Raw genomic sequence first — 57,671 nt, forward strand, 5'->3', positions numbered from 1 at the left:
GAAGTTCTAATATTTGCTCTTTAGTTAAAGAATTTTCAGTGCTATAATGGCGTTGAATAGCATTAATTAAACCAAGATCAGCTATAGGAAAAATATCCTTTCTATGTAAGTGAAAAATTAAAAACATTTGAGCCGTCCACAGACCAATTCCTTTAATAGATGTTAATTGTTTAATCACTTCTTGATCACTCATCATTGACCAAGTTTTAGGAGTCAAAATGTCTTGTTCAAATCCCTGAGCAATATTAGTAATATAACTAATTTTCCGATAAGATAACCCACATTTTCGTAAAGATGCTTCATCAGCTTCTAAATAGTTTTTAATGGTAATATCGCCCAGTAAAGATTTTAGTCTTTGACTGACAGTTGTAGCAGCACTAACCGAAATTTGCTGACCAATAATAGCATTAGCTAAAGTCAAAAATGGGTTATGATAATTAATTATTGTTTCCGATGAATAAGAACTAATTAAATTAGCTAGAATATCATCTTTTTTTGCTAAATATTCTTTAGCTTCCTGCCAGTATCTAGGACAAGTCATGAGATTTATTATTATTAACTATTTAAGAAAATTTTTAGAAGTCCAAGTGCCATGAAATCCTTGAGGAAGATGATGAGTTAAATAACATTGTGCTAGGGGAGAACTCAGATTTTTTGCATCTAAAATCACTAAATAAGAGCGATGAATACAAGCATCATAAACCACCGATAATAAATAACCATTATCTTCTTCAATTGTACCTTGTCGGGGAACAAAAACGGGTTCCCCTGCAAAACTTCTTTCCCCTGGGTTCCACATCTGATATTGACCGTTAGACTGATCATATTTCATAATAGATTGAATAGGGGCTTGATTAGTAACTTTTGAAGCAACGTTTAAATATAAATAACGGTTTTTTTGGCCAACAAAGGCAGGATGAACTGAAGGAAAATCACAACTTCTTTTTACTAATGGTTGACGGGTTACTTTTTTTGAAGTCAAATCAAGGGTTAATTGCCATAATTGACCAAAAATAGGTTTATCAAACGACATTTTATCTAATTCCATTTTATCTTTTTCTCTTTGGGGAAAGCTATCAGAACAAATAGTTGTCAGATAAATTTTATCCTCTGATTCCCAAGCATTGCCATGATGAAAGCCAAAAAATGCCTCTGTTTCTAAAACTTCGATTGTGTCACTTTTACGAGAAATAATTAGTATTTTAGTTTGATTTTTATTATCAAAGGTAAGACACTGTTCTAAACTTTTAAATCCTAATAACCAAGGTAAAGGATTTAATTTGAAGGGATGTTTAATAAAAATATAGTAATTAGGAGTCACTAAAAAATCATGAAGAATAGAAAATCCATCTACAGGATACGAAGAAGATGTTATCTTTTTTCCTTTTTGATTTAATTCCCAGATAGTTAAGGTTTGGGGAGTGATTCCAGATACGCCAAAATTGATAAAAATGTCATCTATAATTCTAGGATGTGCTGAGAAAGTTTCTTTGTTTAATAATCCGTTTAAATTATCAAGTCCAATAGTTTCTAAGGTTTCAGGATTTAATTGATGAGGATAACCACCCTCCCACATTGTCCATAATTTTTCACCCCAATAAATAACATTTGTATTAGCAGCATTTTTAAAGTTTGTATTGAAAAAATTAGCGAACCATCCCCCTGATTTTTGGGTTCCAAATCCTCTATAAAGTATAGTTTTAGCTTCTTGTTCTTTTAGATAACCTTCGGTACGAACATAACGATTTTGAAAATATATTTTTCCTTCTTGAAACCTAAACACACGAAGCATTCCATCAGCATCAAAAATATGACCGATGGTTTTTCCTCCTATTTCAAATAATCCTGGACCATTACGAAACAATGTCCCTTGTAAATCAGAGGGTATTTCACCGTCAATATCTTGTATTTCATATTCATATTCGTTAGGTTGAGAAGTATAACCTTTTGCCCAATCTTTTGCTAATTGTGAAGGGGATGAAGTAACAACCATTATTCCTAAAAATTATTGTTTTATTAATTGTAACTTATTTTTATAACTATTTTTTGATGATGTAATTTTCTTCAACTTCTAAAATAATATTACCCGGAAAAGAAGACGTACGGCTGCGTCTAGGTGCATTGATTAAATTAACCGTCTCTTCTATTTGCTCAAAATTAGGTTTTCTAATGATTATTTTCTCTAAAAATTGACGAATAACTCGTCTTTGCAAAGCCAGAGGTATTGGTTTTAAGATATCTCGGTTTAACTGTTGTTTGCTGTTATTAAAAGATGCTATTAAAATTTTATTAGCTTCTGATTCTAAATAGTCTGATTCTGTTTTTAAAACTTCTGAGGTTTGAGATAACGTGCTTTCTACATTGGGATTAAAATGATCTTTTAAATAAGGTAATAATTGCTGACGAATACGGTTACGAGCATAATCTAAATTAGCATTAACTGCATCTTCCCAAATAGGTAAATCAAACTGTTGACAAAAGGCTAAAGTTTCAGGACGAGAAACTTTTAATAAAGGACGAACTAAACTAATTTTATTACTTAAGGGACGTTTCCAAGTTAAAGAACCCAGTCCCTTACTACCTGATCCTCGAATTAAATTATATAATAAAGTTTCAGCGCGATCGCTTAATGTATGACCAGTTACCACTTCAGTAAATTCATTTTTATTAGCGATTTCAACTAAACTTTGATATCGCCATTCTCTCGCTGCCGCTTCCGTTTCTTTCATGGCTTCAGCTACTTTTAAATAAAAAGGAATATTCCAATGATAGGCTAATTCTCGAACATGATCAGCAATTCCTATATCAGAAGCCCAACCATGATCACAATGACCAATAGCAATTTTCCAGCCCCATTTTGACTGTAAATCTACTATGAGTTTCAGTAAACATAGAGAATCTTGTCCTCCTGAAACGGCAATTAAAATATTACTTTGATGAGGCAAAATTAAACTATCTTTTAACGTTTGATGTACCTTAGCATGAAGAGATGTCCACATTTTTTTAATCAAGCCTCATACTTAAATCTAACCAAATAGAACGAGTAATCGGCGCACTACTAGAAATATAATCAACTCCTGTTAACGCAACTTGTCGAATATTATCCAGGGTAATATTGCCCGATGCTTCAATTTTTATCTGTTTGTTTTTTTCTCTAATATATTTAACACATTCTTTCATTAACTCCAAATTCATATTATCTAACATGATAATATCTGCTCCATAGTTTAACGCTTCTTCTACTTCTTTAAACGTCGTTGTTTCTACTTCAACAGTTAGAGGATAAGGAATAGTTTGACGAGTCTTTTCAATTGCCCCTTGAATACTCCCCACAGCTTTGATATGATTATCTTTAATCATGACCCCATCATCTAAACCCATACGGTGGTTTTTTGCCCCTCCGACTTGAATTGCATACTTCTCTAATATCCTTAATCCTGGTGTGGTCTTGCGAGTATCAACTAATTGGGTGGGTAAGTCAGCAATGACCTCTGTGTATTGTCGGGTCATTGTAGCAATACCACTTAGTCTCATCGAAAGGTTTAAAGCAACTCTCTCTCCAGTTAATAAGAGATTCAAAGGACCGTTTAATTTTGCTATCACTTGTCCTGTTTTTACTCTTTCTCCCTCTTTGACGACTGGAATAAATTGGATTTGAGAATTTAATAATTCAAAGACTCGTTGAGCAATCGGTAAACCAGCTATAATACCTTCAGCTTTGGCTATCCATTGACCTGAACCCATTTCCTGACAGTTCAATCCGTCCGTTGTGCGATCGCCTCTTCCGATGTCTTCTTGTAGCCAGGCAATCAATAATGGATCTATAATTAATTTAGAAGGTATCACAATCGTCGCATTTTTTCAAGATTTTCCATCCTTTATCATAACCTTTCTTTCTAAAAAATCTCTTTAATAGTTAATAGAGGTGAGAAATAATTAATTTATAGAATCGTGATAAAAATATAAATAAAATAACAAAACGCAATAAACTGAGTTCAAAAAGCTTCTAAGTTGTATGATAGTTTACAGATTTTTACCCTAATGATATAAAAAACTGACTTTTTTATTGAGGATTATTCAGAAACGTCATTTATGGTTGCATTATTAGTATAAATTCTTTCAAGAAGTTGATAACATCCACAGCAAAAGAAAGACATAAGTATAGTAGAATGTTCACAATAAACATAAGCAGAAACATTTATTAAATACCATAACAACAGTGAGAAGTGTTACATCATAAACTGGCACAATACCAGTGAAGTCCTAGTAAATTCATACGATTTTTACTATTTTAAAAACTGATAGTTATTATCAGAGTAGAATCTTTTTTGTGTGAGAGATAAATAGATGGGGTATTGTGCTAAAAATACTGCATCATGGGAGATTTATTAGATTGATTTTTAATCTAGTAATTAACCCCTGTGACTATATTTTGCTTCATTTGTTACTCTTCATAAACGGCCATGTCTTATACTATTTCTGAGAGTTGCCCTAGTTGTCATAATTGCCAAATTGACTGTCCAACTGATGCCATTCAAACCGAGAATGGTGAATATTGGATTGATCAAAAAAAATGTAATAATTGCGAAGGTTATTACCAAGAACCTCAGTGTATTGTGCAATGTCCTATTAGTAGTCCAACTCCCACCCAAGCGAAAAAAGGAAGATATAAAAATGTAGCAAGGGTAAGCACCTCTCCTGAATTATTTATTAATGGAAAAAATACCCCTTTTGCTTCGTCAATGATCATTTGGGAAGCTTGTACGGTGCTAACTCGTGCCTCTGTGCTTCTTTGGGAAAAAGATGCCCAAGGAAATCTTTATTATGAGAAACCTGTTAAACAAGGACAAGGAACAATTCTTTTTCGATTAAACAATATTTTAGATGCACAATTATCTGAATCAGTTGATTATTTATCCGACTCCACTAAGCTAGAAAATATTGATATTAGAGCAGCTTGCTTACATCTGTTATTTGCAGCTTATGCAACTAGCTTAGAAAAACCTTGGCAAGAACAATTTGTTATTAGTGATCAACAAATTGAACAATATTTAGGATTAGATAAACGAAAAGATATTAGTAAGGCATCCAAATTAAGTCTAATTAAACTATTAGTTCAACAAACTTGTCAATTATTAGCAACTATCCAGTGGCCACAACAAGGAAAAGTTAAAGAATTTACCGTACCAGAAAATTCGATTTGGAACTTATTAGATATACAACACCACTTTCAAGAAGACGATAATGGTTGTCAACATTTAATTGGTTTAACCTTTACCGTACAACCCGGAATATGGGCAAAATATTTCCTCAATAAACAAGGTTATAGTAAAAGAGTTGCCTTCTATCAATACGGTTCCTTACCTCAATTTGTCTTAAGTAGTGTCATGAGTATTTGGCAACAACATCCAGGGGCTGTAAGAATCATGGTATGGTTGCTATTTAAGAGTAAAATGGGACGCAAACAATGTATTACTGTTCCCACCTTAATGCGAGTCGCTTATGGTCAACAAAAGATCGCCCAAGCAGATATTCAACGAGAGCAACGAAAACGACTCTTACGCACCTTTGAAAGTGATTTAGAAGTCTTAAATCATTATGGACTAAAACCTGTATTTGACCCCGTTTCCTACCCAGAAAATATACAACCCCTATGGGTAAAGTTAGAGCAACTACCCGACGATGCAGAAGAAGCCTTAAACTTTTGGATTAATGATGGTTCCCAAGACAATCGTTTAACCGACTCAGGACCAAGAGGAAAATGGAATTGGTTGATGAAAGCAAGAATTCTTAACTTTGAACTACCCCAAGAATGGGAAGAACAACTAGCTAAATTTGAACAAAAAAAACAACGGAAAAATAATCGCAAAAGTCGCAGCAAGAAAACCCCCGACTTATCCGCTAAACAAATTTTAGACGCAAGAAAACGAAAAGGATTAAGTCAAAGAGCTCTCGCCAAAGAAATTGGAAAAAGTCAAAGTTGGATTCGGGATCTTGAAAATGGCCGTTTCTGTGCTAAACCAGGAGATCGCGAAATGCTCCAAACTGTTCTAGAATTATGATCAGGTATTAATGGCCTTCTTATTAAAAATTATTATCCCAACAGGACACAAACGGTTTATGATAGTACCGATGTTCTGACAAATAGGGAAAACTCATGGAACCGTTAACCCCCGCACAAAAAGAATTATACGAATGGTTGATTAAGTACATTAACGAAAATCAACACGCTCCGTCCATTCGTCAAATGATGAAAGCCATGAATCTGCGATCGCCAGCACCGGTGCAAAGTCGTTTAGAAAGACTCAGGAATAAAGAGTATATCGACTGGACAGAAGGAAAAGCCAGAACTTTAAGAATTTTGCACCATCAGCCCAAAGGAGTCCCTATTTTAGGAGCGATCGCAGCAGGGGGATTAGTTGAACCCTTCACGGACGATCAAGAACGCTTAGATCTTTCCCATCTCATCCATGCTAACAATTATTGGGGCTTGAGGGTAACAGGAGATAGCATGATCGAAGATTTAATCACCGACGGGGATTTAGCGATTATGCGATCGCTAGATCCCGATGAAACCTTAAAAAATGGTGAAATTGTAGCAGCTAGAGTTGAAGGAGTTGGTACCACGTTAAAACGATATTATCAAGAAGGAGAAATCGTGATGTTAAAGCCTTCAAATCTCAACTATCAACCCATAGAAGTCAAAGCCAACCAAATAGAAGTCCAAGGAATCTTAGTGGGAGTTTGGCGAGGTTATTAACTTAAATTATTCTTAAAAAAGGGTAACTTTTATGAGTTAAAGTTTAAGTTAAATCCTCAATGACAAACATCATTCAAACTAAGCACTATGGTATAATTAGCCAGAGTGCCTAAGCCGGTATTAGCCTCAACTATTCAGGTTGCAATATATGGAAAATATACCCAATCACCTCAGCAAAATTGATGGGCAGTTAGGAAAATTAATCATATTAGGATTTCCCTTTGAAGAGCTTGCCACTAATGCTTCCTTTGAAGAGATGATTTTTTTATTTTTGCACAATCATCTCCCTAATAAAAATGAACTGGATAATGTCACCAAAAAGCTATTATCCCATCGATATCTTGATGAAAAAATATTAGATGTTCTCAAAAACGCAGCAGCCAATGACATCGAACTGATTGAAGGCGTGAGAATCGGAGTTAGCTGTCTTACAATGGATATGCAATCTCATCGCATCGATAAAGAAGGAATTAATGGTGCGCTAAAAATTATTGCTTCAGTCCCCATTATTACGGCTTCCTATTGGCGACTACTTAACGGTCAACCCCTTGTAGAACCCCACCTCGAACTTGGCCATGCTGCCAACTACTTATATATGTTGACAGGGGAAAAACCTATCCCAGAAGATGTCAAAACCCTAGAAATTTATCTTAATACGGTCATTGAACATGGCATGAACGCTTCTACCTTTGCAGCACGGGTTGTCATGTCCACTCGCTCCGATTTTGTTTCTGCGGTAACGGCGGCCATCGGTGCAATGAAAGGGGTCTTACACGGAGGTGCGCCAGGCCCTGTACTAGATATGCTATTAGAGATGCAAGAATCAGGAGATATAGAAGGATATTTACGCCACAAGTTTGAAAACCGAGAACGGTTGATGGGATTTGGTCATCGGGTTTATCGTGTCAAAGATCCTAGAGCCATTTTACTATCACAAGTGTCAGCCGATATCTGGAAACGGAAAGAAAATAAGGAGTTTTGGGGGTTAGCCGTTGATGTAGAAACCACTGCTCTAAGGTTACTCAAAGAATATAAACCCAATCGTAGCATCGAAACCAATGTTGAATATTATACCGCTTTAGTATTGCATGGGTTAGGGCTACCGTCTGCTTTATTTACTTCAACCTTTACCGTCAGTCGAGTGGTTGGTTGGTTAGCTCATTGCTTAGAACAATTAGAACTCGATCGCATTATTCGTCCTAGTTCTGATTATACTGGACCGAGTGAACAAAGATGGTGTCCTATCGAAGAAAGATAAGTGAAATGTGGGGGAGAAAAACCTTTCTCCTCTACAGCATTGAAAAATTTTTATTCAGCAAAAGAAACTCCATCAATTCTAAGATATCTAGATAAAAATAAAGGAAAACTTTAGGTTTATAAATTTAAGTTTGCAGAGTAATTTTTTATAATAAAAAGATAGAGTCAATCATCTAACCTCGCCACAGGAACTTATCTAATGAGTAAGGATCACAATGCAGACTTACCCCTATGGGTACAAGATCGTAATACCGTCCTAGATCATGATGAAGGAGTGAAATGGCGTAACGGAGAAAAGCCAGACTACTCCCATACCGACCAATATTTACACCAAGAAAGTAAATATAATCATGCTCCTGGATCATTAGAAGCGATCGCTCAAAATCTAGTGAGAACCTTTGAAATGGAAGCCTCTCATAAAGCCGATCCACAACAATGGTTATCTATTGTCACTGATAAATTTCAAATGAGTAGCAACGGTGGCCCCATTTACAGTGCGCAAGATGTCAGTGATCAAGGTACTTATAACCTTTTTATTGATAAAACCCCTGGTTACGATCCTAACGCGGAAAACTTTGAATCCTCCTTTGATCTGTTTCATAAAGCCTTTCCCAATGGATTTTTATGGGAACTAATAGAAGTATTATCTGGTCCACCTAATGTGACGTTTAAATGGCGACATTGGGGAACCTTTAGCGGTCCTTATAAAGATCATCAACCTACAGGAGAAACCATTGAAATAAGAGGAATGAGTGTGGCTAAAGTGACCGACGATCTCAAAATCCTATCTGTTGAACATTATTTTGATAATAGCACCTTTCTCAAAAAATTAACCTCTGGTTGTCCAGTTGCTCATTAACTAACATATTGCAGCAGTTTCCATAGCCAAAGTTAATGTTTCAGCTAATATTTTTGCTGAAGCATTTTTTAATACCATCGAGGGACGGTGCGTCCCTCTCCTCTCCCCTAAGAACCGTATTTGACTTGAGACTCGTCGCCCCATATGTGTTCAAACTTTGCCATTACGGGAGATTAACTCCCTTGCGGTCAAACACAAGGGAGGGTTATAGGGGGTTCACCCTCTTTCCCTTCTGATGACCTTTGAGAAGGTTCAGACTTGACGAATATTTAGATAGCTTTTAGATACGATTGTTGCTTTTGCTGCCTAAATACTTCGGACATTGACGGCACAAGGGCCCTTTCTACCCTGGCCAACTTCATATTCAACTGTTTGTCCTTCTTCGAGAGATTTGCTTTGGACTTCTGAATAATGAACAAAGAGATCATCTCCTCCATCTTGCGGTGCTATGAACCCATAGCCTTTCTGGACATCGAACCACTTAACTTGACCTTGTGCCATAAACTTGCTCAAATAAAGAAAATTTGCCCTAGCTTGAAATTCCCAAGTTAGTTTGAACCTTGATTATACTGTTGATTGTGAGATTTTGCATACTGATATCTTGAACCAGTACAGAAAAAGCAAACAAAAAAACGAGAAAATCAATTCTCAAGCAGTTAAAATCAAATTTGATTCATGAATTCATGACATTTTTCTCCCCCTCGATTATAATCTTTACTTTATCTATTTTAGATAACTCTTAACTCCGAACTCTAAACTCGTAACGACCCATTCCTCTTCTGTGGCAATCTTTACCTGTACTGCACAAGCTTTTAACTCAGGTTGCAAAGAGGTAGGGCAGGCCGTCGGATGGGTTAAAGCGTTAGCCTCGGCATGATCAGCCCAAAGTGCGCCCCAGTGCATGGGGATAAACAGAGTACCAGGAGCGATCGCTTTGGTGATTTTTGCCAAAAAACGAGCCTTTCCTCGACGCGATCGCAGTTCAACTAAAGTATTCTCTTCAATGTTCAATTTTTCAGCATCTTTAGGATGAATTTCTATAAACGGCTCAGGGTGCATCTTTTTAATTTTGGGAATGCGTCCGGTACGGGTTTGGGTATGCCAATGACCGTACAATCGTCCAGTGGTTAAGACGAAAGGATAGGCTTCATCAGGAGGTTCAGCCAGCCCTTTAGAATGGTAGGCTGCAAACCTTGCCCGTCCATCTGGGGTGTTGAAACAAAAATCGGTATAAAGTCGCTTATTAGTCCGATTTTGTTGCTCTAAGTCCTCTCCTTCTAGCCAAGGCCAAGCATCAGGATAAGGCCATTGTAATGGGCCATAAGCGCGTAACTTGTCGTGACTCAACCCCGAACTATCGCAGGGACGGCCTTCGGTTATTTGCACAAACTCTGCATACACTTCGGCAGAATTTTTGAAACTAAACGCTTCTTCAAACCCTAAGCGTCGTCCCACTTCTGCCCATATTTTCCAGTCTGGCCTCGCTTCTCCTGGGGGATCACGAAACTGGGGACATAACGTCACCATCCTTTCCGAGTTGGTCATTACTCCTGTTTTTTCACTCCATTGGGCTGCCGGAAGTAGAATATGAGCATAAGCTGCGGTTTCGGTGGGATAATAAGCGTCTTGATAAACGGTAAAAGGCGATCGCTTCAAAGCTGTTTGAGTTCGTTTGAGATCGGGCATACTCACCGCCGGGTTGGTGGCTGTGATCCAGAAAAAGCCCACTTCTCCTGTTTCTAACCCTTGAATCATTTCCCATGCGGTACGACCCCGTTGCGGTTGAATTGTCCCTTGAGGAAGCTTCCAAAACTGTTCAACTTCAGCCCGGTGTTGAGGGTTATTAACCACTCGATACCCCGGTAAAATATTACAAAGTCCCCCGGCTTCTCGACCACCCATTGCGTTGGGTTGTCCAGTGAGGGAGAAAGGCCCAGTTCCAGGTTTACCAATATCTCCAGTCATTAAATGTAAGTTGATCAGGGTGCGAACTTTAGCCGTTCCTTCAGAAGATTGATTCATCCCCATCGACCATAAAGATAACACCCGTTCTGACTCACCCCAATATTGGGCTGCTTTTTCTAACTCATCGATACGAATACCACAGTTACGGGCTACTAACTCAGGGGGATAATGACGGATAACATCAGCATAGGCCGAAAAGTTCTGGGTACATTCATCAATGAAAAAGGTATCAATACGACCCCACCGCATGAGTAAATAAGCAATACCATTAAAGAGATCGATATCGGTTCCAGGTTTAATGGCTAAGTGTAAGTCGGCTGCTTCTGCGGTTTGGGTTCGTCTGGGATCAACCACCACCATTTTAACTTTACGGTTCTTTTTGTGATGAACACGGAGACGGTTAAAGACGATAGGGTGACATTCTGCGGTATTAGTTCCGATTAAAAATGCACAGTCCGTTAACTCTAAATCTTCGTAACAACAAGGAGGCCCATCACTGCCGAAACTTTGGGTATAACCTGCCACTGCAGAAGACATACACAGACGAGAGTTAGCGTCAAAGTTATTGGTTCCCAAGAACCCTTTAAAGAGTTTTTGAGCGATATAATAATCTTCCGTTTGGAACTGTCCGGAACCGTACATACATAAAGCGTCTGAGCCTTGGGTTAAGCGAACGGTTTGAATCCGGTTTACAATGGCTTCTAACGCTTCATCCCAACTTACCCGACGAAACTCATCGCTTAAACTGTCTCGCATCATAGGATATTTCAGGCGACACTTGTCTAAGGACTCACTAACCGTTGCCCCTTTAACACAAACTTTACCTAAACTAGAAGGATGGTTGCGATCGCCTCTGACTTGCCAGATCGGGGTTCCTTCACTATCTCGGTTAACAGGTTTTCCAGGTTGGGCCGGGGGCAGGACTTCTAAACCACAACCGACACCACAATAAGGACAGAGAGTTTTAGTAGAGTTCGTCATAGGTCATCTTACTTTAATGTTTAGGATAGAAGATTTTTGATAAACAGAAGAGGTGGACTATTTTAAAATAAGAAAGCACCAAAGATTACATTTCTTTTCTAATTTTGAGGAAAATTTTATAGTTGGTTTTTGTTGATTGATCATTTTAATGTGTATCATAATCCTTTATTTACGACGATGAACGATCATAGGTATTGGCTGGGAATTGAGGCACTAAAAAAGGAGCATCTGTGTTAGTATTTACTTGATAAAAAATGCGACTTTCGCGAGAAGCACAACATTGTGCATCTGTTGGTAGATAACGATTAAATGAAGCATCAATCATGCTCTCACGATAAAGATCAACTTTAAACAGACTTCCATCGGTGCGAGAAGTCATAGGAATGGGGGACAAAGTGCCAGAAAACTTACCATCAGTGAAGACAAAAACTTGAAAATTCATGGGACGACACATCCCATCTGCATCGGTCATTCCTGTGATTATGGTGGTTGATCCATAAATTTGAGCAGCATTTGCTAAAGTCCAACCAGCAGCTTTTACTAATTTATCTTCGGGTAATACTGCTGGCCGTATGGTATGCTGACAAGACTCAAAATTAGTTGCTGTTTCTACCGGTGCTTTAGGGATAGAATTATTAGGTTTATTCCAGTTTTCTTCTTGATCTAACCAACTACCATTAGGATTAGTTTGGGCGAAAGTTGTTGAGGTTAGTAACAGTGAAGTTGTTACTAGAAAACCTGGGATTATAAAGATAAGAGATTGCTTCTGCTTTGACATTGATTTAAAGTTCATCTGAATCAATTCCTAATTCTTTTAATTTAGCAGCTAATTTGTTGGTTCGTTATTTTTCTTGTTGTACTTTTTCTCTTTCTTCTGTGTAGCTAGTAAAGCTATCTCCATCAGGATAATATAGTTTTAATTTCGGTTCTGTTATTTTAAAACGAATCCCTAACCGGGGACTAATCCAATTATTCATATTCTCAATAATTTCTAATCCTTCTTCTCCTCTTAAGAGTCCACTAAGTTCATTTTTATGAGGATCATAAATGTAGTATTTTTCCACTCCATAACGCTCATAAAATAGCAATTTTCGGCTCATTTCTGTCTGGCTGTTTCCTGGGAAAAGTATTTCAAAAACCACTTGTGGAGCAATATTATCTTCTTTCCATTGTTGATAGAATTCCCTTTCTTTTTTAGGACGACCAAATACGACCATAATATTCGGTGCAAGTCTTTTTTTATTGTTACCTTCCATAGGATACCACAGTAAATCACCAGCAACAAAGACATTATTATTATCAGCAAATAACCAGTCTAAATTTGCCTTTATCATAGTAATACAACGAAACTGAAGGGTATTATCGTCCATGGGTTTGCCATCGCTGTCTGGATAAATAATATTTGAAGTGGTTTCGTTTTTGAGTTGAGTCACCATAATTGTATTAGATGGTTTTTGAGGATTCTATTATTAGTTTAATGGTTGCGTTTTAGGGCAATTATAGCCCTACAAGAATTAGTTCTGATTGACTTCTTTAATATCTTGTTTCAGTTCTTTAAGAACTTCTGATAGATCATAAGTAACGGTATTGGGTTCGTTCATGAGTTATACTTCTTAATAAGATTATTTTTGATGATGTCCTCTTGGTGACTTACGAGAGGACTCTTTTTATTTTATACAAATTATGAAAGATAATTATGTCTGTTATGATCAAGACAATCAATTCCTTTCAAATAAAAAACAAAGACTAATGAAAGTAAAAGTAATCATTTGGCAAGAGGATGATATTTGGTGTGGTTCGGTTCCTGCTTTACCAGGATGTCATACCTGGGGAGAAACCTACGATCATTTAATCGAAATGCTTAAAGAGGCGATCGAAGCATGGTTAGATGTAGCAAATGAGAAAGCAAATCTAGAGAAAGATAGTAAACTTGTCAAAGAAGTAGAAATATCTATATGAAGTCTATTTCAGGTAAAAAACTTTCTAAAATTGTTGAAAAGTTAGGTTGGCAGTTAAAACGAGTCACAGGAAGTCATCATATTTACACAAAGGAAAATAAAGAGGCGATTTTGGTCATTCCGATTCATGGTAATCGAGATTTACCCATTGGCACACTCAAACAGATTATGAAGGATGCAGATTTAACTGAGAATGATCTTTAATGTCACTTTTTAGCTAGAAAACATAATTATTTCTGCAAAAAACATTAAATTTTAGAAAAACCTTGACTTCCCTCCTCGTGCTATTTTCTTGGAGCAACAATTATTTCCTTAATAGGATAAGGAGTTTTCATTAATGATGACACTGTCTCGTTTTCTAACAATTACCGCCCCAACAGTAGCTACTCTTTCATTCACCCACTAATGCTGCCACAGTTACTGCCACACTTGATCTAACTAACCTTGGTCGTAAGGATCAATTAGCTTAGTTTTTCGGGGCTTAGTAACATTCAGCCCCTACTACAGCACTTTGCAAGTTATTAAACTACATCTAACATCTGTCTTCTGCCTCCTGCCTCCTGCCTTCTGCCTCAAAGCGATAACTGTTGTACCTCACTAAGTCGAAAACTGCTGTAATTTACCTAACCTCTTGCAATAGAATCAACAGAAGTATCGCTTTCCATCACAGGAACATGAGGTAACTGATGATCCTCTTCTTCCCCTTCATGGTGTTCAGCAAATGAACCTTCGGGTTCTTTTAAGACAAACCAACATAAAAAGGCGACAATCACAGCCATAATTCCCATTATCTGGAAAAAGGCCGTATTTGCTTGAGCAATAATGGCCGGACTAGGATCTTTTCCTCCTCCTAACCATTCCGGTAACAGGCTAAAAATAGTTAAATAAGCCACTGCACCGACGTTTCCGTAAGCTCCCACATTACCCGCAACTTGTCCCGTAATACGACGTTTTACTAGGGGAACGATCGCAAAGGTTGACCCTTCTCCCGCTTGTACAAAGAAAGAACAAGCCATGGTTAAAATAATTGCACCCGGTAGCCACCAACTGCTAGTAACCGTACCCAAAATCAGATAACCAATACCCATACACAGGGTTAACACCGCCATCGTATTCTTACGACTACCCAACTTATCGGAGATTAAACCCCCACCTGGACGAGACATTAAGTTCATAAAAGCATAACTAGAGGCAATCATCCCTGCTTGTGCTGGGTTTAAGGGAAACGTTCCTTCAAAGAAAGCCGGAAGCATCGAAACTACCGCTAACTCTGACCCAAAGTTTACCACATAAGTTAATTCTAAAATAGCTACTTGAGAGAAACGATAACGATCTTTAGGGGGATAATGTTTCTTCCCTGTCATCAAGTCTTTATTCACTACCCAACAGTTATAAGCTTGGAACAAGTATAAACCCAATAAACAAGCCCAAACAATATACATGGTATTGACACCATAGAAGCCTACTTTTTTTAACCGCCACGCTAACACCATGAGAATGCCGGATAAAGGTGCATTCATCACCATTAAGAACCAAAAATCTTTTTTCGTGGTTACTTCAATACCTCTAGCACTTTTAGGCTTACGGTAGGTTTTTCCGGGGGGATGATCTTGGACGTTATTGTAGTATAAAATCCCATACAGCGCAGCAATGATGCCTGTTCCAGCGATACAAAGTCGCCAGTTGAGGAGGGGATCACCTCCGGGGGAAAGTGCGCCAAAGGCAAACCAACCGCCTATAGTAGGCAGGGTAAAAGCAGCAGCAGCAGAACCAAAGTTACCCCAACCGCCGTAAATACCTTCAGCGAGTCCTATTTCTTTCGGGGGGAACCATTCTGCAACCATGCGAATACCAATGACAAACCCTGCACCGACAATACCTAACATTAACCGTCCGACGACTAACTGGGTAAACCCTTGGGCCGTTGCAAAGATTAAACAGGGAATAGCTGCATACATCAACAATAGTGTATAGGTAATTCTAGGCCCATAGCGATCTAGTAACATTCCGATAATAATCCTCGCAGGAACCGTTAAAGCAACGTTACAGATAGCTAAAGTTCTAATTTGACTCTCTTCTAGACCAAAATCAGCTTTTATCTGAGTTGCTAAAGGTGCAAGGTTAAACCAAACAACAAAGGTTAAAAAGAAGGCAAACCAAGTCATGTGAAGGATTTTATACCTTCCACGTAGTGACCACATTTCTCCAAGCATTTTTGTTTTTTTCCTCTCGATATAGATTGTAGATAAAAATTTAAGGTGATAGTGAAGGTAGGCAATAGGCAAACGTAAGTGAGTATGAGAAGAAAATTAACTATTGTTCTCCCTCTGCTCCCTACTCCCCTGCTCCCTGCTTCATTTCCGTTTTGCCCCAAAATTCTTAATTAAGAGATCAGACAAAACAGGAAGTAAATCGTCGCAAGCAATACCTTTTTGAACACAAGTGCCTAAATGAGCATCTTTACCCACTTTTCCTCCCATATATAGGTCAACCCCTTCGACGGTTGTGCCATCTTTGCGAACTTTTGTCCCCATTAAGCCAATATCGGCCACTTGGGGTTGTCCGCAGGAGTTGGGGCAACCTGTCCAATGAATACGCACGGTTTGGGGTAATTCTAAGATTTCATCGAGTTCTTTAGCCAAAGCAAGCGCACGGTTTTTCGTCTCTACCAGAGCAAAGTTACAAAATTGCGCCCCTGTACAGGAAACTAAAGCTCTTTGTAAGGGTTTTGGACTAATACTAAACTTTTCTAGAATGGGTTCTTCTAAAAATGGCTCTAAGTTATCATCGGAAATATTGGGAATAATGACATTTTGCTCAACTGTGAGGCGAATTTCCCCATTTCCATAAACTTCAGCCATCCTGGCTAAGTCTAGCATATCCTCAGCGTATAAACGACCGATGGGAATGTGCAGTCCTACATAGTTTAAACCTGCTTGTTTTTGGGGAAAGACACCAATATGATCCCGTTTTTCCCAATCAATTGCGTCTTTTTCGGCTTCTGGGGTTAATTTATAGCCTAATTCAGCTTCTACTGCTTCACGGAACTTATTTAAGCCCCATTCGTCGATTAACCACATCAGACGGGACTTTTGACGGTTGGATCTCAGTCCATGATCCCGAAATACGGTTAAAATAGCACGGCATAATTCCACAACAGCGTCTTCTGTGGGAGGAACCCAAGCATTAAGAGGAATAGCAGCCTCACAACGTTTAGCAGAGAAAAAGCCACCCACAACTACATTAAACCCTAAATTGCCGTCTTTATAAGCAGGAACGAAAGCAATATCGTTGATTTCAGCGTGAACCGAGTTATCTCGTCCCCCTTCAATGGCAATATTGAATTTACGGGGTAAGTTAGTAAAGTCATAATTACCTTCCCCGTGGTTAGTAATCATGTCCTGCACTTTTTGGACTAATTCACGGGTGTCGATGAGTTCATCTGCATCTAAACCGGCCATGGGTGAACCTGTAATATTACGAACATTATCCATTCCTGACTGCACAGATGTCATATTAGCTGCGTCGAGACGGTTAAAGATGTCAGGAATATCTTCGAGACGAATACCCCTCAGTTGTAGGTTTTGTCGGGTGGTGATGTCGGCATTTCCATCGTCTCCATATCGTTGTACAATATGACCGAGAACCCGCATTTGGTCACTGTTTAGGATACCATTGGGCATCCGCATCCGTAACATGAACTTGCCAGGGGTGACAGGACGGTAGAAAATACCCACCCATTTGAGGCGATGTTCGAGATCGGTTTTGTCCATTGCTTCCCAACCGATGCGGGCAAAGTGTTCTAATTCATCTTTTATATCTAGTCCATCTTTTTCAGCCTTTATCTTTTCAAATTTGTTTAACTTTTCTTTGTTTTTAGATTGGGTACTTTGCACCACAGGGTAAACCCTCCATCTGGTCAAGTTGTACCTATTTAAACTCTACAATCCGAGAAATTTTGTAGCTAATGTAACAAAAAGTTGGGCAAAATTCGTCTTTTGCATTTTTTTCATGTATTTTTTGCATTTTTATTACGTTTGATTACCTACGGGACTCAGTTGGAAGATAAATTAATCAAAACAGTGGCAATGATATCATTTTTTGATACCATTAAGGAGGTACATCAATCTGGGGGTTTATGCAGACACTTGTTGTACAAACAACTGCTAGGGGAGTCATGGCGGAAGGGTTAAATAGCAAACAGCGTCGTACTTTAGAAGCGATCTATACCAACCCTGTTCGAGCAGATATTACTTGGACAGATATAGAAAATCTTTTAATAGCGTTGGGAGCAACCGTCAGTCAAGGAAGAGGCTCAAGAGTGCGGGTTTTTCTTAATGGAGAAAAAGCAGTATTTCATGAACCTCATCCACAAAAAGAAGTCTGTAAAGCTGCTGTTAAAAGCGTTAGAGACTTTTTAGAAAATGCTGGTGTAACGCCTGGATCTCTATAACAAAACCATATTACGATGTCCATTTCCTGGGGGGACTAGCAATAGTGTCCTCCTCCTACCCAAAAAATCCCCAGATGTCTCTAATTTAATTAACTAATTTTCATGTTATTTAATGACTTATCTAGTTCAATTGTTCCGTTTCAACGAAGAGGTAAAATGCAGACAATGTTAACTTATAAAGGATACACTGGTAATATTGAGATTGATCTTGAGAGTGGTATTTTATTTGGTCGTGTTCTTGATATTAAAGATGTGGTTACATTTCAAGGACAAACTGTTGAAGAAGCTTGTCAAGAGTTTTATAATTCTATTGATGATTACTTAGAATTTTGTGAAGAAATTGGTCAATCTCCTGAAAAGCCATTTTCTGGTAAATTTCATTTTAGGACAACTCCAGAAACTCATCGAAAAATTACTATTGCTGCCACTAAAGAAGGTAAAAGTATTAACCGTTGGATGGAAGATATTTTGACAAAAGCTGCTAATCAAACTATGAATTAATTGCCTTAATTAATAATTCATTAATAACTGTATTATTAAAATACAGCCAAAGAATAGAAAGCGATCGCTAGATCCAAAAGTTATTTAATTGTACTTTTTTTAATTAATACACGAAAATAGTACAATAAACACTGTTCAATCAATTATGTTGAGATACTTATCTTTAAGAAGATGGATTTTGTCTTTCTATTGTGTCTGCTAATCTTTCCATAGCTGTTGTTAATCTTTCTTGAGTCGCTACCGCTTGGTCTATTTGTTCTTCTGCGATCGCTTCTTCTTGACGAATCAATCTTTTTTTCGCCATTTCAAAGGAACGAATGATTAAAAATAAGCAAAAAGCAATTACTAAAAAATTAAGAACGGCAGCGAGAAATAAACCGTATTGAATACCATTGATTGATAATTCACTTAATTTTTCAACCCCACTAGCTTCCATAGCTGGATTAAGAATAGCAGGTGTAATGATATCCTCTACAAGGGAATTAATGATTTTGCCAAATGCCCCTCCAATGATAACCGCAACTGCTAGGTCAATCACATTCCCCCGCATAATAAAGTCTCGGAAGTCAGCTAATAAACCTCTCGTTCTTCTGGCCATAAGTTTTCTGCCTATAATTACCTTTTGTCAGTATTATATCAGTAAATCAGCACTCTCCTCGCAAGACCACCTATTTTTGCTATAAAACTACAATTAGGGACAAGCTTACTAATTTTTGCTTTTTAATCAAACATTACCCACCCTACAGTTATAATTATGACTTTTATAAAAGTTAACGGGATAAAATTTGAAACTCTTATTCCTCAACCTGTCATCAAAATCCCTGTAATAACAGTAGTATTTTTATCTTTTGTTACTGTATCAAAAACAGTTTTAAAGTTGTTTTCGTCTTCACTCGAGTTTATGATGTTTATCGTCTCAAAATTGTAGATAATTGAGTACACATATCATTATAAATATTTTTTATTAAAACACAGCCAAAAAATAAACAGCGATCGCTACATCAAAAAATTCAGTAATTCTACTTTTTTCACCCAATATACAAAAATAGTACAATGAATATAGCTTATGTGGGTTGGGCAAATGTTTGATAAATTATGATAACTTTCTAATTTGCCCACATTGCTGTCTTTTTATATATTAAATTTTTTCTAAAATATGCCAGAAAGATTGGAAAGAATAGTAACAGAATATAATTACGATTCTTATAAAAGATTTACACAGCCACGTGTCGGCATTCTATCTGATTTAACGACTCGCTCAACTTTATGGTCTAACTATGAAACTTTTTTATATAAAGTTCAAATTCCTTTTGAATATTTATGTATTAGGATAATTAAAGATATTAAAAAAAAATATATTCATATTTCTCTTATTCAGAAAATAGTTGAAAATCAATTTAGTCTTTGGTTACGTAAACAAGCTTTTAAATCTATTACATATAGAATGGCTTTTGGATTTTTAGAATCTAATTTTGTTACGCATTTTAATAAATCTAATATTCATTACTATTTGATTTTTAGTATTCAGTTAAAAAGCGAACATATTTCGTATAAATTTAATATTCAAACTGTTGAAAAAAATAATAACTTATTTTTATTTAATAAAAATTGTAAAATAATGAATCAACAATTAGCTACTAAATTTGAAGAAAAAATACAAAAATCTGATGTTTTTGCAATTTTTTCCTCTACGGAAGAACAAATTACTATAGAAAATTTTTCTGAGCTTTTAAAAATTTCCGAAAGTTACTCAATATGTGAAGTAAGGGAACTCAAAAAATATTATCCCTTTTATCAATATTATGAGTCTCTATACGAAGGTTTTGAAAACTTCATAGTTTTATCTCTTTTAGCAACATCTGAAAATCCAATGCAAGAAATTGATCTGATTTGGAATTATGACGATTACGATGAAGAAGAAATTAGCAAAATAATTAGAGACATGAAACCTCAAGAAACTTACATAGAAGAAACTCAATTAGAACAATATATCGACACCCTAAAACGTAAAAAACATATTATTTTTCAAGGTTCACCAGGAACAGGAAAAACCTACTTAGCAAAACACATTGCTAAACATTTAACCAGTAGTGGGGATGGATTTCATGAACTCATACAATTTCATCCTAGTTATAGTTATGAAGACTTTATACAAGGTATTCGTCCCCAAACTTCACCCGATAAAAACCTAAACTATTCTATGGTACCTGGACGCTTTTTAACCTTCTGTGAAGAAGCAGAAGAAAAGGAAGGTATGTGTATTTTAATCATTGATGAAATTAACCGCGCTAACCTCTCTCAAGTGTTCGGAGAATTGATGTATTTACTAGAATATAGAGAAGAAGAAATAAAACTTGCAGGAAGCGATCAAAAGTTCAAAATCCCGAAAAATGTTTATATAATTGGAACTATGAATACTGCCGATCGCTCAATAGCTTTAGTGGATCATGCGTTGCGTCGTCGCTTTGCATTTATTCCCATCAAACCTAACTATGATATCCTCAGAAGATACCATCAAAAACACAAGACTAACTATAATATTGAATTTATTGAATCATTAATAAATATTTTAGAAGAACTGAATAAAACGATTAATGATTCTGATTATGAAATTGGTGTTTCTTTCTTCCTTACCGAAACATTAAAAGATGATCTCGAAGACATTTGGACAATGGAAATAGAACCCTATTTAGAAGAATACTTCTTTGATGAAACTGGCAAAATTGAGAAATTTCGCTGGACAAAAATAAAAGATAAATTGAATAAACTATCTTCTTAAGTTAAAAAAAGACTATACAGGTCTTTATGGCTTAGTGACTCAATTATCAAAAAAATGCCAGCAAAAGATACTTATCATGATGCGGTTAAAAATGCTTTAATAAAAGAAGGTTGGAAAATTATGGCTGATTCTTATCCTATTAAATATGAAGAAGTGAAACTGTTTGCAGACTTAGCAGGAGAAAAAACCCTTTCTGCAACAAAAGGAGAAAAACAAATTGTGATTGAAGTAAAAAGCTTTAATAGTCCTTCTCCCATGCGTGACTTTGAAACTGCACTTGGTCAATATTTAATCTATCAAACTTTCCTTTCTATTACTCACACGGATTATAAAATATATTTAGCTATTAGTCACAGGATTTATGAAAAATTTTTCACACAAATTGCCATTCAACTAATTTTAAAAAAATATAAAGTTTTACTACTAACTGTTGATATTACTAAAGAGGAGATTATCCGATGGATCAATTAAAACATTACCAAAATCTTATCAAAAGTATTCTACTAGAATATGAAAAAATTTCTTCACAAGTTCCTGATCCAGATATAGATGAAGTTCTTATGTTTGATGATGAGAGAAGTCAATATCTATGGTTTAATATCGGTTGGAAAAATGAAAAACGAGTTAAAGCGATTTCTGTTTACATTCGGATTAAAAATAATAAAATTTGGATTGAAGAAGATTGGACAGAAGAAGGAATTGCAGTTGAGTTATTAAGAAATGGTGTCCCAAAAGATGATATTGTTTTAGGATTTCATGATCCCGAAACTCGTAAAGTAACTGAGTTTGCGATCGCCTAATTTTAAAATCTTGTTAATCAACTAAATTAATAATATTAAATTCATGTCCATCTATTATTCATGAATACAATAACTCTAACAGAATATAAACCCTGCTACATTCCCCGTGATCAAATTCCACAAGAGATTATTGATTATCTAAAAAACAACTATAAAAATAAATTTAGAATCAATCTGAAATATAGCAAAAAAGGCGATCAATGGGAAATAGTTTCTCAAGGATGGATAGGTTATATCCCTATTAATAATGATTGGAATTTTCACATTAAACCGAAAGTTCATATTACTAATATTTTTAAGATGTTAGAGTATGCTTATAACCTTAAAAGCTTTCAATTTTTAGATGGTTTAATGACTTGTGATAGTTTACCCGACTTTTATAACCGTTTAGCAACTATTTTTGCTCGTCTTATCTTAAAAAGAACTCAAAAAGGACTCTATTCAACTTATATTAAACATTCACAAACATTAAGCTATGTCAAGGGAAAAATAGATGTTAAAACCATGCTGAAACATCCCTGGAAACCTAAATTAACTTGTCACTATGATAACTTTACCCAAGACATAGAAGATAATCAGATTTTACTGTGGACAATTTATGTTATAAGTCGTCAAGAAATCTGTCAAGTAAATACTCGCATTTTAATTAGAAAAGTTTACGGCGCATTACAAGGTTATGTAACCCTATCACCCTCTACAGCAAATGATTGTATTAACCGAAAATATAATCGTCTTAATGAAGATTATCGCTGTTTACATTCTCTCTGTCGTTTTTTCTTAGAAAATACAACACCCAGTCATAAAAAAGGCAACCATCATAGCTTACCTTTTTTGGTCAATATGAATCAACTTTATGAAAAATTTGTCGCAGCATGGCTAAAAAAACATCTTCCCCCACACTTAGGAATAAAAACACAACATCGTGTAGAATATAATAACTTTAGTTTCAAAATTGATTTAATTATCTATAATAAAAATACAAATCAAAATTTATATGTACTGGATACCAAATATAAAACAGAAATTACACAATCTGATATTTATCAAATTATTACCTATACTTTTGAACAAAATTGTAATTATGCTATTATTATTACACCAACAATAAGAAATCCTATTAATGATAAAATAAATAATATTAATATTCGTAGTCTAAACTTTTTTTTAGATGAAGATATAGAAGCAGCAGGAAATAACTTTTTAGAGCAATTAATGAGCCAGAATTATATATAAATCATACAGTTTATGGTGGGCATTGCCCACCCTACAATTATGATGTATTTAGATTAGATTACAAAGAAACAATCAAATAATGATTCTGAAACTTTGCCCCTTTTACAGATTGTCCTGCTAAAGGACCGGGTAATTCAATATTACGACGTTGATCACCAGCTTCAATGGTTAATTCTGGTCCATACTGAGTTAACTTAACTTGTTTTTTCTCAAATCCAGGTAAAAATACCTTAACTTGACGATTAGCAACATCAATAGTCACTGGCTTAGGTGCTTGAGATTCCCCTAAAAATTGCGGTAGCGCAGACATTAATGTTTCCCAGTTACCCTGCTCCATTTTAGGGAGAGAAGACAGGTTTAAAGGGTCAAATTGCTCTGCTAAAGCGGTGGTTTCCCCTTGATTAACAATCACACCTCGAACCGTTAAACCTACTTGTTGCGCGCTACCCCAATAATACTTAGCTGCTGCGATCGCCATTTCGTCTTCTGTGGTTACTAAATAAGCTGCCACACGATTACCATCTGCTAAAGCGGACTTGCCAGACTGTAAAATATCATTAGCCTGAGTATTTTTGAGATCCTCAGCACTCCAGGAAACATTTAAAATAGCACTGGTGATAGGTTGGACAAACGGAGCCAACGTTTTACCCACATCAGACTCTGTTAACACCTCTCGAAACCGACGCACATACCAACTCATGATCTCTGGAATGCTAAACATTCGTAGGGTGTTTAAAGCACTATCCCCATCATACACAATGACATCGTACTCGTTGCTTTGTTCATATTCTCGTAACGCATTAAGTGCTAGGGCCCCATCCATTCCGGGTAAGACTCCTAACTCTTGACCATAGACATTTTTTAATGTCGGCGATCGCAAATATTGTGCTTCTAATTCCTTAATATCTTCCCATCCTTTTGAAAGCAATTGGGCTGATTTTAAAGCCATCACCTTTAAATTAGGCTCTATTGCCGTCGGGGATGCTTCTAACGTCGTTCCCCATAAATGACTCAATACTGGACTAGCATCTTGGGATAAGAATAAGACACGAGAGCCTGCCGTCGCTAGTTTTTTAGCTGTAGCGATGGCAACTGTTGAACAACCACTACCGCCTTTGCCTAAAAAGGTTAAAATCAAAGCCATGAGTTATGAAAATTATTTTTTGATTGATTAGTTTCCCAGTTTGTCTCATGTTACCAGGAGATAGACCATGAGAGCCTCTGTCTTAGGGTAAGGGAGAAGCTCTGAGATTCTCAAGATCAACGTCGATCAAGAATAGCCACGTTTAGCTGTTGCCTCTCCCAAAAGAAGGTAATTATTCAACCGGTTTAAGTTCATCGCCAAAAAACCAAGTTGCGGTTTTATCAGCAAACTCTACTACTGCACCGATTCCACTGCCATCAGTCATTTTAAATTCTTTGATGGTACCTTCTTTCCCAAGTTTATCAACAAGTTGTCCAGAGACGCGATCGCGAAGACGGATCACTTTAACTTTCTGCCCGATTTCCATGCCCAAATTTACTAATATGTTAATGAACCATTCCCCAGTTTAGCCGAATCTGGCCCAATGTCGATGGTTAAAATTTTCTGAAATTATCGGGAACAACTCGACAAAAGTATCTGACATTTAATACAATACCCCATTAATTCCTAACTTGTTGGTATTGACAATTTATTATGACCATTACCCTAAAAGCTAGCCTTCAAGGGTCGTCAACCAGACGATACCTAGAATTGCTACACATCTTAGTAGAGAGAAATTTAAAAGGACGCTATCGAGGCTCATTTTTAGGGGTGTATTGGTCACTATTAAATCCCCTGATTATGACGGGGTTGTATGCAGCTATTTTTGGGACAGCCTTTGCACAATATTACGATAATTCGACCTTTAACTATATTTTAGCTGCCTTTACTGGCTTAATTGTTATCAATTTTTTCTCCTCTTCTACCAGCCAAGCTTTAACCAGTGTCGTGGGCAATGGGTCATTGTTAAATAAGGTTCGTTTACCCATCACTATTTTTCCCGTTTCGATGATTGTGGCCAATATTTTTCAATTTCTCATGGGTCCATTGCCTTTATTGGCCATTGTTACCTTAATCATTTCTAAGAATCCCCTCAATGTTATTGCTCTAATATTTCCTTTAATGGCTCTCAGTTTTGTCTGTACAGGGGTAGGATTTTTTGTTAGTGCATTGTATGTTTTTTTCAGAGATTTACCCTATTTTTATGAGCTAGTTTGCTTTGTTCTTTGGATTAGCTCTCCGATCTTTTATCCGGCTGAAATTGTTCCGAGTTCAGTCAAATCCTTCTTACTCCTTAACCCGCTAATTCCCATTATCGAAAGTATTCGCCAGATATCCTTATCTGGCACTTTACCGGATGTGACCTTAATTTTACATTCATTTTTTAATGGTTTCATTCTTTTAGTGTTAGGGTGGATGTGTTTTCGCTCCTGGCAAAAAAACTTTATGGACTTGCTCTAAAGGTTAAATGGTAGAAGCAATTAGACTCGATCAAGTATCCCTGTGGCGTAGAACCCAAGAAGAGTTTTCTTATGATTTAAAGAAAACCATCTTGTCTATGTTAGAAGGGAAATACCGTCAACCATCAAGGAAATTAATTCTTGACCGTATTAATTTGACGGTTCATGCTGGGGAAAAAATCGGTATCATTGGAGCCAATGGGTCAGGAAAATCCACCCTACTCAAAGTGATCACAGGGATTTTAGAACCCACGTCAGGCCAAATTCGTGTCAAGGGAGAAATCGCTCCTTTGATTGAGTTAGGGGCAGGATTTGACGGAGAATTGTCCGTAACTGATAATATAATTCTTTACGGAGTGATGTTAGGCTTTCCGCGTCAAGAGATGAAAGAGCGTGTAGCCTCTATTTTAGAGTTTGCCGATTTAACAGAGTATAGCTTAGCTCCGGTTAAAGCCCTTTCATCAGGGATGGCCGCCCGTTTAGGGTTTTCTATCGCTACGGATGTAGAACCAGATATATTAATCCTAGACGAAGTGCTATCTGTTGGTGATGAAAGCTTTAAGCATAAATGTCAAAAACGGATGGATAGATTATGGGGACACCACACAACAATTTTAGTGGTTTCTCATGGATTAGATTTCATTCAACAATCTTGCGATCGCGCTATTTGGCTCGATCAAGGCAAAGTTCGCTTTATCGGCGATACCGATGAAGCCATTCATCACTATCTCGTCTCTGTTCAAGAAAATTCAAAACTAGAATTACATAATCATCTATGAAAATTTTAATCACAGGGGGTGCCGGTTACATTGGCTCAATTTTAACCCCAACTTTATTGGCAAAAGGCTATGAAGTCACAGTATTAGACAGTTTTATGTTTGGCCAAAATAGTTTGGCTGATTGCTGTCAATACGATACCTTTAATGTGGTGCGTGGGGACTGTCGCAATGAATCGTTAATCAAAGAATTACTTAAAGACGCTGATGTAATTATCCCCTTAGCTGCTTTAGTGGGTGCGCCCTTATGTAGTCGGGATGAAGTAGGAACCCGTACCATTAACTACGAAGCGGTTAAGATGATTTGCGATTTAGCTAGTCCCCAACAACGGATCTTAATGCCAGTAACGAATAGTGGTTATGGAATCGGAGAATCTGGTAAATTCTGTACCGAAGAGTCTCCCTTACGGCCAATTTCTCTTTATGGGACTACCAAAGTTGATGCCGAAAAAGCAGTTTTAGAACGAGAAAATAGTATGACGTTCCGACTCGCCACTGTGTTCGGAATGTCCCCTAGAATGCGCGTTGATTTGTTGGTTAATGATTTTGTTTATCGTGCCTTTTATGATCGCGCAGTAGTCATTTTTGAAGGGCACTTTAAGCGCAATTATATTCATATTCGAGATGTGGCTAAGGTATTTGTTCATGGTATTGAAAATTTTGAAACCATGAAAGGCAAACCCTACAATGTGGGATTAGACGATGCTAATTTATCTAAGTTAGAATTATGCGCTGAAATCAAAAAATATTTACCTAAATTTGTCTATCTAGAAGCTCCCATCGGCGAAGATCCTGATAAACGAGACTATATTGTTTCAAATGCCCGTATTCTAAAAACAGGGTTTGAACCCGAATGGCCCTTAAGTCGAGGAATTCGAGAATTAATTAAAGGTTATACCATTCTACGCAATAGTATCTATTCCAATGTCTAAAACAACTAGGTAAACTTAGTCAAAAAGTGCAAGATTTTCAGCAAAAGGGCTAGAAGATTCTTGCATTTTTCTCTTAAAACCTGTGTCCCGTACCCAATACCCCACACCCGAAAATTCCCATTAAATTAAGCATTACTTAGCCAAACCTCGTGGTAAGTTACCTAAAAGGGGTAAACAAACTTACCAAAAATCTCTATTATCGTAATTAGAGACTATTTCCTATAATAGATATTCCTTATAACGTTTTCTCGTAATTGATAAGCTAGGAATAAGCCCATTACCCAGGCTTATATCAAATCCGCTAAACTTGCTTGATTATTAACAACGATTATGTCAACCCTTGTTATTGTTGAATCACCCACCAAAGCCCGTACCATTAGAAATTACTTACCCCAAGGATACCAAGTCGAAGCATCCATGGGCCATGTTCGGGATCTCCCCGCTTCAGCCGATGAAATACCAGCTTCCTACAAAGACAAAGACTGGGCAAACCTAGGAGTCAATGTAGAAAATGGCTTTGAACCCATTTATGTTATCCCCAAGGGCAAAAAAAAGGTGGTTCAGGGGTTAAAATCAGCGTTAAAAAGCGCAGATGAGTTAATCTTGGCCACTGACGAAGATAGAGAAGGAGAAAGCATTAGTTGGCATTTATTACAACTTCTCAAGCCCAAAGTCCCCATTAAACGCATGGTGTTCCACGAAATCACCCGTGAAGCGATTCAAAAATCCCTAAAAAATTGTCGAGATATTGACGAAAACTTAGTTCACGCTCAAGAAACTCGGCGTATTTTAGATCGTTTATACGGTTATACCCTTTCTCCCTTACTTTGGAAAAAAATCGCTTGGGGACTGTCTGCCGGTCGGGTTCAATCGGTGGCCGTGCGGTTACTGGTACAACGGGAACGCGATCGCCTTGCTTTCCAATCGGGGGGCTATTGGGATCTTAAAGCCTTATTGGAAAAGGAAAAAAGTCCCTTTGAAGCCAAGTTAATTACCTTAGGAGGCAAGAAAATCGCTACTGGGTCAGATTTTGACCCCAATACAGGGAAAATCGCTCAGGGGCGCGATGTGGTGCTGCTCAACGAACAAGAGGCCAACACCCTCAAAGAAAGATTAGAGGGGAAAACCTGGACGGTTACGAAAAAAGAAGAAAAAGCAACCACCCGTAAACCCTACGCCCCGTTTACCACCTCCACCCTCCAACAAGAATCGAACCGTAAATTGAGTATATCGGCACGGGATACTATGCGGATTGCTCAGAAACTTTATGAAGAAGGTTATATCACCTATATGCGAACCGACTCGGTTCACTTATCCGATGAAGCCATTAAAGCAGCCAGAAACTGCGTTGAAGAAAAATATGGTAAAGAATATTTAAGCCCGAAACCCCGTCAATATACCACCAAAAGCAAAGGAGCCCAAGAGGCACACGAAGCCATTCGTCCGGCAGGAAATCGCTTCCGTACTCCCCAAGAAACTGGGTTATCGGGTCAAGAATTTGCCCTGTATGACCTCATTTGGAAGCGTACCGTCGCTTCTCAAATGGCTAACGCCAAATTGACTCAAATTAGCGTTCTTTTAGATGTAGAAGACGCAGGTTTTCGGTCTTCTGGGAAACGAATCGATTTTCCTGGATTTTTCAGGGCTTATGTAGAAGGGTCTGATGATCCCGATGCGGCCATTGAAGATCAAGAAGTCATTTTACCGCCCCTAACAGAAGGCGATCATCCCGACTGTAAAGAATTAGATGTCTTGGGCCACGAAACTCAACCTCCGGCACGATATACAGAAGCTTCCTTAGTAAAAATGTTGGAAGGGGAAGGAGTTGGCCGGCCCAGTACCTACGCCAGCATTATCGGAACGATTCGCGATCGCGGTTATGCCCAAATGCGGAGTAAAGCGTTAGTTCCTACTTTTACTGCTTTTGCAGTGGTTAATTTACTCGAAAACCATTTTCCTGACTTGGTAGATACAAAATTTACCTCAAAAATGGAGCAAACCCTCGATGAAATTGCTACTGGGGAAGCACAATGGGTTCCCTATCTACAAAAATTTTACTCAGGGGAAGAAGGGTTAGACACTCAAGTTAAAGTACGAGTGGATCAAATTGACCCTGGAGTCGCTAAAGCCATTAATTTGGACAATTTAGACGCAACGGTGAAAATTGGCAAGTTTGGTCCTTATGTTGAAATTGAACAAGGGGAAGAGAAAATTACGGCTTCTATTCCTGCTGACTTAACCCCTTCCGATCTTAATCCTGAACAAGTTAATAAGTTACTGAAACAGAAAACCGAGGGACCAGAGAAGTTAGGGTTACACCCAGAAACCGGCGAACCGATTTATATTTTGATTGGTAGTTACGGGCCCTATGTTCAATTAGGAGAAGTCAGCGAAGAGAATAAAAAGCCAAAACGGGCTTCTTTACCCAAGGGAACTAAGATTGAAGATGTTACCTTAGACATGGCGGTGGGGTTATTGGCCTTACCCCGTTTACTAGGAACTCATCCAGATACCGAAGCAAAAATTAAAGCCAGTTTAGGACGGTTTGGCCCTTATGTGGTGCATGATCAAGGAAAAAACGGCAAAGATTATCGATCGCTGAAAAAAGAAGATGATGTTTTAACGGTGACGTTAGAAAGGGCCTTAGAATTACTGGCCCAACCCAAAAAAGGACGGGGTGGAGGTCGCACCAAGAAACCGTTAAAAGAGTTAGGAGTTCATCCTGAAGACCAAGAACCAGTTAATGTTTATGAAGGTCCTTATGGGGTTTATGTTAAACACGGTAAAGTCAATGCTGGTTTACCAGAGGGAGAAACCGTTGAAACTATTACCTTAGAAAAAGCGTTAGAATTATTAGCAGCCAAAGCTTCAACTAAGAAGAAAACAACCCGAAAAACCACAAGTAAGACCAAGAAAACCACGACAAAACGGACGACTAAAAGTAAAACCAACACCACTAAAGAGACAAAATCTTAAGGTGAAATGTCTGACTCATATCTTGCACCTTACGATAAAATTAGCTAGTTTAGACATCTCTCTTCTAACTCCCTCCTATCCCCTCCTTTAAACGAGGGGTAGGGGGAATGGCAATAGTATTTGTTTTTGACTATAATTATTTGAGAACTAATTTTCTTTAGTTTTTCTGTAAAGCGTGCAAGATGTCAGTCTGATGGATATTTGTATCGGTGACAGTACAAAGACAGATTATGACATTATCTAGGATAGGAAATACGCGCCCTACAAGGTTTTTTTACTACAGAAAAACCAGAAGTTAATTAAATTACAAAACACGATACCTAAGATTGCTGAGCAAATATACAGCGTATAAAATAACACTTATTAATTATCAACAGAGTTCCACAATACCCCCTCATGAGGAACTGTTGTGACTGGGGTTGAAGATGAAGTCATAGTAAACCCATAAATAATAGGTAACGAACCTAGAACGAACGAACCTAACACCACTAGGAAGATCATCATTAAAGGGTTTTCTTGAGGTTTGCGTAGGGTTCCGTTGGTAGATACCACCTCATTTTTAGCGTTTTTAAGTTCATGAATATTAACGTGCATTGATTTTTCTTGTTATGTTAATGTTCTCTGACTCCATTTTATAAAAAGTAACTTTAGTTACACTTTATTTTTACAAAATGTAACTATTTATACAGAAAACATATTAAATACACAAATATATTCAACATATAAAAAATTTAATTGAAATTTTAGATTTGGATCTCAAACACCATGAGTTTCTAGAGTGTTTACAATTTTTGTCCTGTACTTACAGCACTTTGCAAGTTATTAAACTACATCTAACATCTGTCTTCTGCCTCCTGCCTCCTGCCTTCTGCCTCAAAGCGATAACTGTTGTACCTCACTAAGTCGAAAACTGCTGTAGAGCGATCGCGTATCATCAAAGGGTTTTAGAATTTAGAAATAACAAGGATTTTCCGAGATTGATGGAAGAGGGATATATTCATCTAACAGAAGAAAGATGAAATGATTTGTACTGGTTTAAGATATTTTTGTAAAAATAGGTTAGTGAGGAGTTGTTCTCATCTGAAGCCACAGCCTTTATGTCAAACCCTCCATGTCAATTCAATTAGACGATATTTTAATGACTGAGGAGCTATCTTTGCGATCGCCTCGTCAGCCCAATTTACAGGCCGAAAATGAGGCGTTGCGATCGCTGGCTCGGCAGTTAGTCCACAAACCAGAAAAAATGCTGCAAAGCTTGGTAGAGATGTCGGTAGAGTTATGCGATGCGGGAACGGCTGGAGTCAGCCTACTAGGAACACAGCCCGATAATCAGGAAAACTTTTGTTGGGTCGCCATAGCCGGAACCCTAGCATCCCAAAGAGGAGGCTGTACGCTACGCAACAATAGCCCTTGTGGGATCTGTCTGGAGCAGGGTTCTCCCATGTTGTTTTCCCATCCTGAGCGGTATTTTACCTATTTTCAAGCAGCTAATATCCCTTTTGTAGAAGCGTTAGTGTTACCCTTAATTTGCGAAAAACAAGCACTCGGCACGATTTGGATTATCACCCACGACGAAGGTAAGCAGTTTGATGGCGAAGATGTAAGGCTGATGAGTGGGTTGGCAGATTTTACAGCGGCCGCATTGCTACGAAACCAACAATACACTCAGCAATTACTAGCAAGCAACACTCGACTTGTAGCAGAAGAGTCTGATCGCAAGCAGGCTGAAGCAAGAGCCGAGGCTTTAATTGCTAATCTACCCGGTGGAGCAGCATTTGTGGTAGATCAAGAACTGCGCTATTTGTTAGCGGCAGGAGAAGCTTTAGCGATCGCCAATTTTAAACCAGAAGATTTCATCGGCCATACCATTTTTGAGGTGCTACCCCCTCAACTTGCGGCTAGTTATGAACCGATGTACCGTCAAGCTCTCGCAGGGGAACCCTTTGAGCATGAACACCAAGCCCACGATCGCTGGTATATTTCCCGTGGTACACCACTGTATGACAGCAAGGCTGAAGTCTATACTGTCTTGGTGATTTCCTATGACATCACTGACCGCAAACAGGCTGAAGTTGCCCTGCGTGAGTCAGAAGAAAAATATCGATCGCTGTTCAACTCAATGGACGAAGGATATTTCCTGGTTGATGTGATTTTTGACGAAAATGATCAGCCCATTGACCTGTTCTATATCGATGAGAATCCAGCCGCAATTCGCATGACGGGGCAAAGTTTTCGTGGGCGGCGACTTAGAAAAATTAGTCCTAACTATGAAGAATATTGGTACGAGATTTTTGGTCGCGTTGCCCAAATGGGTCAAAGTAAACGGCTAGAGCGATATGCTGAACCTGACAAAATTTGGTACGATTTTTATGTATTTAAAGTTGGTGGTGATGACACTCAACGAGTTGCGGTTGTGTTTAATGATATTACTGACCGCAAACGGGCTGAAGCAACCTTGGAGGCTAACGCCAAACGACAAGAGTTTTTGCTGGAATTAAGCGATACCCTCCGACCTTTAGTAGATGCAGAAGCGATTAGCTATCAGGCCGCCTGCATCCTCGGCCAACATTTAAAGGCCAATCGGGTTGGCTACGCAGAAGCCGACGACAACGATGAAACTATCGTCGTCACACACAATTACACCGATGGCGTGTTAGGCATTGAGGGGCGATATCATTACGACGATTATGGATCGGAATTATTGCGAGAATTTAAGGCTGGACGGACGGTTGTACGTGGTGATATCGCCAATGATCCATCCCTGACGGATAAAGAAAAAGCAGCCCATGCGGTACTGCAACTGGGGGCTACGGTCAATGTGCCTTTGGTCAAGGCAGGGCGACTGGTGGCGGTGCTGTTTGTTCACTTCCAATCTGCCCATGAGTGGTTAGACAGTGAACTGGTACTCATCACCGAAGTCGCCGAGCGGATTTGGGATGCGGTCAAGCGCGCCCGTGCCGAAGCAGCCTTACGGGAATCGGAACTTCAGCGAGTGAGAGAACAATCTGCTCGTGAGCAGGAACAGCAACGTGCTGAATCCTTAGCTGAAGTAAACCACGCTAAAACTCAGTTTTTTAGCAATGTGTCTCATGAATTTCGTACACCATTAACCCTGTTGTTGAGTCCACTAGAAGATGCCATCGCTCAGTTAGGGAAGAACAAAGGAAAGCAGGATAATGTCAAAAAACAACTACAATTAGCCTACCGCAATGCCTTACGTTTACTCAAACTGGTCAATACCCTGCTGGACTTTTCTCGTATAGAAGCAGAGCGAATTGAAGAAAACTATCAACCGACGGATTTAGCAGCCTATACAACTGATTTAGCCAGTCTATTTCGTTCAACCATTGAAAATGCAGGTTTACAATTTATGGTTAATTGTCAGCCTCTGTCAAAATTAATCTGGGTAGACCGAGAAATGTGGGAAAAAATTGTTCTCAATCTACTCTCGAATGCTTTTAAATTTACTTTTGAGGGAGAAATTCGGGTGAGTTTGCGAGAAGAAGAAGATAATAGCAAGACTAATAATAAATTTGCCGTTCTCGAAGTTCAAGACACCGGCATTGGCATCTCAAGTGAAGAACTTCCCCATATTTTCGAGCGATTTTATCAGAGCAAAAGCCACCAAGGACGGAGTTATGAAGGGTCGGGTATTGGTTTATCGTTGGTAGCGGAATTAGTGAAACTCCATGGCGGTACGGTTGAAGTAAGCAGTCAAGTGGGGAAGGGAACAACATTTACCATAACCTTACCCACAGGAACCGAACATTTACCAATCAATGAGCAAGCGCACCTTGTCGACCAATCTCAAGATAAATCCTTTGTTGACACTGGCGAGGCTAATGCGTTTGTCAAAGAAGCTCAAAGTTGGCTACCAGAGATAAATTTAACCTTAGAAGAAACTGAACCCGTTCAGGTTTTGTCTGAATCTGAGGCAAAAGCTAAAATTCTTCTCGTTGAAGATAATGCGGATATGCGTAACTATCTCAAAAGACTATTAGACCCCTATTACGAGGTAGAAACTGCCAATGATGGTTTAGAGGCTTTGACCTTAATTCGTAATGTTTCAGATCATAACAATCATGGTGCTATGTATGATCTCATACTGACAGATATCATGATGCCCAGGTTAGATGGCTTTGAGTTATTGCAATCGCTAAGAGATAATTCTGAGATGCAAAAAATACCGATTATTATGCTCTCAGCACGAGCAGGGGAAGAATTCCAAATAGAAGGATTAGAAGCAGGGGCCGATGACTATTTATGGAAACCTTTCTCCGCAAGGCAACTCTTAGCGCGAGTTAAGACTCATTTGAAACTGACTCAGATGCGACAAGTTCAGGCATTGAACGAAACCCTGGAGGCGCAGGTGAAGATACGGACTGCTCAGCTTGAAGCGATTAATGAAGAATTAGAGGCTTTTTCCTATTCGGTATCCCACGACTTACAAACCCCTCTGCGCTATATCAGCAGTTTTGTGGAACGGTTGCAGGGAAAACTGGATGCCCATGCTGATGCCAGTAGTCTGCGCTATCTTAGCATCATCAACGAAGCAACCAGTCAAGCCCATCGGATGATCGAGGACCTGTTGGAATTTTCCCGTGGGAGTAATACTCAACTACGCCTAACGCAAGTCTCGATGGAGCAACTGGTGCAAGAAGTGCGATCGCAACTAAAACCAGAAATCAGCGATCGCCTCATTGAGTGGCACATTGAACCCTTACCAGAGGTTCAGGGCGATCCCCAAATGTTACGACTTGTTTGGCAAAATTTAATGTCAAATGCTGTTAAGTATACTTGTAATTGTTCGACTGCAATAATTACTATCAGTAGTAGGATTGATGATAACGAGATTGTTTTCTTTGTTGAAGACAACGGAGCCGGATTTGATATGAAATACCAAAATCGCCTGTTTAGCCTGTTTCAACGGTTACATTCCCAGGAACAGTTTGCTGGCACTGGTGTAGGATTAGCAAATGTGAGACGGATTATTCATCGTCATGGTGGACGGGTTTGGGCTGAAAGCACAGTTAATCAAGGAGCAAGATTCTACTTCTCCCTACCCAAACAGGAGAAACAAAAATGAACAGACTTCAGATTCTTCTCTTAGAAGATAATCCCCTGGATGCAGAAGTGGTGAGCGTTACCCTGGCTGACGGTGGTATTGATTGTGATTTAGAAGTTGTCAATACTCGCACTAAATTTGTGGCAGCCTTGGAAACAAAGAGGTTTACTCTCATTTTAGCTGACTATGCCCTACCGGGATTTGATGGTTTGACAGCATTGAGCATTACCCGTGAACGTTATCCTTATCTGCCCTTTATATTCGTTTCAGCCAGTTTAGGGGAAGAGTTAGCCATTGAATCTTTGAAAATGGGAGCCACCGATTATGTTCTTAAGCAACGACTAGAACGGTTAGTTCCCTGTGTCAAAAGAGCGTTACAAGAAGTTAAAGAATATCGTAAGCGCAAGGCTGTCGAAACTGCCTTACAAGAAAGTGAAGCTCGATTACGTTTAGCCATTGAGTCTGCTCAACTGGGTACCTGGGACTTGAATCTGATCACCAACGAGCTAAAATGGGACGCGGGTTGTAAAGCCATGTTTGGCTTACCTCCTGAAGCAGAAATTAGCATGGATGTTTTTTTTGAAAGATTACATCCAGAAGACCGCGAACGAGTACATCGGGAGGGACACAACTCCTTAAATCCTGTCAACGGAGGCAATTACAACACAGAATATCGAACTATTGGCTTTCAAGATCAAGTTGAACGCTGGGTCAAAGCAAAAGGACAAGTTTATTTTGATGCTAATGGAACACCAATTCGCTTTATTGGCACCGTTTTAGAAATTACGGAGCAAAAACAGGCACAAAGGAGAATGAATGCTGATCTCCAAGATACTCAAGTCTTGCAAGAACTCAGCACCCGTCTGATCTCTGAAGAAAATATCGAGGTCATCTACCAAGAAATTATCGAGACTGCTATCACCCTTTCACGGGCTGATGCCGGTTCGTTTCAATGGTTTGATGTTAAAACCAACCAGTTGAAATTATTGGCAACTCAAGGCTTTAGTCAGCGCATCATCGAGCATTTTGACCGTGTTACGGGGAATTCACAAACATCTTGCGGACAGGCTTTACGTAACGGTAAACGGGCTTTTATTGATTTCGATGCTCCAGATGATCCTGATGGCTGTTTGAAAATGCACCTGGATGAAGGATTTTTTTCGGCCCAGTCAACTCCCTTAATCTCCCGATCCGGTCAATTCATCGGTTTGTTGTCCACTCACTGGCGCAAATATCATCGTCCGAGTGAGCGAGAACTTCGGTTTCTCGATTTGCTGGCTCGCCAAGCTACCGATCTCATTGAGCAACGACAGGCTTTCGCTGAACATCAACACCTCTTAGAACGGGAACAGGCAGCACGGAAAGAGGCTGAACAGGCTAACCGCATTAAAGACGAATTTCTGGCAATGCTATCTCACGAGTTGCGATCGCCCCTGAATCCCATTTTAGGCTGGTCAACCTTACTGCAAACGAAAAAATTCGACTCCGCTACAACGCAAAAAGGTCTTTCGACTATTGAACGCAACGCTAAACTACAAACTCAACTAATTGATGATCTCCTTGATATTGCTCGCATTTTGCGCGGTAAGCTCAAGTTAAAAGAAACCACGGTTAATCTGGTAACGGTGATTGAAGAGGGGATAGAAGTGGTTAGAAGGGCTGCTGAAGCCAAATCTATCGCTTTACGGTTTAACCTGATTGATTCTTGTCAGGTCAGAGGCGATGAGGGACGACTAGAGCAAGTGCTTTGGAATTTGTTGTCAAACGCTGTTAAATTTACTCCAGAGGGGGGTCAAGTGATAGTACAGCTTGAAGTCCTCCATGATCAAGCTTGTATAACTGTTGTCGACACGGGCAAAGGCATCAAACCAGAGTTTCTCCCCGATTTATTTCAAACTTTTTGTCAAGAAGATATTTCCATCACTCGCAATTATGGGGGTTTGGGGTTAGGACTGGCTATTGTTAAGTATTTGGTGGATGCCCACGGGGGCAGTATTACAGCCGAGAGCGCAGGAGAAGGACAAGGAGCTACGTTTACGGTACAGTTTCCTTTGCTAAAAGAAGAGTCGAAACCCTCTCCAACCTTACTAGCTTCAGTGAACACTGATCTAAAAGGTATCAAAGTTCTGGCGGTTGATGATAACGAAGATACGCGCCACTTACTCAAGATGTTGCTTATCTCTTATGGAGCCGAAACCAACGTCGTTGCTTCTGGTATTGAGGTACTAGCTAATTTAAAGACGTTTGACCCTGATGTGCTGATCTGCGATATTAGTATGCCGGAGATGGATGGCTACACCCTCCTTCAGCAGATTCGCGTCTTACCTGATGCTCAGGGAGGAAAAATCCCTGCGATCGCTGTTACGGCCTTTACTCACTACGAAGATCGCCAGAAGGCTTTAGCGCAAGGTTTTCAAGAACATATTCCTAAACCCCTGAACCCAGAAATGTTGGCAACTGCGATCGCTCGGTTAGTTTAAAATTAACCGCGCTAAACCCACTCCAGGATAATAATGATCCAATATTTGTTGATAATCGTAACCTTTTTTAGCTAATCCATAAGCCCCTATTTGACTCATTCCTCTTCCTTTATGAGCGCGAGCAACAATTTCATCCGTCGCAGCATAGAGGGACTCCACCACACCCCCTTGATGGCTTAATATCTGTCCCATCGTACTTTGTACCGCATGATGACCCGTATTATATTCACTGTTTAACCCCTTATACACCTGCCACCGTTGAGTATTTCCCAGATCGTACCAAGCACTGGCTGGACGGATCATGTGAACTAAAGCATAGGAACGGGCTGCGATCGCTTGAGCTTTTAATGCTTCGGTTGGTGCATTAGCGTGCATTTCACTTCCCACCACACTGTATAAATAATGCTCTAAATCAACATGATTGACGGCCAATAAGCTATTACCCTGAGACACCAGTAAAATTTTGCCCCGATACCAGCGATCGCCCACATAAATCAGACTTCCTTCTGTCGGTTGCACCCAAACCACCCCAGGTAAAGACTGTCCCCCCAAGGATAACGATCCCCCATTAGGTTCCACATTCCACCCTTGAGAACCAGAGAGGGTTTTTAATTGTTTATTGTGGCGATCGCTCACTACTGCTTGTCCTGACACCCCGATAGTGGTTCCTGGTGCATCTCGTAAAATAGCCACACGAATTTCTAAAGGAGGGGGTTGGTAGTCCACTGGTGCAGCAGCTAAAGACTTAGGAGAGGGAGGAGGAGACGGAGGGGAAGTTTGGGATAGTGGAGGATCAAGAGGCTTTTTAACCTCTGGTTGTTTCGTATTATCAACTGGCTTTTCAGTTTCGGCCTTTGGTTTCTTCTGGGATGGTTGTTTTACATAAGGTTTTTGAACGTCTGAGCCTTGTTGGGGAGAAGGACTATTTTCTTCTACTTCAGAGGACTTCTGAGAAGGCTGTAATTGACTCAGAGGCGGTAAAGGGGTTTTCTTGGTTTCCGTTTCTAAAGAAGGCTTAGAGGGTTGCCACTGAGTAACAATGATGGGAACCGTCAAAGCGCACACCACAGGAACTCCCCACACTTGGGGACGGTTGACAAACAAGTTTTTTAATAACTTTTTCATAGCACAACGAGAGTGACAACCTGTAACAACAAAAATAGTTAGAATATTAAACAACAACTGCCTTCATTACTATAACTGATCCCCGATAACTGTTCACTGATTACTGATATATGTCCCTCACCTCTCTCGATCATCTTCTTGAAGTGTTAGCCAAACAGCCGAAATGGGAAGAATATCGTCGCTATGTTGAAATCTGTGACATTTGGCCTACCATTGTCCCTAAACAAGCTGTGTCTCAGAGTCAACCCCTATATGTTCAACGGGATATGTTATGGATAGCTGTCTCTAGTTCAGTTTGGGCGCAACAGTTATCTTTTCAAAGTTTTTCTTTGCTTCAACAACTAAATCATCATTTATCCGATTCGCCCTTACATAAGCTTCGTTTTTCCCCTGCACAATGGCATTCTCATCAAGACCAGACACAACCAGTATCCTCAGACCAAGGTAAAAGTTTCTTTTCTTATACTGATGCGGTAAAATCTTCCCCTCACACCTCTCAAACTCCAGAAGAAGCCTTTCAACGATGGACGAATGCGATCGCACAACACCTCGAAACCCTTCCTTTGTGTCCTCAGTGTCATTGTCGGACTCCTTCGATTGAACTCCAAAGATGGTCTAAATGTTATCTTTGCATAACGCAACATTGGCAAACAAAAACGCTGTCAAATTTAGAGTAATTATTAAATTCCCAAAGGAATAACTCCAGTTTTTCTCCGTATAATCTCTTATTATTAGTTAAGTTATCCTTCAATATTTTTATTTTTACCCTTGATCCCCAGCATTTTCTTTGGTCGTTTACTCAATTTAAGAAAAGTAATTTAATTAAGTTTTTTTGATTATTCGAGGATTTTATTTACTTTTGTAAAACAAATATAAAAAAAATCTAAAGCTACAGGGATCAAGTAAAACAGTGAAATCTAGGCAGAGGCATCAGTAAGCAGATTACATCATACTTTAGTGATATTAGATAATGAAACGTGGAAAGAAAATCTTATAAAGATCCCATACAACCCTTGCCAAAAAACTCCCATGAAAACTTCTAATTTTTTGACCTCATCTTGTCGCTTTTGTCGTTACTATCAAACAGAAGGTCGTCGAGGGGGAATGTGCCAACAATTAGGTGTCCCAGTTCGTGCAGAGTGGAAAGCCTGTAGTTTAGCGGTTGCACCTTTTACTCATACTTGGGAAAGTTTAGAGAAAGTGGTTAAGTTAGAAAATTCTCTTGTTTTAAAATGTTCTACTGATATAGAAGCCGTTGAAGAATTCAGTTCTTCAATAGGTAATTAATCCCCATCGAATTCCTAATTAACATAACTTATAAAAAAATCTTATTTTCTTTTTATCAGTGTGCCGAAGATAACATCTTTGTTAACAAAAGATGTTATTTTTAATAAGAGCATTTTTATCAAAAAAATTCTGTATCAATGGTCACTCAAGCAAAAATAGGCATTCTAGGCGGTAGCGGTTTGTATAAAATGGATGCCCTTAAGGATGTACAAGAAATTTCTCTAGAGACTCCTTTTGGTAACCCTTCTGATGCGTTCATTGTGGGCAACTTAGAGGGGGTGTCAGTGGCTTTTTTAGCCCGTCATGGTCGTAATCATCATTTAATTCCTTCAGAGTTGCCTTTTCGGGCAAATATTTATGGCATGAAGCAGTTAGGGGTAGAGTATCTTATTTCGGCTTCTGCGGTGGGTTCTCTTAAAGAAGAAGTCAAACCCCTAGATATGGTTATACCAGATCAATTTATTGATCGCACACATCACAGAGTTTCTACATTTTTTGGTCAAGGGGTGGTAGCTCATATTGGTTTTGGTCATCCCATTTGTCCCCAACTGGCCGCTATTTTAGGGGAGGCGGTGAAAAGTTTAGCTTTACCTGAAATTGATTTACATCAAGGAGGAACCTATGTGTGCATGGAAGGCCCTGCTTTTTCAACCATCGCTGAATCGAATTTATACCGCAGTTGGGGTGCATCAATTATCGGTATGACTAATTTACAAGAAGCAAAATTAGCTAGAGAAGCCGAAATTGCTTATGCTACTTTAGCCTTAGTCACTGACTACGATTGTTGGCATCAAGACCATGATCATGTCACTGTTGAAATGATCATTGATAATTTACATAAAAATGCTATCAATGCTCAAAAAGTTATCTTAGAAACCGTAAAACGCTTAGATAAAAATCCCCCAGTTTCTGAGGCACATTCAGCTTTAAAATACGCTATTCTTACTCCCCGTGAGCAAATTCCAGCAGAAACGAAAGAAAAATTAAGTCTAATTATCAACAAATATTTATAAGGAGGACAAAACATGAAACAGAAAATTTTAGGCTTATTCTTAACTGTTTTATTATTGTTTAGTTTGTTCAATGTATCTGATACGTTAGCAGCCACAGAAACCACAGAAATTAATGTTAGTTTAGGAAATAAAGCAGGAGAATTAGTGTTTGAACCGAATCATCTAGAATTGGTAGCAGGAAAAAAGTATAAAATTAAATTAGATAATCCCAGTCCTACTAAACACTATTTTACCTCTAAAGATTTTGCGGATGCTAGTTGGAGTCAAAAAGTTGAAGCAGCTAAAGTGGAAGTAAAAGGGGCTATTCATGAGCTAGAATTAAAGCCATCAGCAGAAGCAGAATGGGTTTTAGTTCCCATGAAACCAGGAACCTATGAACTTCATTGTTCCATTTCTGGTCATGCAGAAGCAGGAATGGTAGGAGATATTGTTATCTTATCTGAATAGATTAATTACTATTTGTGGGTTATGGCAACTGCAAATCTATCTCGGTTTCGACTCCTAAAAAAACGCCGTCATTTTTATCAGTCTCGGTGTCAGGTTTTGCGTTCTCAATTAGGCTTTAATCAAGTTGAATCAACCCGACCTAAAATTTGCATTGGTTGCTGTCATTATCACGGTAAATTTTATGGATATAATCGTAACCAGAGAACTCAATTAATTTGTGGATTTCATCCTAGGGGTTGGCTTGGCAATAGTTCTTGTCCTGACTGGGAAAACAACTTAGATAGTTAATCTAGATAGTTAATCTAGGATTCCTCTAACGCATCAGGTACACCTAACACCTGCCTTCTTCAAAGCAATAACAGCAACCTGGTTGCTAGTTCCTTAGAGTTTTCCACACTTACGTTGAGATTCCTTAGAGTTGCTACTGAATCATTAGATTGCAGTTACTTTACTCTCTTGGTTCTACTTGAGGAAATATAAGCCTCTAGCTTGGTTGCTGTTATTGAGAGTTAACGAGACAGACATGAACTGATACAGGGTGTTCTCCTTTGAACTTATTGTTTTACCTTGCTAGTTGATCTGCCAGGAAAGCTTGATTAATTAGCTTCATTTTCAATTTAACATTTTACTTTGATAATTCTTAGAATTTGCAATTAAACTTTACATTATGGGGATCAAAGCAATCTAATTTATTCTTTAGGTATTTGTTATCAGTTATCAGTTATCGGTGAGAGGCAGAAGATAATTTTCACATCTTATTTATTAACGCTATATCACCGTAACATTGTGTATTATTGTGAATAATATTAAGTCCCTAACAACTAATAATTATAACTTAGTCCCACAAATCTTACAGAAGTTAGCATCTCGATCATGAAATTTTAAGCCACAATGAGAACAATTTTGATCACCTTGTTGACTATTTTGTAAAAACTTTTGAGTTAAAATTCCTAGTTGCCAAGGAATTAAAAGAATACCTGAAAAAATCATCATTACCGTTAAAATTCGCCCTGCTTCCGACAGGGGAATAACATCACCAAACCCTACAGTTGTCATGGTAACAACGGAAAAATATAAAGCATCAAAAAAGGTCTTAAATACTTCTGGATTACTATAATGTTCAACTTGATAAATAGCTCCAGAATAAATAAAAATCAAGGAAAATAAAATCAAAAAGATTCTAACTAAAACAACACCATCTTCAGATTTTACTCTAAACAAAGATGTTTCAAATTTAATCAATCTTAGAAGCCTAAGAATGCGAAACCAGCGAAGAATACGAATAAAACGAATATCAACAAACCCAATAAATAAAGGTAAGATAGAAAGTAAATCAATAAAGGAAAAAAGACTAAAAATAAATTTTGTTTTTGATTTAGCACACCACAAACGGATTAAATATTCAAACGTAAATAAGTATAAAATGACATTATCTAATTTTGCTAAGAACGTTAAACTAGACTCAGGCAAAGGATAAGTTTCAATGACAAAGATACCTGAAGACAATAAAATAAGCCCCAAAATTGCTAAATTAACGGCGATTCCGATGGGGCTATTAAAATTATCTAAATAATAAGATATTTTTTCTTTAATGTTGAAGTTAGGGACTTCCATATTGAATTAGAAATTATCTTTCATACCCCTAATTTTACCAAATACTCTGGCAGGATCATTCATCCCTGTGACCATTTGCAAAGCGGGTTGATCCCATCGTAAAAAAGGATTGGTTTTCTTTTCTTCTCCTAATAGAGATGGAACGGTTGCTTGCTCATTTTCACGGGCTTTAATAACTGCTTGGTAACGAGTTTGTAAATCACTATTATCTTTATCAACTGTGACAGCAAATTTAAGGTTATTTAATGTATATTCATGGGCGCACCAAATACGAGTATTATCTGGTAAATTTCTCAGTTTACTTATCGATTGAACCATTTGAGTAGGTGTCCCTTCAAATAAACGGCCACAGCCTCCAGCAAAAATAGTATCGCCACAAAATAAATCCCCTATTTCTTCTGAATCATTGGGGGGAAAATAATAAGCAATATGTCCACGAGTATGACCCGGAACAAAGTAAACTTTACCGGTTTTCCCTGCAAATTCCACTGTGTCTCCTTCTTGTAAAAAGACTTGTTGTCCTGGAATTCTACCTTTATCTTCTTGGCTTCCATAAACACAAAGATCGGGGAATTTTTCCATTAATTTTTGATTACCTCCCACATGATCAGCATGATGGTGAGTATTGAAAATAGCGACTAATTTTGCTCCTAGTTGATCTAGGCAATTTAACACGGGTTCGGCCACCGCAGGATCAACCACTGCGGCCGTATTATTATCGGGATCATGTAACAGGAAAATATAATTATCAGATAATGCAGGTAAGCGTTTAATTTCCATAAAAATATATTATTTACTTCTTTTCTATTTTATCGTTTAACTCTGTTTCTTCAATTAATAACTTTTTAACAAGGGTTAATATGTAATATATTTGTATTTTTAATACAAACTTTTTCGAGCTATTTTTCTAAAAAAAGTAACATAGACTACCAAACACTTTGAGAACTGTATCAATTTAATACAGAATTATGTGCGATAATTTTGTGTTAAGTAACGAGAAAATGGGGTTGACAAACCGTACTACTTTTTTATATAATTTTCTACAGTATAAGGTGTATGAGTAAAAAATATGTCTGCCTATAAAGTCTTTTCAGGTGGGTTAGACAGTGCATCTCGAAACAGTGAACACCTACTAAGTATTTCAGCTTAAACATAGATATGGATTAATCATGGTAGTCAAGAATGTGGACAAACTAAAAGAGTTATATGAAATTGATGATTATCTGTGGATAGAAGAAACGGTTAAATTGTTGAAAGGTAAGCGGTTTGAGGAATTAGACTTAGACAATTTGATTGAAGAGTTAGAAGACTTGGGGAGTGAGAAACGACATAAAGTAGAGAGTTTATTAGAACAGATTATCCGTCATTTGCTTTTATTAGAATATTGGCATAATGAATATGAAAGAAATTATCGACATTGGCAAGCAGAGATTGTCGGGTTTCGTAACCAACTTAGCGATCGCATGACAACTAACTTTTATAATTATCTGGAGGAAAACTTACCTAAAATTTATCGAAAAGCTCATAAATATGTACAAGTTAAATCAGGGTTAGATACGTTTCCTCAAGACTGTCCTTATAGCTTACAACAATTATTAGATGAAGATTGGTTACCTAGCAAATAGCTTAAAATTAACCATTTTTACGATGTAAAGTCACTTGTTTTAACTCAGTTAAATTAGACACTCCAGCGCAGAAAGTAGCAATTTTGAGGGTTTCTAAGAGGATTGAGAACTTATCATACACTGCCTGAGATTGATGGGTAGCAGCGTCTAATAAAGGGGCTGCACTACCCACCAAACTTGCTCCCAATGCGATCGCTTTAGCTGCATCGATCCCGTTACGAATACCGCCACTGGCAAACACGGGTAACTCTGGCACTGCTTCGCGTACCTGCATTAAAGACATTGCGGTAGGAATGCCCCAACCAGCAAAACAATGGGCAATTTGACGACGACGAGGATCATGCTGTCGGTAGGCTTCGACTTCACTCCAACTGGTTCCTCCAGCCCCGGCAATATCAATGGCAGACACTCCACAATCAGCCAAACGACGGGCAACTTTCCCACTGATGCCGTTACCCACTTCTTTAGCGATGATGGGGACTTCTAATTGAGTGGCGACAGTAGCGATCTTATCGTAGAGTCCTTTCCAGTTGCGATCGCCTTCTGCTTGCACCGCTTCTTGCAGGGGGTTGAGATGGAGGATCAAAGCATCAGCTTCGATCATGTCTACTGCTTTTTTGGCTTCATCGATCCCGTAACCATAATTAAGTTGTACTGCTCCTAAATTAGCAAATAAGAGGATATTCGGAGCAACTTGTCGTATTTTGTAAGTTTTTCCTAAGTTAGGCTGTTCAATAGCTGCTCGTTGAGATCCGACTCCCATAGCGATACCCAAGGCTTGGGCTGCTTCTGCTAAATTTAGGTTAATGATGTGTGCTGAGTCTGTACCTCCTGTCATACTACTGATGAGTAAAGGAGCTTGCAGGGTTTTTCCCCAGAGTTGTAAGCTAAGATCAACGTCATCAAGATCCACATCAGGAAGGGCATCATGTTCGATCAAAAATTGCTCAAACCCTGTGGTTATGCCTTTACCTGCTACATCTTCTTGAAGAACAATATTAAGATGATCCGCTTTTCTGTTTTCGATTAAAGTAGGGGGAATAAGGGGAGATTTATTCACAGGGTGAGACATGGGTTAAAGTATAATATATTGATTTTTTTAGCTTATTTTAGCAAAAAATAGAAATTAGGTAGAATTTTAAAATGTTTCAAGGTTTACAAAAATCTTTTCCTCAGTATTGGACAGGAATTTATGTAAGATTTTTGTCTATTTGTTTAGTTTATGGGGCTTTGGTTCATTGTACTAATATTTTAGGATTAGGGAATGTTTCTTGGTTAGATACACCTTTTCATTGGCGATTAATGGATATTATTTTATTAATCTTTGATGTTATTACTTCTGTTAATCTTTGGTTGCAATCTTTTTATGGTATCATCGCCCTTATTATAGTTATAGGAATTTTTGTTTTACAAATTCTTCCTTATACTGTCTTTCGTCAATTTTTTATAGTTAACCCAGAAGATATAGAAATTTTAAAGGGGTTAATAGGGACTGAAATTGTATTGATTAGTCTTTTAGTTATTTTAATTATTGCTAGAAAATGAACATTACTGAAACTATTGATAAATTACGTCACCTAACGCAAATTAATAGACAAGCTAACTGGTTAGCAACTTCAGAAGAAATAGACATCAACCATATTAATGTTGATAACTTAGAATTAATTACAGCTAATGATAAAGGATATTTAACCTGGGAAGCAGGAAGCCACTTAAAATGGTTAGTCCAAAAATTTGTTATTCCTGAAGACTTAAAGGGTTATCCTTTGCAGGGACTTTCTTTGAGATTATCTTTAGTTTGGTGGGCAGAAATAGCGCAAATTTTTGTTAATGGTAAGTTAGTGCAAGAGGGGGATTTATTTGATAGTTTAGCTAGAGTTTTATTAACTAATTCTTCTCAACCAGGGCAAGAATTTTTAGTCTGTTTACGGTTAGTGAGTCCGAGTCATGATATTGGTGCATTAATGAAGTCCCAATTAATTTATGAAAGTGATCATAATTCTATTGATCCTGGTTTCGTGGCTGACGAAATTGCTGTTTTATTTAACTATTTATCAAACTTTGAACCTGACAAATTAGATTTCGTAGAAGAAACTGTCAATAAAATTGATTGGAATTATGTTCATAACAGAAACAAGTTTAATGATGAATTAAATCAAGTCAGAGAACAATTACAACCTTTAAGTAACGAGATTAAACAACGAAATTTTAACGTCGTTGGTCATGCTCATTTAGACATGGCTTGGTTGTGGACAGTAGACGAAACCTGGGAAGTTGCAGAACGAACTTTTAGGTCAGTGATTAACTTACAACAAGAATTTAATGACCTGACATTTTGCCATACAACCCCTGTTCTTTATGAATGGATCGAAAACAATCGTCCTGAGCTTTTTAAACAGATTCAAGCTTCATATCAAGCAGGTACATGGGAAATTTTAGGAGGGATGTGGGTCGAACCAGAAGTTAATTTAGTCTCAGGAGAATCTATTGTCAGACAGCTTTTATATGGACAAAAATACATTAAAGAAAAATTCGGAAGGATTACAGAAATTGCCTGGTTACCTGACAGTTTCGGATTTTGTTTACAGTTACCGCAAATTTTTACACAAAGTGGGATCAATTATTTTGTTACTGGTAAACTTCACTGGAATAGTACCGTAAAATTCCCTCATGGTGCCTTTTGGTGGCAATCTCTTGATGGTACACAATTGTTAACGGTAATGTCTCCCCCAAATGTGGAAGGAGTCATGACCACTCACCCCATTACCATGACCAATTATAGTGTTAAATGGGAACAACAAACGGGGTTAAAAGAAATACTGTGGATACCAGGAGTTGGAGATCATGGCGGTGGTCCAACCCGTGACATGGTAGAAGTTAATCAACGCTGGCAACAGTCTCCTTTTTTTCCTAAAGTTGATTTTACAACAGCTAAAAGTTATCTAGATAAGGTTAACAATATCGTTGAAAATGGGTTAGATATGCCTATATGGGATGATGAACTCTATTTAGATTTACATCGCGGTTATTATACCAGTCACGCTGATCAAAAATATTATAATCGTCGGAGTGAAGAATTATTATATGAAGCGGAATTGTGGTCATGTTTAGCAGCTATTATTGAAGGTAAAGGGATAGATAATGAAGTAAAAAGTAACATAAAATTGGCTTGGAAAAAAGTCTTATTTAATCAATTCCATGATATTTTACCAGGAACCGCTATTAAGGATGTTTTTGTGCAGGCAAATGAAGAGTGGAAAGCAGTTCAAAGTATAGGTAACACACTCTTAAAATCTGCTTTAGAAAAAATTATCTCATATATTCAAGTTCCTGCTATAACTGGAATTGAGGGAAAATCGATTATTATTTTTAACTCGTTGAACTGGGAGCGATCGCAAATAGTAGAAATTGAGAACAATTATGAGGTTTATGATTTAGAAGGCAAACAATTAATTACTCAAGTTTCTCATGATAATAAGCTCTTATTTTTAGCTGACAAAATTCCTTCTATCGGTTATCGCATGTTTTGGCTAGGTTACAAGAAGGCTAAAAAAGAAGAAGCAAAAATATTGCAGCAAAATGAAACTATTTTAGACAATGAATATTTAAAAGTTAGAATTAATAAGACTACAGGAAATATTGATAATATTTATGACAAAATTAATGATCAAGAAATTTTAAGAGGAGAAGGAAATCAGTTACAAAGCTTTAAAGATAAAGGACAATATTGGGATGCTTGGAATATTGACCCCAATTATAATAATTATCCTTTACCTGATACAGAATTAAAAACCATAGAAACTTTAGAAACAGGTCCATTACGATGGAAAGTTAGAGTAAGCAGAAAATTAGGACAATCAGACTTTACTCAAGATTACATATTGCAAAAAAATTCAGCAATTTTACAAATCAAAACCCAAGTTAATTGGCAAGAAACCTATGTATTAGTCAAAACAACATTCCCATTTAACTTAACAGCAGAGTATACCAGTTATGAGATTCCTTTTGGAACTATTCAACGGACAAATTTTCCTAAAACACCTTATGAAAAAGCTAAATGGGAAGTTCCTGCATTACGATGGGCAGATTTAACCGATAAGAATAAAAACTACGGGGTTAGCTTATTAAATGACTGTAAATATGGCTATGATAGTCAAAGCGATCGCTTGAGACTTACCCTATTAAAAAGTCCCCGATGGCCTGATCCCACTTGTGACATTGGATATCATGAATTTACCTATGCTATCTATCCCCATCAAGGAAGTTGGCAAGAGGCAAAAACAGTCCAAAAAGCTCGTGAATTAAATATTCCTTTACAAGCAATAATACCTAACAATAAAATCAATAATCAAGGAATATTGCCCCCCATATTTTCAGGATTAAACGTAAAATCAGATAACTTAATTGTCTCTGCATTTAAACCCGCAGAAGCGGTAAATAATAACTATATTTTGCGCTGCTATGAATGTGAAGGAAAATCCGCTAATCTTGAGATTGCAAGTGATTTAAACTTACGATTAGGTCCAGCAGTTAACTTATTAGAAGAAAAAACCAATGATGATAATCAAATCCAACCGTGGAAAATTATGACCTTTGAGATCACATAAAGAATAGCAATAGGGTTTTCTGTCTGGGGGTAAATTCTTTAGTTTTTTTGTACTGATGCAAGATATCAGTAAACAAATTTTAAATAAAATTTAAGAAATGATTATAACTTAAGGTATTTTTAGAGTAAAATGTTTATTCTGAACAATATTTTAGGTGGTGACTCAAACAAAGCAATTTAAGAAGGTCACTTAACCTTAATTCCTTAAATTCGTAGGTGTGAGAATTGACTTCAATGTTGAAATTTTTGTTAACAATGACAGTATCTCCGACAATAATCGGTCTGTCTTTTTTGGTTACAGAAACAGCGATCGCTTCTTCTGATAACAACAAGAACCTAGAAACCGTTTCTTCCATAGAAGCTTTAGATATTATTCGTAATCGTCCTCAGTTAAAAACTCCCCTTAACCGTGATACGTCCAAACAGTTTCAGGATGTAGGAAGTACCCCTTCTATGACTCAAGTGACCAGTGTTGGGGAATTACGGGATATTTCTCCTACAGACTGGGCTTATGAAGCCTTACGCAGCTTAGTAGAACGTTACGGTTGTATTGTAGGGTATCCCGATCGCACTTTTCGCGGTGATCGTGCTTTAAGTCGTTGGGAGTTTGCAGCCGGTTTAAATGCTTGTCTCAATACCATGGAGCGACTGATCCAGGAAAATGTCGCTGTTTTACGGGAAGATATCGAGAAATTAAAACGGTTGGCACAGGAATTTGAGCAAGAATTAATCGCTTTAGGTGCGAGGGTCAGTAATCTTGAAGAAAGAGTCGCTTTCCTAGAAGAACATCAATTTTCCACCACCACCAAGTTAAACGGAGAAGTCATTATTACCCTCTCCGGTGCGTGGGGAGAAAGAGCGTTAGATTTTCGTGAACAAGACTTATTCAATCAAGGGTTACTCGAAAGACGACGCATTGATGACAATGGGGTAATTGGTCATCGAAGCCGTTATAATTTCGATACCAGTTTCACCGGAGAAGACTTACTAAAAACCCGTTTTGAAAGTGGTACGATTGTTAACTGGTCAGATCCCACCGGCACAGAAATGGCCCGTCTTGGCCATGACTCTGAAAGTGGTAGTGATACCTTCATTGATGACGTTTACTATCGCTTTCCTATTGGTAATTTAACCACCTGGGTAGGGGCTAACTCACTGGATATTGACGATATTTTTGATGTCGGTAACCCCCTCTTATTTGCTGAAGAATCTGGGGCTTTATCCCGTTTTATCCGCTATAACCCAATTACCTTCCGTGGGCCAGAAGGAAAAGGGATCGGTATCAACTATGCTTTTAACGATGTCTTCATTCTCAGAGGACTGTATCTGAGTGACACCGCAAATGATCCCTCTCTCGGCAATGGTTTATTCAACGGGAACTATAGTACAGGGGCCCAGTTAGGGGTTTATCCTAGCGATGCTTTGAGTTTCACCTTTACCTATCTTCACTCTTACTTTGCTGCCGGAAATTCCGATATTTCTTCGAGTACCGGTAGTTATGTTGAACCGGATAACCAAACTCCCCAAACTGGTCAAGGTATTGCGAAAGATCCCTTCTTAGGGGCCCCGACTATTCGGGATAGTTATGGTATTACAGGAAACTGGCGCATTAATGAAACCTTTAACTTCTCTGCTTGGGGGGGTTATGCGTTAGCTCGCGCCCAAGGTTTGGATGCTGAAGGAAACAGTCGTAAAGGGTTCGGGTCCGATGTCTGGGCCTGGAGTGCTTCTTTATCCATGGTGGATATTGGTAAAGAAGGGGCCGTTTTAAGCATCGCCGGTGGTTCTATTACCAATAGTCGGCGAATCGATGCTCTCACGGGAGATTTAACGGTTCCTGACCAAGATACGCCCTATATCATCGAAACTCAATATCGTTACCCCCTCAACGATAATATTTTGTTGACTCCAGGGGTGTTTGTCATTCTGCAACCAGATGGCAATAACGAAAACAATAGTATTTGGGTTGGTGCCTTACGAACCACATTTACCTTCTAAAAACCTACCTGAGATATTTCTTCTGGCTACTTTGATATAAGCCAATAACACAAAAATGAACTAACCTTTCAAAGATTAGTTCATTTATTTATTTCTACTGTTTGGACTCATTTAGTTGTAGGTAATACTTTGTAGCTGCATATTTACAGTATCTATATAAGCTTGATTACTGATATAGTCAGAGGATAGTCTGCCTTTAGTAATAGCACTTCTAACGATGATTTCTGCATCAATTTTTTGAGAGATTAACGCCTGTTTAAATGCTCCATGACTAGGAATTCCTAAATCAGAAAAATATCCTCGATAAGCCAGTTGTACGAGGTTAACTGGTGTTACTTGAGCAAAACTTCCATAAGAGGGTTGAAGATTCACTTTAGCCACCTCTTCAGAAGCAATTACTGGAGTAGCAAGGTTTGAAAAAAGAACGACTGAAAGACTACCGAGGATAAGATGTTTCATAGGAATGATTGCAAAAAATGCTGGTGAGGAAGAGTCAGAACGAAAGAATGCTTTTTGTCATCAAATCTTGAAATTAAACTGATATACATCTTGACTAATTTCAGGAGAAATCTTGACAACATCTGCATTAACCATAAAGCATATTTTAAAAGGTAGTATTATAAGTCGTCTTCCCCCAAATAGGTCATACAATCGGAGGACAAGTATGAATTAATTGCATTAAATCAATTCTAAAATTAAATCATCTTTTAGGTTGGGTTGTGTTTTGTATTTAACACTCTGGTTTCTTGAAGATAGTTGCAAAAAAATTGACAGTTTTTTGCTTTAAAAATTGAGCTAAAAAGGAGCCTCTGTTATAATAAAACTGCTATATTAGCATGAGGAAACTGTGAAACTTCTGGTTGCCGTTGATTGTTCTGATTCTACTCAAAAAGTAGTGAATAAAGCCCAAGAAATGGCTAAGGCTTTGTCAGCAAAATTATGGATTCTCCATGTTGCTCAACCAGAACCAGATTTTGTCGGTTATGATACCGGTCCCCAAACTGTCAGAGATTATGTAGCAGAAACCTTTCACGGAGAACATTCTCAGATTCAGGAAATCGCTAAAAAATTACGGGATCAAAGCATAGAAACCACCGCTTTATTAATACAAGGTTCAACGGTAGAAACTATTATCAAAGAAGCAAAAAAATTAGAAGTGGATATGATTATTATGGGGTCTCATGAACGTAATCCTATCTCTGAACTCTTTTTAGGAAGTATCAGTAAAGGGGTAATTTCTCACTCTGAATGTCCTATTTTGATTGTTCCAACCCATTAATTAATCATTAATCATTTTCCACTTAATTTAACCAAGCCAACACCTCCAAAATATAACCCCAATACAGCAGATGCTAATAAAGATTGAGTCAAAGGATCAGTCGAAGGAGTTAAAATTGCCCCTAAAATAACGGCTGCTAAAATTATTACACGCCATCCTTTTAACATTTGTTGAGATGATACAATACCCAACTGTCCTAAAATTAATTGAATAACAGGAATTTGAAAAGCAATCCCTGTACTAAACATTAATAATAAAACAAACTCAAAATAACGATCAATTGACCAAGATTGTTCAACAACATCCGCGCCGTAACTAATAAAAAAGTTTAAAGCAGCCGGAATCAAAGCCCAATAAGAAAAGGCAATTCCTGCAAAAAATAACACACTTGATCCCAAAACCACAGGAGCTAATAAACGTCGTTCCCGACGGGTTAAACCAGGTAAAACAAACTGAATGATCTGATAAAGAATAAAAGGACTCGCTATCAATAAACCGCTATAACCTGCTACCTTAATGGAAACAAAAAAGAACTCTCCAGGAGCTAATTGTAAAAACTTTACTCCTTGTGCCGGAATTTCTAGCCATCTAACTAAGGGCTTCACCACAAGAAAACAACTTAACATGGCAATAACTACAGCAATTAAAGCATAAAAAATACGCATCCGCAGTTCTTCAAGATGATCAAACAATGACATCTCTAGTTCATCGGGTATTTCATCGAGATAAGTATCCTTTTCAACTTCGGTACGCGGTTGACTATCGGTTTGGGTCATAACATCTTTGGGATGAAGTTAGTCATTTCCTATTGTAAGAAAAAATGTTCAGTTTCTGCGACTATGGTGGGAGTAAATTAGCACAAATGAGGCGATCGTGTGCGTCTTCTTTTGCTTTATACAAAGCTAAGTCAAGATTATATCAGTTGTTTAATGAATGCTATGATATGAAAGCGAACTCATAAAATCAAAACTTCAGATGACAGATTTTTTATTAGTCACTGATCTTGACCATACTCTTATTGGTGATGATACGGCTTTAATTATTCTTAACGAAGTATTAGAAAAAAAACGACAACAAGAAAATATAAAACTTGTCTATTCCACAGGGCGATCGCTCGAACTTTATCGTCAACTTAACCAAGAAAAATCTCTTTTATCTCCAGACGCTTTAATTACCTCTGTGGGAACAGAGATATACTTTCACCCTATTAAAGATAATTTTGATTTACAATGGGCTAATCAAGTTTCTGAAAAGTGGGATCGAGAAGCAGTGTTTTCCATTGCCAGTCATTTTGCTGATTTGGTATTACAACCTTCATCCGAACAAACGCCTTTTAAAGTAAGTTATTGTTTATCTGATACGATAGCTCAAGAGGTTTTACCTCGATTAAAAGCCGATTTAGCGAGAGAAAAGTTAGAAACACAGGTTATTTATAGTGCTAGTTATGCCCTAGATATTTTACCTAAAAATGGAGGTAAGGGAGCAGCTTTACAATACTTACGAAATAAATGGACAATAGCTGCTAATAAAACCGTTGTTTGTGGTGATTCTGGTAATGATATAACCTTATTTCAAGGAGAAGAAAGAGGTATTATTGTTGGGAATGCTAAATCAGAACTTTTGCAATGGTATTATCAACATCAAACCCCCTTTCGTTACTTAGCAAAACAATATTGTGCTAAAGGAATTTTAGAAGGTTTGAATCATTTTAAATTTATTACAACTTAAATTAAACCCCTGTGATTAGTTACTTAAAAGGTAGTCCCATCGAAGTGATTAAAAATACCAATAACCGTATTATATTGGTGTTAGAAGTTAATCAAATTGGCTATGAAATACAAATCCCTTCAAAATTAGCGAGAGATATTTCTCAAGAAAAATTAGATATTATTCAAGTTTTTACCCATTTACAAATTAAAGACGATCAGCAAATTTTATATGGATTTTTTACCACAGCAGAAAGAGAATTATTTCGTCAATTAATTAGTGTCAGTGGAATAGGCGCACAATCAGCTATTGCTTTAATTGATACCTTAGGCTTAGAAGAATTAGTACAAGCTATTGTTACAGGAAATATTAGAATTTTATCTCAAACCCCAGGAATTGGCAAAAAAACTGCTGAAAGAATTGCCTTAGAATTGAGAACTAAACTATCACAATGGCGAAAATTAGTAGGAGTTACCGTTACCTCTTCTTCTGCTATGCCGTCCTTAGAAATTTTAGAAGATATTGAGATGACCTTGTTAGCTTTAGGTTATACTAATGAAGAGATTAACAAAGCCATTTCTACCTTAAGTCAAGATAATCTCATGTTAAAAAATACAAACACTGAGGAATGGATAAAAGAAGCGATCGCTTGGTTAAGTCAAGGAACATAAATTATGTCATTATCCAGAATTCAACAACTAGAAAAATATACCATTACTCATCCTGAAGAAGTATTATTAATCACAGTTAAAATTGAAGAAGATATGGATCAACTAATGATTTTTAAAGGGTTTTCCAGTTCAATTATGAAACCAACAGAATTTAACCCTGATATTCCCGTGCTATCAGACATAGCTAATATTATTAGTATAGATCGTATTAAAAGTCCTTATAACCCCAATGATCCTAATTATATAGAACAAGGATTAACTTGGAAACAAATGGAAAGTCTGCTATAGTTTAAGGTGTAAATTATTAATTATTAATTATTAATTATTAATTATGACTGCGCCCTTTACTCCCGAAGAAATTGCAGCAGAAGGACTTAAACCCTCTGAATATGAAGAAATAGTCAAACGGTTAGGAAGACACCCCAACAAAGCAGAATTAGGAATGTTTGGAGTGATGTGGTCAGAACATTGTTGTTATAAAAATTCCCGTCCTCTATTGAAGAATTTTCCCACCGAAGGCGATCGCATTTTAGTGGGGCCAGGGGAAAATGCAGGGGTGGTAGACTTAGGGGAAGGGTTAAGATTAGCTTTTAAAATTGAGTCCCATAATCATCCTTCAGCCGTAGAACCGTTTCAGGGTGCAGCCACTGGCGTTGGTGGTATTTTAAGAGATATTTTTACGATGGGAGCGCGTCCCATTGCTAGTTTAAATTCTCTGCGGTTTGGAGACTTAAAAAATGCCAAAACTAGACGCATTTTTTCAGGGGTTGTTGAAGGAATATCCCACTATGGAAACAGTGTGGGAGTGCCAACAGTGGGGGGAGAAATTTACTTTAATTCTGCTTACAATGGTAACCCATTAGTAAATGCCATGGCCTTAGGTTTAATGGAAACAAAAGACATCGTAAAATCTGGGGCTTCAGGAATAGGGAATCCTGTATTATATGTAGGATCAACCACCGGTAGAGATGGCATGGGTGGGGCCAGTTTTGCCAGTGCAGAATTAACCGATCAATCGATGGATGATCGTCCTGCAGTACAAGTAGGCGATCCCTTCTTAGAAAAGTCTCTAATTGAAGCTTGTTTAGAGGCGTTTAAAACTGGGGCAGTGGTGGCAGCGCAGGATATGGGAGCAGCCGGAATTACCTGTTCTACCTCTGAAATGGCCGCTAATGGAGGGGTTGGCATTGAATTAGACTTAGATAAAATTCCTGTACGAGAAACAGGAATGGTTCCCTACGAATACTTATTATCTGAGTCTCAAGAACGGATGTTATTTGTTGCCGAAAAAGGCAGAGAACAGGAACTAATTGATATTTTTCATCGTTGGGAACTGCAAGCGGTAGTAGCAGGAGAAGTAATAAAAGATCCCATCGTTAGAATCTTATTTAAAGGAGAAATTGCAGCAGAAATTCCTGCTAATGCTTTAGCCGATAAGACCCCTATTTATCATAGAGAATTATTAGAAACCCCTCCCGAATATGCACAACAAGCTTGGCAATGGAAAGAAGACAGTTTACCAAGTTGTACACCAGAAGGGGTAAAAATTAAAGGAGAATTGAAAACCTGGGATGACATCCTATTAACCCTTTTAGATACCCCTTCTATTGCCTCTAAAAAATGGGTTTATCGTCAATACGATCATCAAGTCCAAAATAACACCGTTATTTTACCAGGAGGTGCCGATGCTGCAGTAATTCGTGTGCGTCCTATCGAAGCTAAACCTGATACTTGTAAAATAGGGGTAGCTGCTACGACTGATTGTAATTCTCGTTATGTGTATTTAGACCCCTTAGAAGGGGCAAAAGCAGCCGTAGCTGAAGCAGCTAGAAATCTCAGTTGTGTGGGTGCTGAACCCTTGGCAATTACTAATAATTTGAATTTTGGAAGTCCTGAAAATCCTATTGGTTATTGGCAATTAGCTTTAGCTTGTCAAGGTATTTCAGAAGGTTGTCGGGAGCTAAAAACACCAGTAACAGGTGGTAATGTGTCTCTATATAATGAGACAGTTGATACTCAACAAAATCCCACACCAATTTA

52 protein-coding genes (1 of these 52 running past the window's edge) are annotated in these 57,671 nt (G+C 37.9%); 32 read left to right on the top strand and 20 right to left on the bottom strand.

The genetic code is table 11. The annotated features are described in order from the left end of the window. The 4 genes from CY0110_RS04520 to nadC form a co-directional block, all read right to left on the bottom strand. Nucleotides 1-541 (bottom strand): DNA-3-methyladenine glycosylase family protein (locus CY0110_RS04520; RefSeq protein WP_008274122.1); only part of this gene is annotated, 541 nt, incomplete at its 3' end. An 18-nt stretch (nucleotides 542-559) separates the two neighbouring features. Next, nucleotides 560-1,993: a carotenoid oxygenase family protein gene (locus tag CY0110_RS04525; RefSeq protein ID WP_008274123.1), complete on the bottom strand. Its 1,434-nt coding sequence runs from the start codon at nucleotides 1,991-1,993 to the stop codon at nucleotides 560-562. Nucleotides 1,994-2,039: 46 nt separating this feature from the next. Beyond that, on the bottom strand, nucleotides 2,040-2,999 hold the full coding sequence (gene tilS / locus CY0110_RS04530; protein ID WP_035798546.1) for a tRNA lysidine(34) synthetase TilS: 960 nt from the start codon (nucleotides 2,997-2,999) through the stop codon (nucleotides 2,040-2,042). 4 nt (nucleotides 3,000-3,003) lie between these two features. Continuing rightward, nucleotides 3,004-3,846, bottom strand: a complete 843-nt coding sequence (nadC, locus tag CY0110_RS04535) for a carboxylating nicotinate-nucleotide diphosphorylase (protein WP_008274125.1) — start codon at nucleotides 3,844-3,846, stop codon at nucleotides 3,004-3,006. Between the two features lie 617 nt (nucleotides 3,847-4,463). Here nadC and CY0110_RS04540 point away from each other — a divergent pair. The 4 genes from CY0110_RS04540 (at nucleotide 4,464) to CY0110_RS04555 (ending at nucleotide 8,876) form a co-directional block, all read left to right on the top strand. Next, on the top strand, nucleotides 4,464-6,062 hold the full coding sequence (locus CY0110_RS04540) for a helix-turn-helix domain-containing protein (protein WP_008274126.1): 1,599 nt from the start codon (nucleotides 4,464-4,466) through the stop codon (nucleotides 6,060-6,062). A gap of 95 nt (nucleotides 6,063-6,157) precedes the next feature. Then, entirely contained in the window at nucleotides 6,158-6,760 is a 603-nt protein-coding gene (gene lexA, locus CY0110_RS04545) for a transcriptional repressor LexA (protein WP_008274127.1), read from the top strand. 148 nt (nucleotides 6,761-6,908) lie between these two features. Next, a complete protein-coding gene (locus CY0110_RS04550; RefSeq protein WP_008274128.1) occupies nucleotides 6,909-8,018 on the top strand; it encodes a citrate/2-methylcitrate synthase in 1,110 nt (369 codons plus the stop codon). Between the two features lie 198 nt (nucleotides 8,019-8,216). Beyond that, entirely contained in the window at nucleotides 8,217-8,876 is a 660-nt protein-coding gene (locus tag CY0110_RS04555; RefSeq protein ID WP_008274129.1) for an ester cyclase, read from the top strand. 306 nt (nucleotides 8,877-9,182) lie between these two features. Here CY0110_RS04555 and CY0110_RS04560 read toward each other — a convergent pair whose 3' ends face one another. From CY0110_RS04560 to CY0110_RS04575, 4 genes are all read right to left on the bottom strand, one after another. Beyond that, nucleotides 9,183-9,377, bottom strand: a complete 195-nt coding sequence (locus CY0110_RS04560) for a cold-shock protein (RefSeq protein WP_008274132.1) — start codon at nucleotides 9,375-9,377, stop codon at nucleotides 9,183-9,185. A 222-nt stretch (nucleotides 9,378-9,599) separates the two neighbouring features. After that, nucleotides 9,600-11,822, bottom strand: a complete 2,223-nt coding sequence (locus tag CY0110_RS04565) for a molybdopterin oxidoreductase family protein (RefSeq protein ID WP_008274134.1) — start codon at nucleotides 11,820-11,822, stop codon at nucleotides 9,600-9,602. A gap of 169 nt (nucleotides 11,823-11,991) precedes the next feature. Then, entirely contained in the window at nucleotides 11,992-12,615 is a 624-nt protein-coding gene (locus tag CY0110_RS04570; protein WP_157464531.1) for an LppP/LprE family lipoprotein, read from the bottom strand. Nucleotides 12,616-12,664: 49 nt separating this feature from the next. Further along, nucleotides 12,665-13,258, bottom strand: coding sequence for a Uma2 family endonuclease (locus tag CY0110_RS04575; RefSeq protein WP_008274137.1), 594 nt, complete (start codon nucleotides 13,256-13,258; stop codon nucleotides 12,665-12,667). Between the two features lie 247 nt (nucleotides 13,259-13,505). On the opposite strand from CY0110_RS04575, the gene CY0110_RS04580 reads away from it, so the two are divergent. Both CY0110_RS04580 and CY0110_RS04585 read left to right on the top strand, forming a co-directional pair. After that, nucleotides 13,506-13,781, top strand: coding sequence for a type II toxin-antitoxin system HicB family antitoxin (locus CY0110_RS04580; RefSeq protein ID WP_008274140.1), 276 nt, complete (start codon nucleotides 13,506-13,508; stop codon nucleotides 13,779-13,781). Further along, complete coding sequence (locus tag CY0110_RS04585; RefSeq protein WP_008274141.1) at nucleotides 13,778-13,984, top strand: type II toxin-antitoxin system HicA family toxin; 207 nt, start codon at nucleotides 13,778-13,780, stop codon at nucleotides 13,982-13,984. The genes CY0110_RS04580 and CY0110_RS04585 overlap by 4 nt, the downstream gene beginning before the upstream one ends. A gap of 419 nt (nucleotides 13,985-14,403) precedes the next feature. On the opposite strand, the gene CY0110_RS04590 is transcribed toward CY0110_RS04585, so the two are convergent. Together CY0110_RS04590 and CY0110_RS04595 are read right to left on the bottom strand one after the other, a co-directional pair. Next, nucleotides 14,404-15,993 carry an MFS transporter gene (locus CY0110_RS04590; protein ID WP_035798518.1) on the bottom strand — a complete coding sequence of 530 codons (1,590 nt, stop codon included), beginning with the start codon at nucleotides 15,991-15,993 and terminating at the stop codon, nucleotides 14,404-14,406. Between the two features lie 141 nt (nucleotides 15,994-16,134). Continuing rightward, a complete protein-coding gene (locus CY0110_RS04595) occupies nucleotides 16,135-17,679 on the bottom strand; it encodes a ferredoxin--nitrite reductase (RefSeq protein WP_008274143.1) in 1,545 nt (514 codons plus the stop codon). Nucleotides 17,680-17,918: 239 nt separating this feature from the next. Here CY0110_RS04595 and CY0110_RS04600 point away from each other — a divergent pair, with 239 nt between their 5' ends. Beyond that, a complete protein-coding gene (locus CY0110_RS04600) occupies nucleotides 17,919-18,233 on the top strand; it encodes a type II toxin-antitoxin system HicA family toxin (RefSeq protein ID WP_008274144.1) in 315 nt (104 codons plus the stop codon). Nucleotides 18,234-18,335: 102 nt separating this feature from the next. Further along, complete coding sequence (locus tag CY0110_RS04605) at nucleotides 18,336-18,734, top strand: type II toxin-antitoxin system HicB family antitoxin (RefSeq protein WP_008274145.1); 399 nt, start codon at nucleotides 18,336-18,338, stop codon at nucleotides 18,732-18,734. Nucleotides 18,735-18,897: 163 nt separating this feature from the next. On the opposite strand, the gene mscL is transcribed toward CY0110_RS04605, so the two are convergent. Next, entirely contained in the window at nucleotides 18,898-19,332 is a 435-nt protein-coding gene (mscL, locus tag CY0110_RS04610) for a large conductance mechanosensitive channel protein MscL (protein WP_008274146.1), read from the bottom strand. Nucleotides 19,333-19,890: 558 nt separating this feature from the next. Here mscL and CY0110_RS04615 point away from each other — a divergent pair. Genes CY0110_RS04615 through CY0110_RS04630 form a run of 4 tightly spaced genes read left to right on the top strand, consistent with a single transcriptional unit; the run spans nucleotide 19,891 to nucleotide 23,546 of the window. Next, the gene (locus CY0110_RS04615) at nucleotides 19,891-21,513 is read left to right on the top strand and encodes an McrB family protein (RefSeq protein ID WP_008274147.1); all 1,623 of its coding nucleotides are present in this window, start codon (nucleotides 19,891-19,893) and stop codon (nucleotides 21,511-21,513) included. A 54-nt stretch (nucleotides 21,514-21,567) separates the two neighbouring features. Beyond that, entirely contained in the window at nucleotides 21,568-21,984 is a 417-nt protein-coding gene (locus CY0110_RS04620) for a XisH family protein (RefSeq protein WP_008274148.1), read from the top strand. Further along, entirely contained in the window at nucleotides 21,972-22,313 is a 342-nt protein-coding gene (locus CY0110_RS04625) for a XisI protein (protein WP_008274149.1), read from the top strand. Before CY0110_RS04620 ends, CY0110_RS04625 begins: the two co-directional genes overlap by 13 nt. Before the next feature lie 60 nt (nucleotides 22,314-22,373). Next, nucleotides 22,374-23,546, top strand: a complete 1,173-nt coding sequence (locus CY0110_RS04630) for an McrC family protein (protein ID WP_008274150.1) — start codon at nucleotides 22,374-22,376, stop codon at nucleotides 23,544-23,546. A 58-nt stretch (nucleotides 23,547-23,604) separates the two neighbouring features. Here the strand turns inward: CY0110_RS04630 and CY0110_RS04635 are convergent, their stop codons facing one another. Together CY0110_RS04635 and petP are read right to left on the bottom strand one after the other, a co-directional pair. After that, nucleotides 23,605-24,690: a Get3/ArsA fold putative tail anchor-mediating ATPase NosAFP gene (locus CY0110_RS04635; protein WP_008274151.1), complete on the bottom strand. Its 1,086-nt coding sequence runs from the start codon at nucleotides 24,688-24,690 to the stop codon at nucleotides 23,605-23,607. Nucleotides 24,691-24,862: 172 nt separating this feature from the next. Then, a complete protein-coding gene (gene petP / locus CY0110_RS04640) occupies nucleotides 24,863-25,057 on the bottom strand; it encodes a cytochrome b6f subunit PetP (protein WP_008274152.1) in 195 nt (64 codons plus the stop codon). A 167-nt stretch (nucleotides 25,058-25,224) separates the two neighbouring features. Here petP and CY0110_RS04645 point away from each other — a divergent pair, with 167 nt between their 5' ends. From CY0110_RS04645 to topA, 4 genes are all read left to right on the top strand, one after another. After that, nucleotides 25,225-26,031: an ABC transporter permease gene (locus CY0110_RS04645; RefSeq protein ID WP_008274153.1), complete on the top strand. Its 807-nt coding sequence runs from the start codon at nucleotides 25,225-25,227 to the stop codon at nucleotides 26,029-26,031. A gap of 7 nt (nucleotides 26,032-26,038) precedes the next feature. Beyond that, nucleotides 26,039-26,809, top strand: a complete 771-nt coding sequence (locus CY0110_RS04650; protein WP_008274154.1) for an ABC transporter ATP-binding protein — start codon at nucleotides 26,039-26,041, stop codon at nucleotides 26,807-26,809. Next, nucleotides 26,806-27,738, top strand: a complete 933-nt coding sequence (locus tag CY0110_RS04655; protein ID WP_008274155.1) for an NAD-dependent epimerase/dehydratase family protein — start codon at nucleotides 26,806-26,808, stop codon at nucleotides 27,736-27,738. Before CY0110_RS04650 ends, CY0110_RS04655 begins: the two co-directional genes overlap by 4 nt. A 330-nt stretch (nucleotides 27,739-28,068) precedes the next feature. Further along, complete coding sequence (gene topA, locus CY0110_RS04660; RefSeq protein WP_008274156.1) at nucleotides 28,069-30,714, top strand: type I DNA topoisomerase; 2,646 nt, start codon at nucleotides 28,069-28,071, stop codon at nucleotides 30,712-30,714. 363 nt (nucleotides 30,715-31,077) lie between these two features. Here topA and CY0110_RS04665 read toward each other — a convergent pair whose 3' ends face one another. Further along, nucleotides 31,078-31,308, bottom strand: a complete 231-nt coding sequence (locus tag CY0110_RS04665) for a hypothetical protein (protein ID WP_008274157.1) — start codon at nucleotides 31,306-31,308, stop codon at nucleotides 31,078-31,080. Nucleotides 31,309-31,825: 517 nt separating this feature from the next. Here CY0110_RS04665 and CY0110_RS04670 point away from each other — a divergent pair. After that, nucleotides 31,826-35,800, top strand: a complete 3,975-nt coding sequence (locus tag CY0110_RS04670; RefSeq protein WP_008274158.1) for an ATP-binding protein — start codon at nucleotides 31,826-31,828, stop codon at nucleotides 35,798-35,800. Then, nucleotides 35,797-38,259: a hybrid sensor histidine kinase/response regulator gene (locus CY0110_RS04675; RefSeq protein ID WP_008274159.1), complete on the top strand. Its 2,463-nt coding sequence runs from the start codon at nucleotides 35,797-35,799 to the stop codon at nucleotides 38,257-38,259. Before CY0110_RS04670 ends, CY0110_RS04675 begins: the two co-directional genes overlap by 4 nt. On the opposite strand, the gene CY0110_RS04680 is transcribed toward CY0110_RS04675, so the two are convergent. Further along, complete coding sequence (locus tag CY0110_RS04680; protein WP_035798521.1) at nucleotides 38,251-39,384, bottom strand: SpoIID/LytB domain-containing protein; 1,134 nt, start codon at nucleotides 39,382-39,384, stop codon at nucleotides 38,251-38,253. The two genes, CY0110_RS04675 and CY0110_RS04680, sit on opposite strands and share 9 nt — an antisense overlap. A 110-nt stretch (nucleotides 39,385-39,494) precedes the next feature. Here CY0110_RS04680 and CY0110_RS04685 point away from each other — a divergent pair, with 110 nt between their 5' ends. The 5 genes from CY0110_RS04685 (at nucleotide 39,495) to CY0110_RS04705 (ending at nucleotide 42,419) form a co-directional block, all read left to right on the top strand. Next, a complete protein-coding gene (locus tag CY0110_RS04685) occupies nucleotides 39,495-40,061 on the top strand; it encodes a DUF721 domain-containing protein (RefSeq protein ID WP_008274161.1) in 567 nt (188 codons plus the stop codon). Between the two features lie 352 nt (nucleotides 40,062-40,413). Then, complete coding sequence (locus tag CY0110_RS04690) at nucleotides 40,414-40,671, top strand: hypothetical protein (RefSeq protein ID WP_008274162.1); 258 nt, start codon at nucleotides 40,414-40,416, stop codon at nucleotides 40,669-40,671. Nucleotides 40,672-40,808: 137 nt separating this feature from the next. Beyond that, nucleotides 40,809-41,684 carry an S-methyl-5'-thioadenosine phosphorylase gene (locus CY0110_RS04695; RefSeq protein ID WP_008274163.1) on the top strand — a complete coding sequence of 292 codons (876 nt, stop codon included), beginning with the start codon at nucleotides 40,809-40,811 and terminating at the stop codon, nucleotides 41,682-41,684. Between the two features lie 12 nt (nucleotides 41,685-41,696). Continuing rightward, a complete protein-coding gene (locus tag CY0110_RS04700; RefSeq protein ID WP_008274164.1) occupies nucleotides 41,697-42,131 on the top strand; it encodes a cupredoxin domain-containing protein in 435 nt (144 codons plus the stop codon). A 21-nt stretch (nucleotides 42,132-42,152) separates the two neighbouring features. Further along, nucleotides 42,153-42,419, top strand: a complete 267-nt coding sequence (locus CY0110_RS04705) for a hypothetical protein (RefSeq protein ID WP_008274165.1) — start codon at nucleotides 42,153-42,155, stop codon at nucleotides 42,417-42,419. Nucleotides 42,420-42,959: 540 nt separating this feature from the next. On the opposite strand, the gene CY0110_RS04710 is transcribed toward CY0110_RS04705, so the two are convergent. Both CY0110_RS04710 and gloB read right to left on the bottom strand, forming a co-directional pair. Further along, entirely contained in the window at nucleotides 42,960-43,745 is a 786-nt protein-coding gene (locus tag CY0110_RS04710; protein WP_008274166.1) for an ion transporter, read from the bottom strand. A 6-nt stretch (nucleotides 43,746-43,751) separates the two neighbouring features. Then, nucleotides 43,752-44,525, bottom strand: a complete 774-nt coding sequence (gene gloB / locus CY0110_RS04715; protein ID WP_008274167.1) for a hydroxyacylglutathione hydrolase — start codon at nucleotides 44,523-44,525, stop codon at nucleotides 43,752-43,754. A 389-nt stretch (nucleotides 44,526-44,914) separates the two neighbouring features. Between gloB and CY0110_RS04720 the strand changes: the two genes are divergently transcribed. Beyond that, entirely contained in the window at nucleotides 44,915-45,370 is a 456-nt protein-coding gene (locus CY0110_RS04720) for a DUF29 domain-containing protein (RefSeq protein ID WP_008274168.1), read from the top strand. 7 nt (nucleotides 45,371-45,377) lie between these two features. On the opposite strand, the gene fni is transcribed toward CY0110_RS04720, so the two are convergent. Then, on the bottom strand, nucleotides 45,378-46,442 hold the full coding sequence (gene fni, locus CY0110_RS04725) for a type 2 isopentenyl-diphosphate Delta-isomerase (protein ID WP_008274169.1): 1,065 nt from the start codon (nucleotides 46,440-46,442) through the stop codon (nucleotides 45,378-45,380). 71 nt (nucleotides 46,443-46,513) lie between these two features. On the opposite strand from fni, the gene CY0110_RS04730 reads away from it, so the two are divergent. The 3 genes from CY0110_RS04730 (at nucleotide 46,514) to CY0110_RS04740 (ending at nucleotide 51,974) form a co-directional block, all read left to right on the top strand. After that, complete coding sequence (locus tag CY0110_RS04730; protein ID WP_008274170.1) at nucleotides 46,514-46,915, top strand: hypothetical protein; 402 nt, start codon at nucleotides 46,514-46,516, stop codon at nucleotides 46,913-46,915. Beyond that, nucleotides 46,912-49,977: an alpha-mannosidase gene (locus CY0110_RS04735; protein WP_008274171.1), complete on the top strand. Its 3,066-nt coding sequence runs from the start codon at nucleotides 46,912-46,914 to the stop codon at nucleotides 49,975-49,977. The genes CY0110_RS04730 and CY0110_RS04735 overlap by 4 nt, the downstream gene beginning before the upstream one ends. Before the next feature lie 233 nt (nucleotides 49,978-50,210). Further along, entirely contained in the window at nucleotides 50,211-51,974 is a 1,764-nt protein-coding gene (locus CY0110_RS04740) for an iron uptake porin (protein ID WP_008274172.1), read from the top strand. Nucleotides 51,975-52,085: 111 nt separating this feature from the next. On the opposite strand, the gene CY0110_RS04745 is transcribed toward CY0110_RS04740, so the two are convergent. Further along, nucleotides 52,086-52,433 (bottom strand): hypothetical protein, encoded by a 348-nt coding sequence (locus tag CY0110_RS04745; RefSeq protein WP_008274173.1) that lies wholly within the window; start codon nucleotides 52,431-52,433, stop codon nucleotides 52,086-52,088. Between the two features lie 388 nt (nucleotides 52,434-52,821). On the opposite strand from CY0110_RS04745, the gene CY0110_RS04750 reads away from it, so the two are divergent. Next, nucleotides 52,822-53,253, top strand: a complete 432-nt coding sequence (locus CY0110_RS04750) for a universal stress protein (protein WP_008274174.1) — start codon at nucleotides 52,822-52,824, stop codon at nucleotides 53,251-53,253. Between the two features lie 11 nt (nucleotides 53,254-53,264). On the opposite strand, the gene tatC is transcribed toward CY0110_RS04750, so the two are convergent. Then, nucleotides 53,265-54,029: a twin-arginine translocase subunit TatC gene (gene tatC, locus CY0110_RS04755; protein WP_008274175.1), complete on the bottom strand. Its 765-nt coding sequence runs from the start codon at nucleotides 54,027-54,029 to the stop codon at nucleotides 53,265-53,267. Nucleotides 54,030-54,228: 199 nt separating this feature from the next. On the opposite strand from tatC, the gene CY0110_RS04760 reads away from it, so the two are divergent. The 4 genes in view from CY0110_RS04760 to purL are tightly spaced (at most 43 nt apart) and all read left to right on the top strand, a layout consistent with a single transcriptional unit that may run on beyond the window. Beyond that, a complete protein-coding gene (locus CY0110_RS04760) occupies nucleotides 54,229-54,981 on the top strand; it encodes a sucrose-phosphate phosphatase (RefSeq protein ID WP_008274176.1) in 753 nt (250 codons plus the stop codon). An 11-nt stretch (nucleotides 54,982-54,992) separates the two neighbouring features. Then, nucleotides 54,993-55,631 (top strand): Holliday junction branch migration protein RuvA, encoded by a 639-nt coding sequence (gene ruvA, locus CY0110_RS04765; protein ID WP_008274177.1) that lies wholly within the window; start codon nucleotides 54,993-54,995, stop codon nucleotides 55,629-55,631. A 3-nt stretch (nucleotides 55,632-55,634) separates the two neighbouring features. After that, nucleotides 55,635-55,919, top strand: a complete 285-nt coding sequence (locus CY0110_RS04770) for a DUF7734 family protein (RefSeq protein WP_008274178.1) — start codon at nucleotides 55,635-55,637, stop codon at nucleotides 55,917-55,919. Nucleotides 55,920-55,962: 43 nt separating this feature from the next. Continuing rightward, nucleotides 55,963-57,671, top strand: the 5' portion of a protein-coding gene (purL, locus tag CY0110_RS04775) for a phosphoribosylformylglycinamidine synthase subunit PurL (RefSeq protein ID WP_008274179.1). 598 nt of this gene lie beyond the right edge of the window; 1,709 of the gene's 2,307 nt are visible here — the first part of the coding sequence; it begins with the start codon at nucleotides 55,963-55,965; its stop codon lies beyond the right edge, outside the window.

The sequence above is a fragment of the Crocosphaera chwakensis CCY0110 genome (assembly GCF_000169335.1).
In the GTDB taxonomy this organism is placed as follows: domain Bacteria; phylum Cyanobacteriota; class Cyanobacteriia; order Cyanobacteriales; family Microcystaceae; genus Crocosphaera; species Crocosphaera chwakensis.

What these genes read in the sequence shown, in the direction of transcription:
- lexA (WP_008274127.1), top strand. Translation starts at nt 6,158, where the DNA reads ATGGAACCGTTAACCCCCGCACAAAAAGAATTATACGAATGGTTGATT.
- CY0110_RS04540 (WP_008274126.1), top strand. Translation starts at nt 4,464, where the DNA reads ATGTCTTATACTATTTCTGAGAGTTGCCCTAGTTGTCATAATTGCCAA.
- CY0110_RS04550 (WP_008274128.1), top strand. Translation starts at nt 6,909, where the DNA reads ATGGAAAATATACCCAATCACCTCAGCAAAATTGATGGGCAGTTAGGA.
- CY0110_RS04680 (WP_035798521.1), bottom strand. Translation starts at nt 39,384, where the DNA reads ATGAAAAAGTTATTAAAAAACTTGTTTGTCAACCGTCCCCAAGTGTGG.
- CY0110_RS04730 (WP_008274170.1), top strand. Translation starts at nt 46,514, where the DNA reads ATGTTTCAAGGTTTACAAAAATCTTTTCCTCAGTATTGGACAGGAATT.
- topA (WP_008274156.1), top strand. Translation starts at nt 28,069, where the DNA reads ATGTCAACCCTTGTTATTGTTGAATCACCCACCAAAGCCCGTACCATT.
- CY0110_RS04710 (WP_008274166.1), bottom strand. Translation starts at nt 43,745, where the DNA reads ATGGAAGTCCCTAACTTCAACATTAAAGAAAAAATATCTTATTATTTA.
- CY0110_RS04560 (WP_008274132.1), bottom strand. Translation starts at nt 9,377, where the DNA reads ATGGCACAAGGTCAAGTTAAGTGGTTCGATGTCCAGAAAGGCTATGGG.
- CY0110_RS04760 (WP_008274176.1), top strand. Translation starts at nt 54,229, where the DNA reads ATGACAGATTTTTTATTAGTCACTGATCTTGACCATACTCTTATTGGT.
- CY0110_RS04625 (WP_008274149.1), top strand. Translation starts at nt 21,972, where the DNA reads ATGGATCAATTAAAACATTACCAAAATCTTATCAAAAGTATTCTACTA.
- CY0110_RS04555 (WP_008274129.1), top strand. Translation starts at nt 8,217, where the DNA reads ATGAGTAAGGATCACAATGCAGACTTACCCCTATGGGTACAAGATCGT.
- gloB (WP_008274167.1), bottom strand. Translation starts at nt 44,525, where the DNA reads ATGGAAATTAAACGCTTACCTGCATTATCTGATAATTATATTTTCCTG.
- CY0110_RS04630 (WP_008274150.1), top strand. Translation starts at nt 22,374, where the DNA reads ATGAATACAATAACTCTAACAGAATATAAACCCTGCTACATTCCCCGT.
- CY0110_RS04580 (WP_008274140.1), top strand. Translation starts at nt 13,506, where the DNA reads ATGAAAGATAATTATGTCTGTTATGATCAAGACAATCAATTCCTTTCA.
- CY0110_RS04690 (WP_008274162.1), top strand. Translation starts at nt 40,414, where the DNA reads ATGAAAACTTCTAATTTTTTGACCTCATCTTGTCGCTTTTGTCGTTAC.
- CY0110_RS04745 (WP_008274173.1), bottom strand. Translation starts at nt 52,433, where the DNA reads ATGAAACATCTTATCCTCGGTAGTCTTTCAGTCGTTCTTTTTTCAAAC.
- mscL (WP_008274146.1), bottom strand. Translation starts at nt 19,332, where the DNA reads ATGGCCAGAAGAACGAGAGGTTTATTAGCTGACTTCCGAGACTTTATT.
- CY0110_RS04605 (WP_008274145.1), top strand. Translation starts at nt 18,336, where the DNA reads ATGTTATTTAATGACTTATCTAGTTCAATTGTTCCGTTTCAACGAAGA.
- CY0110_RS04735 (WP_008274171.1), top strand. Translation starts at nt 46,912, where the DNA reads ATGAACATTACTGAAACTATTGATAAATTACGTCACCTAACGCAAATT.
- CY0110_RS04705 (WP_008274165.1), top strand. Translation starts at nt 42,153, where the DNA reads ATGGCAACTGCAAATCTATCTCGGTTTCGACTCCTAAAAAAACGCCGT.
- CY0110_RS04670 (WP_008274158.1), top strand. Translation starts at nt 31,826, where the DNA reads ATGTCAATTCAATTAGACGATATTTTAATGACTGAGGAGCTATCTTTG.
- CY0110_RS04700 (WP_008274164.1), top strand. Translation starts at nt 41,697, where the DNA reads ATGAAACAGAAAATTTTAGGCTTATTCTTAACTGTTTTATTATTGTTT.
- CY0110_RS04620 (WP_008274148.1), top strand. Translation starts at nt 21,568, where the DNA reads ATGCCAGCAAAAGATACTTATCATGATGCGGTTAAAAATGCTTTAATA.
- CY0110_RS04650 (WP_008274154.1), top strand. Translation starts at nt 26,039, where the DNA reads ATGGTAGAAGCAATTAGACTCGATCAAGTATCCCTGTGGCGTAGAACC.
- CY0110_RS04720 (WP_008274168.1), top strand. Translation starts at nt 44,915, where the DNA reads ATGGTAGTCAAGAATGTGGACAAACTAAAAGAGTTATATGAAATTGAT.
- CY0110_RS04590 (WP_035798518.1), bottom strand. Translation starts at nt 15,993, where the DNA reads ATGCTTGGAGAAATGTGGTCACTACGTGGAAGGTATAAAATCCTTCAC.
- CY0110_RS04600 (WP_008274144.1), top strand. Translation starts at nt 17,919, where the DNA reads ATGCAGACACTTGTTGTACAAACAACTGCTAGGGGAGTCATGGCGGAA.
- CY0110_RS04655 (WP_008274155.1), top strand. Translation starts at nt 26,806, where the DNA reads ATGAAAATTTTAATCACAGGGGGTGCCGGTTACATTGGCTCAATTTTA.
- fni (WP_008274169.1), bottom strand. Translation starts at nt 46,442, where the DNA reads ATGTCTCACCCTGTGAATAAATCTCCCCTTATTCCCCCTACTTTAATC.
- CY0110_RS04570 (WP_157464531.1), bottom strand. Translation starts at nt 12,615, where the DNA reads ATGAACTTTAAATCAATGTCAAAGCAGAAGCAATCTCTTATCTTTATA.
- CY0110_RS04585 (WP_008274141.1), top strand. Translation starts at nt 13,778, where the DNA reads ATGAAGTCTATTTCAGGTAAAAAACTTTCTAAAATTGTTGAAAAGTTA.
- CY0110_RS04665 (WP_008274157.1), bottom strand. Translation starts at nt 31,308, where the DNA reads ATGCACGTTAATATTCATGAACTTAAAAACGCTAAAAATGAGGTGGTA.
- CY0110_RS04740 (WP_008274172.1), top strand. Translation starts at nt 50,211, where the DNA reads ATGTTGAAATTTTTGTTAACAATGACAGTATCTCCGACAATAATCGGT.
- CY0110_RS04635 (WP_008274151.1), bottom strand. Translation starts at nt 24,690, where the DNA reads ATGGCTTTGATTTTAACCTTTTTAGGCAAAGGCGGTAGTGGTTGTTCA.
- CY0110_RS04565 (WP_008274134.1), bottom strand. Translation starts at nt 11,822, where the DNA reads ATGACGAACTCTACTAAAACTCTCTGTCCTTATTGTGGTGTCGGTTGT.
- CY0110_RS04695 (WP_008274163.1), top strand. Translation starts at nt 40,809, where the DNA reads ATGGTCACTCAAGCAAAAATAGGCATTCTAGGCGGTAGCGGTTTGTAT.
- CY0110_RS04675 (WP_008274159.1), top strand. Translation starts at nt 35,797, where the DNA reads ATGAACAGACTTCAGATTCTTCTCTTAGAAGATAATCCCCTGGATGCA.
- CY0110_RS04645 (WP_008274153.1), top strand. Translation starts at nt 25,225, where the DNA reads ATGACCATTACCCTAAAAGCTAGCCTTCAAGGGTCGTCAACCAGACGA.
- CY0110_RS04575 (WP_008274137.1), bottom strand. Translation starts at nt 13,258, where the DNA reads ATGGTGACTCAACTCAAAAACGAAACCACTTCAAATATTATTTATCCA.
- CY0110_RS04770 (WP_008274178.1), top strand. Translation starts at nt 55,635, where the DNA reads ATGTCATTATCCAGAATTCAACAACTAGAAAAATATACCATTACTCAT.
- tilS (WP_035798546.1), bottom strand. Translation starts at nt 2,999, where the DNA reads ATGTGGACATCTCTTCATGCTAAGGTACATCAAACGTTAAAAGATAGT.
- tatC (WP_008274175.1), bottom strand. Translation starts at nt 54,029, where the DNA reads ATGACCCAAACCGATAGTCAACCGCGTACCGAAGTTGAAAAGGATACT.
- CY0110_RS04615 (WP_008274147.1), top strand. Translation starts at nt 19,891, where the DNA reads ATGCCAGAAAGATTGGAAAGAATAGTAACAGAATATAATTACGATTCT.
- CY0110_RS04685 (WP_008274161.1), top strand. Translation starts at nt 39,495, where the DNA reads ATGTCCCTCACCTCTCTCGATCATCTTCTTGAAGTGTTAGCCAAACAG.
- CY0110_RS04525 (WP_008274123.1), bottom strand. Translation starts at nt 1,993, where the DNA reads ATGGTTGTTACTTCATCCCCTTCACAATTAGCAAAAGATTGGGCAAAA.
- petP (WP_008274152.1), bottom strand. Translation starts at nt 25,057, where the DNA reads ATGGAAATCGGGCAGAAAGTTAAAGTGATCCGTCTTCGCGATCGCGTC.